At 64.0% G+C, this 56,756-nt stretch carries 51 protein-coding genes (1 of these 51 running past the window's edge); 30 read left to right on the forward strand and 21 right to left on the reverse strand.

The features are described from left to right. The first annotated feature begins 477 nt into the window (after positions 1 to 477). Positions 478 to 759 carry a hypothetical protein gene (locus NLM33_RS39785; protein ID WP_254103859.1) on the forward strand — a complete coding sequence of 94 codons (282 nt, stop codon included), beginning with the start codon at positions 478 to 480 and terminating at the stop codon, positions 757 to 759. Between the two features lie 100 nt (positions 760 to 859). Here NLM33_RS39785 and NLM33_RS39790 read toward each other — a convergent pair whose 3' ends face one another. From NLM33_RS39790 to glgC, 3 genes are read right to left on the reverse strand one after another with little or no spacing between them, the layout of a single operon-like run. Continuing rightward, positions 860 to 1,120 carry a SemiSWEET transporter gene (locus NLM33_RS39790; protein ID WP_254103860.1) on the reverse strand — a complete coding sequence of 87 codons (261 nt, stop codon included), beginning with the start codon at positions 1,118 to 1,120 and terminating at the stop codon, positions 860 to 862. 53 nt (positions 1,121 to 1,173) lie between these two features. Continuing rightward, complete coding sequence (glgA, locus tag NLM33_RS39795; protein ID WP_254103861.1) at positions 1,174 to 2,628, reverse strand: glycogen synthase GlgA; 1,455 nt, start codon at positions 2,626 to 2,628, stop codon at positions 1,174 to 1,176. Next, positions 2,625 to 3,887, reverse strand: coding sequence for a glucose-1-phosphate adenylyltransferase (gene glgC / locus NLM33_RS39800; protein WP_254103863.1), 1,263 nt, complete (start codon positions 3,885 to 3,887; stop codon positions 2,625 to 2,627). The genes glgA and glgC overlap by 4 nt, the downstream gene beginning before the upstream one ends. Before the next feature lie 246 nt (positions 3,888 to 4,133). Between glgC and NLM33_RS39805 the strand changes: the two genes are divergently transcribed. Then, positions 4,134 to 4,580: a hypothetical protein gene (locus NLM33_RS39805; RefSeq protein WP_254103865.1), complete on the forward strand. Its 447-nt coding sequence runs from the start codon at positions 4,134 to 4,136 to the stop codon at positions 4,578 to 4,580. Positions 4,581 to 4,803: 223 nt separating this feature from the next. Further along, entirely contained in the window at positions 4,804 to 5,247 is a 444-nt protein-coding gene (locus NLM33_RS39810; protein WP_254103866.1) for a hypothetical protein, read from the forward strand. 89 nt (positions 5,248 to 5,336) lie between these two features. Here the strand turns inward: NLM33_RS39810 and NLM33_RS39815 are convergent, their stop codons facing one another. Continuing rightward, positions 5,337 to 5,498, reverse strand: a complete 162-nt coding sequence (locus NLM33_RS39815) for a hypothetical protein (protein WP_254103867.1) — start codon at positions 5,496 to 5,498, stop codon at positions 5,337 to 5,339. A 193-nt stretch (positions 5,499 to 5,691) separates the two neighbouring features. Between NLM33_RS39815 and NLM33_RS39820 the strand changes: the two genes are divergently transcribed. Continuing rightward, complete coding sequence (locus tag NLM33_RS39820; RefSeq protein ID WP_254103868.1) at positions 5,692 to 8,778, forward strand: AAA family ATPase; 3,087 nt, start codon at positions 5,692 to 5,694, stop codon at positions 8,776 to 8,778. Here the strand turns inward: NLM33_RS39820 and NLM33_RS39825 are convergent. From NLM33_RS39825 to NLM33_RS39835, 3 genes are all read right to left on the reverse strand, one after another. Next, the gene (locus NLM33_RS39825) at positions 8,759 to 9,850 is read right to left on the reverse strand and encodes a catalase family protein (protein ID WP_254103870.1); all 1,092 of its coding nucleotides are present in this window, start codon (positions 9,848 to 9,850) and stop codon (positions 8,759 to 8,761) included. The genes NLM33_RS39820 and NLM33_RS39825 overlap by 20 nt on opposite strands. A gap of 143 nt (positions 9,851 to 9,993) precedes the next feature. Beyond that, positions 9,994 to 10,380, reverse strand: a complete 387-nt coding sequence (locus tag NLM33_RS39830; RefSeq protein WP_254103872.1) for a hypothetical protein — start codon at positions 10,378 to 10,380, stop codon at positions 9,994 to 9,996. Positions 10,381 to 10,647: 267 nt separating this feature from the next. Beyond that, positions 10,648 to 11,634 carry an ABC transporter substrate-binding protein gene (locus NLM33_RS39835; RefSeq protein ID WP_254103873.1) on the reverse strand — a complete coding sequence of 329 codons (987 nt, stop codon included), beginning with the start codon at positions 11,632 to 11,634 and terminating at the stop codon, positions 10,648 to 10,650. 485 nt (positions 11,635 to 12,119) lie between these two features. Between NLM33_RS39835 and NLM33_RS39840 the strand changes: the two genes are divergently transcribed. The 9 genes from NLM33_RS39840 (at position 12,120) to NLM33_RS39880 (ending at position 21,058) form a co-directional block, all read left to right on the forward strand. After that, positions 12,120 to 13,223, forward strand: a complete 1,104-nt coding sequence (locus NLM33_RS39840; protein WP_254103874.1) for an ABC transporter substrate-binding protein — start codon at positions 12,120 to 12,122, stop codon at positions 13,221 to 13,223. Then, positions 13,201 to 14,214, forward strand: a complete 1,014-nt coding sequence (locus NLM33_RS39845) for an ABC transporter permease (RefSeq protein WP_254103875.1) — start codon at positions 13,201 to 13,203, stop codon at positions 14,212 to 14,214. The genes NLM33_RS39840 and NLM33_RS39845 overlap by 23 nt, the downstream gene beginning before the upstream one ends. After that, positions 14,208 to 14,999, forward strand: a complete 792-nt coding sequence (locus NLM33_RS39850) for an ABC transporter ATP-binding protein (protein ID WP_254103879.1) — start codon at positions 14,208 to 14,210, stop codon at positions 14,997 to 14,999. The genes NLM33_RS39845 and NLM33_RS39850 overlap by 7 nt, the downstream gene beginning before the upstream one ends. Then, the gene (locus tag NLM33_RS39855; RefSeq protein WP_254103880.1) at positions 14,993 to 16,177 is read left to right on the forward strand and encodes an acyl-CoA dehydrogenase family protein; all 1,185 of its coding nucleotides are present in this window, start codon (positions 14,993 to 14,995) and stop codon (positions 16,175 to 16,177) included. Before NLM33_RS39850 ends, NLM33_RS39855 begins: the two co-directional genes overlap by 7 nt. Positions 16,178 to 16,197: 20 nt before the next feature. Beyond that, positions 16,198 to 17,298 (forward strand): LLM class flavin-dependent oxidoreductase, encoded by a 1,101-nt coding sequence (locus NLM33_RS39860; RefSeq protein ID WP_254103881.1) that lies wholly within the window; start codon positions 16,198 to 16,200, stop codon positions 17,296 to 17,298. Continuing rightward, on the forward strand, positions 17,295 to 18,233 hold the full coding sequence (locus NLM33_RS39865; RefSeq protein ID WP_254103883.1) for an ABC transporter substrate-binding protein: 939 nt from the start codon (positions 17,295 to 17,297) through the stop codon (positions 18,231 to 18,233). Before NLM33_RS39860 ends, NLM33_RS39865 begins: the two co-directional genes overlap by 4 nt. Before the next feature lie 328 nt (positions 18,234 to 18,561). Then, a complete protein-coding gene (locus NLM33_RS39870) occupies positions 18,562 to 19,407 on the forward strand; it encodes a CmcJ/NvfI family oxidoreductase (RefSeq protein ID WP_254103885.1) in 846 nt (281 codons plus the stop codon). A 103-nt stretch (positions 19,408 to 19,510) separates the two neighbouring features. Next, entirely contained in the window at positions 19,511 to 19,810 is a 300-nt protein-coding gene (locus NLM33_RS39875; protein WP_254103887.1) for a septal ring lytic transglycosylase RlpA family protein, read from the forward strand. Positions 19,811 to 19,888: 78 nt separating this feature from the next. Next, positions 19,889 to 21,058, forward strand: coding sequence for a Gfo/Idh/MocA family protein (locus NLM33_RS39880; RefSeq protein WP_254103889.1), 1,170 nt, complete (start codon positions 19,889 to 19,891; stop codon positions 21,056 to 21,058). Between the two features lie 219 nt (positions 21,059 to 21,277). On the opposite strand, the gene NLM33_RS39885 is transcribed toward NLM33_RS39880, so the two are convergent. Beyond that, the gene (locus tag NLM33_RS39885) at positions 21,278 to 22,588 is read right to left on the reverse strand and encodes an ABC transporter substrate-binding protein (RefSeq protein WP_254103890.1); all 1,311 of its coding nucleotides are present in this window, start codon (positions 22,586 to 22,588) and stop codon (positions 21,278 to 21,280) included. 461 nt (positions 22,589 to 23,049) lie between these two features. On the opposite strand from NLM33_RS39885, the gene NLM33_RS39890 reads away from it, so the two are divergent. From NLM33_RS39890 to NLM33_RS39905, 4 genes are all read left to right on the forward strand, one after another. After that, a complete protein-coding gene (locus tag NLM33_RS39890) occupies positions 23,050 to 24,180 on the forward strand; it encodes a sugar ABC transporter substrate-binding protein (protein WP_254103891.1) in 1,131 nt (376 codons plus the stop codon). Between the two features lie 65 nt (positions 24,181 to 24,245). Next, a complete protein-coding gene (locus tag NLM33_RS39895; RefSeq protein ID WP_254103892.1) occupies positions 24,246 to 25,793 on the forward strand; it encodes a sugar ABC transporter ATP-binding protein in 1,548 nt (515 codons plus the stop codon). Further along, a complete protein-coding gene (locus NLM33_RS39900; RefSeq protein WP_254103894.1) occupies positions 25,786 to 26,898 on the forward strand; it encodes an ABC transporter permease in 1,113 nt (370 codons plus the stop codon). Before NLM33_RS39895 ends, NLM33_RS39900 begins: the two co-directional genes overlap by 8 nt. Continuing rightward, positions 26,895 to 27,854 (forward strand): ABC transporter permease, encoded by a 960-nt coding sequence (locus tag NLM33_RS39905; protein ID WP_254103896.1) that lies wholly within the window; start codon positions 26,895 to 26,897, stop codon positions 27,852 to 27,854. The genes NLM33_RS39900 and NLM33_RS39905 overlap by 4 nt, the downstream gene beginning before the upstream one ends. Before the next feature lie 27 nt (positions 27,855 to 27,881). Here the strand turns inward: NLM33_RS39905 and NLM33_RS39910 are convergent, their stop codons facing one another. Continuing rightward, on the reverse strand, positions 27,882 to 29,270 hold the full coding sequence (locus NLM33_RS39910) for a PLP-dependent aminotransferase family protein (protein WP_254103898.1): 1,389 nt from the start codon (positions 29,268 to 29,270) through the stop codon (positions 27,882 to 27,884). A gap of 330 nt (positions 29,271 to 29,600) precedes the next feature. On the opposite strand from NLM33_RS39910, the gene NLM33_RS39915 reads away from it, so the two are divergent. Genes NLM33_RS39915 through NLM33_RS39950 form a run of 8 tightly spaced genes read left to right on the forward strand, consistent with a single transcriptional unit; the run spans position 29,601 to position 36,525 of the window. After that, positions 29,601 to 30,083 (forward strand): MSMEG_0572/Sll0783 family nitrogen starvation response protein, encoded by a 483-nt coding sequence (locus NLM33_RS39915; protein WP_027526573.1) that lies wholly within the window; start codon positions 29,601 to 29,603, stop codon positions 30,081 to 30,083. 38 nt (positions 30,084 to 30,121) lie between these two features. Beyond that, positions 30,122 to 31,177 carry a Nit6803 family nitrilase gene (locus NLM33_RS39920; RefSeq protein ID WP_254103900.1) on the forward strand — a complete coding sequence of 352 codons (1,056 nt, stop codon included), beginning with the start codon at positions 30,122 to 30,124 and terminating at the stop codon, positions 31,175 to 31,177. Then, positions 31,104 to 32,222 carry an MSMEG_0568 family radical SAM protein gene (locus tag NLM33_RS39925; protein ID WP_254103902.1) on the forward strand — a complete coding sequence of 373 codons (1,119 nt, stop codon included), beginning with the start codon at positions 31,104 to 31,106 and terminating at the stop codon, positions 32,220 to 32,222. The genes NLM33_RS39920 and NLM33_RS39925 overlap by 74 nt, the downstream gene beginning before the upstream one ends. Further along, the gene (locus NLM33_RS39930; protein WP_254103904.1) at positions 32,219 to 32,767 is read left to right on the forward strand and encodes an MSMEG_0567/Sll0786 family nitrogen starvation N-acetyltransferase; all 549 of its coding nucleotides are present in this window, start codon (positions 32,219 to 32,221) and stop codon (positions 32,765 to 32,767) included. Before NLM33_RS39925 ends, NLM33_RS39930 begins: the two co-directional genes overlap by 4 nt. A 2-nt stretch (positions 32,768 to 32,769) precedes the next feature. After that, a complete protein-coding gene (locus NLM33_RS39935; RefSeq protein ID WP_254103905.1) occupies positions 32,770 to 33,765 on the forward strand; it encodes a sll0787 family AIR synthase-like protein in 996 nt (331 codons plus the stop codon). Continuing rightward, positions 33,762 to 34,928 (forward strand): MSMEG_0565 family glycosyltransferase, encoded by a 1,167-nt coding sequence (locus NLM33_RS39940; protein ID WP_254103907.1) that lies wholly within the window; start codon positions 33,762 to 33,764, stop codon positions 34,926 to 34,928. The genes NLM33_RS39935 and NLM33_RS39940 overlap by 4 nt, the downstream gene beginning before the upstream one ends. Then, positions 34,921 to 35,208, forward strand: coding sequence for an MSMEG_0570 family nitrogen starvation response protein (locus NLM33_RS39945; RefSeq protein ID WP_254103909.1), 288 nt, complete (start codon positions 34,921 to 34,923; stop codon positions 35,206 to 35,208). The genes NLM33_RS39940 and NLM33_RS39945 overlap by 8 nt, the downstream gene beginning before the upstream one ends. 12 nt (positions 35,209 to 35,220) lie before the next feature. Further along, positions 35,221 to 36,525 carry an MSMEG_0569 family flavin-dependent oxidoreductase gene (locus NLM33_RS39950; RefSeq protein WP_254103911.1) on the forward strand — a complete coding sequence of 435 codons (1,305 nt, stop codon included), beginning with the start codon at positions 35,221 to 35,223 and terminating at the stop codon, positions 36,523 to 36,525. Between the two features lie 240 nt (positions 36,526 to 36,765). Here NLM33_RS39950 and NLM33_RS39955 read toward each other — a convergent pair whose 3' ends face one another. From NLM33_RS39955 to NLM33_RS39980, 6 genes are all read right to left on the reverse strand, one after another. Beyond that, positions 36,766 to 37,668 (reverse strand): SMP-30/gluconolactonase/LRE family protein, encoded by a 903-nt coding sequence (locus NLM33_RS39955; RefSeq protein WP_254103912.1) that lies wholly within the window; start codon positions 37,666 to 37,668, stop codon positions 36,766 to 36,768. 175 nt (positions 37,669 to 37,843) lie between these two features. Further along, complete coding sequence (locus NLM33_RS39960) at positions 37,844 to 39,085, reverse strand: ABC transporter substrate-binding protein (RefSeq protein WP_254103913.1); 1,242 nt, start codon at positions 39,083 to 39,085, stop codon at positions 37,844 to 37,846. Positions 39,086 to 39,117: 32 nt separating this feature from the next. Beyond that, on the reverse strand, positions 39,118 to 40,599 hold the full coding sequence (locus NLM33_RS39965; protein ID WP_254103914.1) for an ATP-binding cassette domain-containing protein: 1,482 nt from the start codon (positions 40,597 to 40,599) through the stop codon (positions 39,118 to 39,120). Beyond that, positions 40,599 to 41,525, reverse strand: a complete 927-nt coding sequence (locus NLM33_RS39970; protein ID WP_254103916.1) for a branched-chain amino acid ABC transporter permease — start codon at positions 41,523 to 41,525, stop codon at positions 40,599 to 40,601. The genes NLM33_RS39965 and NLM33_RS39970 overlap by 1 nt, the downstream gene beginning before the upstream one ends. A 1-nt stretch (position 41,526) precedes the next feature. Next, positions 41,527 to 42,402, reverse strand: a complete 876-nt coding sequence (locus NLM33_RS39975) for a branched-chain amino acid ABC transporter permease (RefSeq protein ID WP_254103918.1) — start codon at positions 42,400 to 42,402, stop codon at positions 41,527 to 41,529. 112 nt (positions 42,403 to 42,514) lie between these two features. Then, positions 42,515 to 43,762 carry an ABC transporter substrate-binding protein gene (locus NLM33_RS39980; RefSeq protein ID WP_371930047.1) on the reverse strand — a complete coding sequence of 416 codons (1,248 nt, stop codon included), beginning with the start codon at positions 43,760 to 43,762 and terminating at the stop codon, positions 42,515 to 42,517. A gap of 298 nt (positions 43,763 to 44,060) precedes the next feature. Here NLM33_RS39980 and NLM33_RS39985 point away from each other — a divergent pair, with 298 nt between their 5' ends. After that, positions 44,061 to 45,062 carry an MBL fold metallo-hydrolase gene (locus NLM33_RS39985; protein WP_254103920.1) on the forward strand — a complete coding sequence of 334 codons (1,002 nt, stop codon included), beginning with the start codon at positions 44,061 to 44,063 and terminating at the stop codon, positions 45,060 to 45,062. 19 nt (positions 45,063 to 45,081) lie between these two features. Here the strand turns inward: NLM33_RS39985 and NLM33_RS39990 are convergent, their stop codons facing one another. Both NLM33_RS39990 and NLM33_RS39995 read right to left on the reverse strand, forming a co-directional pair. Next, on the reverse strand, positions 45,082 to 46,182 hold the full coding sequence (locus NLM33_RS39990) for an FAD-binding oxidoreductase (RefSeq protein WP_254103921.1): 1,101 nt from the start codon (positions 46,180 to 46,182) through the stop codon (positions 45,082 to 45,084). 101 nt (positions 46,183 to 46,283) lie between these two features. Beyond that, positions 46,284 to 47,519, reverse strand: a complete 1,236-nt coding sequence (locus tag NLM33_RS39995) for an SMP-30/gluconolactonase/LRE family protein (RefSeq protein ID WP_254106114.1) — start codon at positions 47,517 to 47,519, stop codon at positions 46,284 to 46,286. A 483-nt stretch (positions 47,520 to 48,002) separates the two neighbouring features. Here NLM33_RS39995 and NLM33_RS40000 point away from each other — a divergent pair, with 483 nt between their 5' ends. From NLM33_RS40000 to NLM33_RS40010, 3 genes are all read left to right on the forward strand, one after another. Beyond that, positions 48,003 to 48,968: an ABC transporter substrate-binding protein gene (locus NLM33_RS40000; protein ID WP_254103923.1), complete on the forward strand. Its 966-nt coding sequence runs from the start codon at positions 48,003 to 48,005 to the stop codon at positions 48,966 to 48,968. A gap of 7 nt (positions 48,969 to 48,975) precedes the next feature. After that, positions 48,976 to 50,781, forward strand: coding sequence for an adenylate/guanylate cyclase domain-containing protein (locus NLM33_RS40005; RefSeq protein ID WP_254106115.1), 1,806 nt, complete (start codon positions 48,976 to 48,978; stop codon positions 50,779 to 50,781). A gap of 124 nt (positions 50,782 to 50,905) precedes the next feature. Further along, positions 50,906 to 51,892: an aldo/keto reductase gene (locus NLM33_RS40010; protein WP_254103925.1), complete on the forward strand. Its 987-nt coding sequence runs from the start codon at positions 50,906 to 50,908 to the stop codon at positions 51,890 to 51,892. A gap of 59 nt (positions 51,893 to 51,951) precedes the next feature. On the opposite strand, the gene NLM33_RS40015 is transcribed toward NLM33_RS40010, so the two are convergent. From NLM33_RS40015 to NLM33_RS40030, 4 genes are all read right to left on the reverse strand, one after another. Then, on the reverse strand, positions 51,952 to 52,812 hold the full coding sequence (locus NLM33_RS40015; protein WP_254106116.1) for a carbohydrate ABC transporter permease: 861 nt from the start codon (positions 52,810 to 52,812) through the stop codon (positions 51,952 to 51,954). Between the two features lie 87 nt (positions 52,813 to 52,899). Beyond that, positions 52,900 to 54,018 (reverse strand): carbohydrate ABC transporter permease, encoded by a 1,119-nt coding sequence (locus NLM33_RS40020; protein WP_254103927.1) that lies wholly within the window; start codon positions 54,016 to 54,018, stop codon positions 52,900 to 52,902. Positions 54,019 to 54,115: 97 nt separating this feature from the next. Next, on the reverse strand, positions 54,116 to 55,741 hold the full coding sequence (locus tag NLM33_RS40025) for an extracellular solute-binding protein (protein WP_254106117.1): 1,626 nt from the start codon (positions 55,739 to 55,741) through the stop codon (positions 54,116 to 54,118). Between the two features lie 410 nt (positions 55,742 to 56,151). Beyond that, positions 56,152 to 56,607, reverse strand: coding sequence for an RbsD/FucU family protein (locus tag NLM33_RS40030; RefSeq protein WP_254103929.1), 456 nt, complete (start codon positions 56,605 to 56,607; stop codon positions 56,152 to 56,154). A gap of 98 nt (positions 56,608 to 56,705) precedes the next feature. Between NLM33_RS40030 and xylB the strand changes: the two genes are divergently transcribed. Next, positions 56,706 to 56,756, forward strand: the start of a protein-coding gene (gene xylB / locus NLM33_RS40035) for a xylulokinase (RefSeq protein WP_254106118.1). 1,395 nt of this gene lie beyond the right edge of the window; only the first 51 of its 1,446 coding nucleotides appear in the window; it begins with the start codon at positions 56,706 to 56,708; the stop codon falls past the right edge of the window.

Genomic DNA, 56,756 nt, shown 5'->3' on the forward strand with positions numbered 1-56,756 from the left:
TGAAAAAGCTATCTGGACGAGCGGAGAAATAATCTGCGTGGGTAGAACGGCACATCTAACAACCGTTCCCCACACTGCCCAGGAATTCGAATGTACGACGTGTCATCGTACAGATGACACCGGTGCGTCGGGTAAATTGTTCGAGCATGAACGGAGGTTGGAGAAATCAAGAGCGAAGCCGCGAGCAATACTGCAAAGGGCATCTTCATGTGAACTCCCTTCATCGTTTGCATTCGTTTCGTATCTTAACTAAGTCAAAGCCAGTGCATCGGCACGGGCTTTCCAATCACGCGCCGCCTCAATTTGACCTATCAATTCGGTGGGCAAAAGATGAGAAAGCGGACAAGCGTGGATAGGAAGCGCCTCCGCTTGAGTACCTCTTAATGGTGGACGCCAGATCTACCGTTTGTTCGCGACGATCGGCATCATGCAGGCAACCGAACGCCGCGAGGTAAGACAATGACCACCGATCACCTCTTGCAGTCGCCGCCGATCCGTCACAACCGCATACCCGGCATCATTGGAGCCGCAATTCTTGTGCTCGGGTCAATTGCCGCTGCCATCATTCTTGGGGGAGGAACGCGCATCTCCGACGGCTTCGAACCGTTCGAGAAATCAGCGAATGAGCGCGTCTCCCAAGCCTTCGAGGACCTTAACGGCCGCGCGCCGATCTCTGACGATCTGAAGACTGCGCTGGCGTCGCTGAGCCAGAGCGTTCAAGGCGAGCAGAAGCCCCCGGTTCAGGCCGAGGGGCAGTGATCCTGTCGCTCAACAACCTGCCTTGGAATGTTCGATAGCAGCAGCGCTTGTCCGGCAGAGACCACGAGGAGGCAAATGCGAAAGGGTGACCCGCCCGTCCTCACCCGTATTTCAGCTTCATGACGAGGATGCCGCCGGCGATCACGATGGTGATCGCGTTGGCTGCGACCAGCGGCGCGTCGCCGGAGAGCAGGCCGTAGATCAGCCAGAGCACAAGGCCCAGAATCAGCACGAGAAACATACCGAGCGAGATGTCCACGGTGGAGCGGGTCTTCCAGACCTTGATGAATTGCGGGGCGTAGGCGAGGGTCGTGCAGGTTGCCGCAGCGAACCCGAGCAGCTTGATGACGAGCGGTTCCATGGGCCGCCCTATAGCACCGATTCGACGATGGAATGCGTCTGTTGACCTGATCGTTACCGGCGCGCAGCGGTAATCCTGCGGTAGAGTGCCGCATATTCGCCCGCCCGGTTGCGCCAGGAGACGTCGGTCGTCATGCCGCTCAGTTGCAGCCTGCGCCAGGTCAAATGGTCATGGAAGGCGAGGTTCGCCTTGCGTAGCGCGGCGGCGAGCCCTTCCGCCGTCACCGGGGCGAACTTGAATCCGGTTGCATCGTGGCCGCTGCTGTCGGCCTCGCCGATGTCTACCACCGTGTCCGCAAGCCCGCCGACGCGCGAGACGACCGGCACGGCGCCGTAGCGAAGCGCACAAAGCTGGGTGAGGCCGCATGGCTCGAACCGCGACGGCACGACAAGCGCGTCGGAGCCCGCCTGAATGAGGTGGGCAAGGATCTCGTCATAGCCGATCACGACGGCGATGCGGCCGGGATGAGCGCGTGCCGCGGCCTGATAGCGGTCCTGGAGGTCCGCATCGCCGCTGCCGAGCAGCGCGAGCTGCATGCCTTCGCCGAGAATCGTCGGAATGGTTTCGAGCAGGAGATCGAGGCCCTTCTGCCAGGACAGCCGGCTGATCACGCCGAGCAGAAGCGCGTCCGCGGACGGCGCGAGATTGAACTGCTTTTGCAGGACCGCCTTGTTGGCGGCCCGGAATTGCAGCTCCTTCGCGCCGAAGCGATAGGCGATGTGCGGGTCGGTCTCGGGATTCCACACGCCGATATCGATGCCGTTGAGGATTCCGCTGAGCACGCCGGAGCGCTCGCGCAAGAGGCCGCCGAGCCCCATGCCGCCCTCGTCGCCCTGGATTTCCTGCGCGTAGGTCGGCGACACCGTGGTGATGCGGTCGGCAAATTGCAGGCCGGCCTTCAGGAAGCTGATCCCGCCAAAATATTCGACGCCGTGGAGGCCAAAGGACTCCGGCGGCAGGCCGAACGAAGCAAGCATCCCGTAGGCGAACTTGCCTTGATAGGCCATGTTGTGAATGGTCATCACGGTCCCCGGGCGGGGGCCGCCTGCATAGTGCAAATAGGCCGGCAGCAGCCCCGCCTGCCAGTCGTGGGCATGCACGACGTCAGGCACGAACGAAGGGACGAGGCCGAGGCCGATATCGGCGGCGATGCGCGACAGCGCCGCAAAGCGCACGCCATTGTCGGGCCAGTCGGTCCCCTCTGCGGTGACGTAAGGGTTGCCCGGCCGCTCGTAGAGATGTGGTGCGTCGAGCACGAAGAGGTCGAGCCCCTCATGCGTGCCCGCGAGCAGGCGCGCCGGCCCGCCGAAATAATCCGGCCAGCGGCGGATTTCCTCCGCCTGCGGCAGCGTCCGCATGACGGCCGGATAGCCAGGCACCAGCGTCCGCATCTCGACGTCATGGGCTTTCAATGCGGCCGGCAGCGCGCCGGCGACATCGGCAAGACCGCCGGTCTTGATGATCGGATAGATTTCCGATGTGACCGCAAGGACGCGCGTCAACGTCATGCGTTCAGCCTGTCGATCATCGGCTGCGTAATGAGCGAGATGCCCTGTTCGGTGGTGCGGAACCGTTTTGCGTCGAGCTCGGGATCCTCACCAACGACGAGCCCTTCCGGAATCTCGACGCCACGGTCGATCACGACGTTGCGGAGCTGCGCGCCGCGGCCGACATTCACGTAAGGCATGATCACGGCGTTCTCGACATTGGCATAGGAGTTGATGCGCACGCCCGTGAACAGCAGCGATCGCCGCAGCGAGGCGCCGGAGATGATGCATCCGCCCGATACGAGCGAGCTCACCGCCTGTCCGCGCCGGCTCTCCTCGTCGTGCACGAACTTGGCGGGAGGCGTGATCTCCGCATAAGACCAGATCGGCCATGAGCGGTCGAACAGATCGAGCTCCGGCACCACGTCGGTGAGATCGATGTTGGCGGCCCAGTAGGCGTCGACGGTGCCGACGTCGCGCCAATAGGAGCGCGTGTCGTCCCCGGTCCGGACGCACGAGCTCGAGAACTGGTGCGCCACCGCGCGGCCGTTCTTGACGATATAGGGAATGATGTCCTTGCCGAAATCATGGCTCGAGTTCGGGTCGGCGGCGTCACGCTTCAGCTCCTCGTACAGGAACTTGGCGTCGAAGACGTAGATGCCCATGCTGGCGAGCGACATGTCGGGCTTGCCGGGCATCGGCGGCGGGTCTTTCGGCTTCTCGAGAAACGACTGGATGATGCCGTTGTCGTCGATATGCATGATGCCGAAGCCGGAAGACTCGGTGCGCGGCATTTCGAGGCATCCGACGGTGACGTCGGCGCGGCTGTCGACGTGCTGCCGCAGCATGAGCTCGTAATCCATCTTGTAGATGTGATCGCCGGCGAGCACCACGATGAAGCGGGCACCGTGCGATTCGATGATGTCGATGTTTTGGTGGACGGCATCGGCAGTTCCGACATACCACATGGTCTCCGAGACGCGCTGGCTCGCGGGCAGGATGTCAAAGCTCTCGTTGCGCTCGGGACGGAAGAAGTTCCAGCCCATCTGGAGATGCCGGATCAGGCTGTGGGCCTTATATTGGGTCGCGACCGCGATGCGGCGGATGCCGGAGTTCACGGCGTTCGATAATGCGAAGTCGATGATGCGGGATTTGCCACCGAAATAGACCGCGGGCTTGGCACGCCGGTCGGTCAGCTCGAGAAGACGGCTTCCTCGTCCGCCGGCGAGTACGAAGGCCAGGGCTTGGCGCGCGAGCGGCTCATTTCCAACACGATTCATTCTGTCCTCCCGAGGGCCCCGTTTTTATCGCCCCGAAACTTCCGTCGCGGGAAGCCGGTGGCGCCTGTATCGAAGCAGAATTCTAGCGGCACGGATAACAATTCGGAAAGTGGTCTGTTGGTTGCCGTCGGTCGCGGCCGCCCTGCGGCTATGCTTTTTTCGATTGCCGAGTCTTCCCGGTCGCCCTGAAAGGGTGGTAGGCTGAGGGCTATTTCAGATCGCTTTCATATTTTTTGGATTCATCCGATGCCCTGCGCCAACGAAATGTTTGGCCTGCTGCGGCTGCTTTCAGTCGGGCTGGCCTACCTCACCGGCACCCCGGATCACCTCGCGCAGCGACGCGATCTCGCCGAGGCCTGGCAGGTCCTCTCGCCCTGCGCGGAGACCGCCTCCTTCGACGGGGCGTGGACCCTGTCGCTGAAGGACAACGGCACCGCCATCGCCAAGAGCGATCGCCACGCGCAGTTGCTGCAAGGGCGCTGGGAGCTCGTCGATGCCGGGACGCACACCTTTCGCATCGACGTGCTCGCCTTCGGCAATGATTTCGTCGTGGTCCCGACGGCTGCTGGCTGCGTGCTCGGCTCGGGCACGCTCAGAAACGTCGATCTGCGCCAGAGCTGGTTCACGCATGGCAGCCGCGAGGCAGGCGATCTCATGGCATCGGCGACCGATCCAGGCGTGAGGACGAAGTAGCCCTGCGGTGCGGCTTGCGGGCGTTCGTCCTGCGGCATTTCAGCGCCCGCGATGGAGCTGGTGCGATCCGTGCCGGCTTTCTGAGGTTTGAGGCGGTCGGATCGACGAGAGGCCGGGACGCCTTGTGCGGTGCACGCAAAGGGATGCTTTGACTCAGCGCAAAGATGCCAGATCATGTGGCGTGCGATCCTTTTTCCAAACGAAGCGTCAGAGGAGCAAGGCGATGAGTATCTGGAAAACGGCAATAGCCTGTTCGCTCGCCGGTGCCGTCGTGGCCGGCCAGGTGCAGCAGGCGGCGGCGGCACCGATGCCGACCAATGTGGCAACGATGAAAGCCATGGTCGGCGATGACACCGTGCAGGTGTACTGGCGCGGCGGATGGGGCTGGGGCCTAGGAGCGCTTGCAGCCGGCGCCATCATCGGTGGCGCCATCGCAAGCTCTGGGCCTTACGGCTATTATGGCGGTCCCTACGGCAGCCCTTATGGTTATGGCTACGGCTATGGCTATGGCTACGCGCCGGCCTATTACGGCTACGCGCCCGGCTACGCCTATTCGCCCTATCAAGCCTATCCCCGCTATTACCGCCCGTATCGACCGTATTACGGCTCCAGCTATGGCTACTACCGGCCATACCGCGCCTGGCACCGCCCCTACGGATATTGGTGATCGCGCGAGCGTGCGTCGGCAGTTCTGACGGTCGACCCGGCCAAGGCTCGGCGCTCGCGCTGTCGCGCGCGAGCGCTACCCGCGACTGGTCACGGCAGAAGCGCGATGATGGCGAAGCCGGCGTCGAAGACGATTGGCCCCGACAACGCGAAATAGACCGCGGCAAGCACGCAGACGATCGCGTAGACGAATACGAACCAGCCTTCGCAATCGCGGGTTGAAAAAATAGCTCTGCGGCGTGGAAGTGGCATAGTCAACTCCCTGCCAAAATTTGGGCATCGACTGCCCTGATTGAAAAAGACAGCGTGATGAAATGCTTCCTGGTGATGTCCATGACATCGCCAGGCGCGACGCTAGCGCCGAGAACCGGCCGGAGTCCTTACGCCGTCCTTACATTTGACTGAGCTTTCTCTTAAGCTCGGAAAGCACCCGGAGGTTGCGGCCGTGCGGACAGACGAGCTCGCCTTTGGCCAGTTCCGGCTCGATCGCGCCAACGCGCTGCTGTGGCGCGGACCGGAGCGCGTTGTGCTGGCGCCGAAACCTTTCGAGGTCCTCTGCTGCCTGATCGAGCGCCCCGGCGAGCTCGTGACCAAGGAAGAGCTGCTCGACGCGGTCTGGTCGGATCTGCATGTCAGCGAGTCGAGCCTCGCGGTCGCCATGAATGCGCTGCGTGCGGCGCTCGGTGACGACAGGCAGTCGCCCAGCTACATCGAGACGGTCACGCGACGCGGCTATCGCTTCATCGCGCCCGTCACCGCCGCATCGTCATCGGCCACCGAACGGCTGGAGGAGCCCTCCGAGGACGTCATCGACCGCAGACGGCAATGGCGCGTCGGACGCACGACGGCGCTCGAGACACTCGACACCGCGCTACACAAGGTAAAAGCCGGACAGCGTCAGGTCGTCTTCATTACGGGCGAAGCCGGAATAGGCAAGACGACGCTTGTTCAGATGGCTCTCGATCGCATGGCGTGCGAGAGACCCGGTGTGCTGCATTGCGATTGCAACGAATTGTTCGGCACCCATGAGGCTTTCCTGCCGCTGATCGAAGCCCTCAACGAACGATGCCGCGGCGAGGGCGACGCCGCGATGCTCGCTGCCATTCGCGAGCACGCGCCGACGTGGCTCGCCCAGATGCCGGGTTTCCTTGGTGAAGGCGATCGCGTCGCCTTCCAGCAGGAGCTTTTTGGCGCGACGCGGGAGCGCATGTTGCGTGAGTTCGCCGATCTCCTGGAGAGCATCGCCGCGAAACGGCCCTGGATCATCATCCTGGAAGACCTGCATTGGAGTGACTTTGCCACCGTGGATGTTCTGTCGCGCCTGGCGCGGCGGGACCGCAAGGCGGCGATCCTCGTTCTCGCCACCTATCGGCCGATGGAAGTCGCCGTCGGCGGACATCCGGTCAAGGCCGTCCACCAGGATCTCCAGATCCACGGACATGCAACCGAGCTCGCGCTCGATCGACTGACGGGGAGCGACGTCGAGCGCTACCTTGCCCTGCGCTTCAACTCGGCCGAATTCGCCGGCGAACTGGTCGAGCGCATCTTCGCGCGGACCGAGGGGCAGCCTTTGTTCGTAACGTCGCTCCTCGACCATCTCGTTGCCCAGGGCGCGCTCGTCGAGGATGGCGGCGGGTGGCGGCTGGAGCGCGAGGAGGCGGCCTCGCATGACAGCATGCCGCGCGATTTGCAGGGCATGATCGCGCGGCAGATCGATCACCTCACGGCCGAGGAACGCAGCCTGCTCGAGGTCGCAAGCGCGGCGGGGGCCGAGTTCTCGGCGCTGCACATTGCCGGCGTGCTCGATCGGAACGTGCTGGACGTGGAGCAGATGTGCGAGGAGCTGGCGCGTGCCGGGCGCATCATCCTCGTGGCCGGCGCGACCGAATGGCCGAGCGGAGAGGTCTCCGGTCGCTACGCGTTCCAGCACGCGCTGTACCAGGAGATGCTGTACCAGCGGCTGGCGCCTGCGCGCCGCGTGAACACTCACGTGCGGCTCGGTGTCGGTCTCGAGCGCGGGTATGGATCGCAAGCCGCGGAGGTCGCCTCGGTGCTCGCGCGTCACTTCGAGCTGGGGCGCGATTTTCCGAAGGCAACGCGCTATCTCGCCATGGCGGCCGAGGGCTCGGCGCGTCGGTTCAGCACGCGCGAGGCTGCGAACTACCTCACGCGCGCCCTGGATCTCGTGCCGCATCTGCCGGCCGACGTGCAGGTGCCGACGCGCCTGAAGCTGCTGCTGCAGCGCGCCTGGGCCTGGCGGGCCGGCGGCGACTTCCTGAACTCGCTGCAGGATCTCGGCGCGATCGTGGCCCATGCAGCGGAGAACGGCCTTGTTCGCGAGGAGGTGAACGCGCTGGTCGATCTCAGCAGGTTCTGCCTCTATATCGATCGGCGACGGTGTCTGCCCTTCGCCGAGCAGGCGCTGGCGAAGAGCCGGGCGAGCGATGACGCCGCATTCGCTGCCCTGGTCCGGGGCAACGTCGCCAATCTGAAGCTGATGCTGCGCGGCTGGAGCCGCGAGGACGCCGAGTTCTCGGCGCAGGCGTCGGCACTGATCTCGGACGCGCAGGACCTCAGCATGCGGCTGCGGCGCTGCTCCATGGAAATGGTGCTCGAGTTCCTGAGGTCGAACTATCCGGCCTGCATCGATGCGACGAGCAGGGGCAAGCAGCTCGCCCGCGTGCTCGGCGACGTCTACCTCTTCGTGCTCTATGAGTCCGTCGAAGCGTTCGCCTCCCTCTACATGGGCGAATGGGGGGCGCTGCAGCAGAGCGTTCGCTCTGCGCTCGCCATCGCGGAGCGGAACGCGAATCCGCAGGCGCGTGCCCTGTGCCAGCTCGCGATCGGATGGCTCCACGCCGCGGTGGGGGACCATGAGATCGCGGCGAGGCACGCGGAGGAAGTCACGAACCCGATGCTCGAGGCAAACCCGTTCACCTTCTTCCTCGGCAGGAATTTGCTGGTGCGCGCCCATCTCGGGACGGGCAACCTCACTCTGGCGCGGCAGCATCTCGATGCCGTCGAGCGTCGGATGCAGGTGGACGGTGTGCCGATCGAGTCGCTGGTCATGCCGCAGTACCTGCTGAATTGCTGCGAGTACTGGATCGCGGCCGGCGATCTCGACCAGGCAAAGGCGGCGGCCGGCCGGTTTCACGAGGTGACGCGCGCCGCGCCCGATCGGCCGTTCCTCGCGCTGTGCCAGGAGGTGATGGCGAGAATTGCGCTCCTGAGCGGCGATGCAGAGATCGCCAGGCGGCACCTGTCGGAGGCCGTCTCGACCGTTCGCCACGCCGGCCTGCCCTACGCGGCATGGCGGATCTACGCCTCGCTTGCAGACTTTTATGCAGGCCGTGGAGAGGCGCGGAAGGCGGCCAACTGGAGGCGCCACTCTGATACGGTTGTGAATTCGCTTGCGCGTTCGCTCGCGCCAGACGATCCGCTGCGCTCGCTGTCATTCTTCGCCCGCGGCGCGACTGCTGGTGCAGCGGACACTTGCGGCCGCCAGCCCGACATCAATCGGGAAACTCGCTGATGTCTTGCGGTTCTCTGGGCAGCGGGACCGGTCCGTTCTGCTTGTGCCGGCGCTCGCGAGACGCGCGATAGGCATCCCTGCGCAGCCGCATGATCGAGCCGAGCGGCTGATGATCGGCCAGGCAACGCCAGGGATCGAACGACAGGACGTCGTTGGCGTAGTCGCGGCGTGTGGAGGTATTGGCGGCTTGCGGAGGAAGGGTGATCTTGCCCAGCGGTTGCGGTACTGCGACATCCTCTGGCCAATCGATCGAGGAATCCTCGACCGGCGTGCGTTTCAGGTCGGTGCAGAGCTGCGCGCGCAGCTCATATTCTGCGCCATTCTTCTGAAAGAACTCTGTGACCGAGTCCCGCACGATTTCGTCGCCGTCATTGCTGGGCTGGCCCGTGAGCTTGCGCACGGCATCCGAGACCGGCACCGCCCGGATCCTCGCGATATAGTCGCCGAAGCGGAGCGTGCCCTCGGTGTGAAAGGTTTCGCCGAGGATGTTGTTGCCGGGGTCGCCAAGCGCCTTCGCGAGCAATGGTATAGGGACACCGGTCGCGTTCGAAACCGTAATGGCGATGCGGGAGAAGAACCCCACGATCCTGAACCCGATGTCGGGGGTGTTCAGGTTGCGCTCGACGTTGGTCTGGGCTGCCAAATAAGCCTTGGCATCGGCCATGTAGCTCGGGTGATTGACGAGAAGGAAATCCTGGTTGGTCGAAGTGTCATCCTTAAGCGCCTTGTCGCCGGACACACCGAGGACCTTGATCGCCATGCCGCGGGGCGAGCGAACGCGATCGCTCTTGAGCCCGAAGGCGGTGGAGAGGCGGACGATAATCGGATAACGGGCCGGCTTTGCGAACAGGCCCTGACGCAAATGCGCCGGCAGATTGTCGTAGACGGTCAGCTCGCCGCGCAGGAAGCCGACGCCTTTGGCGTGTTGCTGACGAATGCCGTGGCTAAATCGCTTGAAGGTGGCGTCGCTGGTCCGCTCGATCGAGGCGGCGATGGCCCGGACGGCATCGGCCTCGTCGGGACTCGGTTGTTCGACAGAGGGGTCGTAGCGAAGATATCGATCGGCTGACATGGCGCTGATCTCCAGCCCGCGGGTCGCCTGCCCATTGCGAACGATGGCGGCCGCCGGGCGAGTTCCATTCTAGGCGCGTATCCATCGCGCGAGCAACCGGAACACGAATTCCGGCTGCTCTGGCGCCCCCTTCCGTCGCGCGGCTATTGCGCCACGCGCTGCGATGCGACGTGGTTCTCCTGGCGAACCTCGCTGCGGCGCTCAGGCGTGGTGCAGACCTTGTCGCCGTAATACGCCTCGCGCCAGACATATCCCGACTGGCATGTGTCGCTGCCCGGTTGATGCCGGCTCGCGGCCCTTGCGTTCTCGCTGGCGACGACGCTCCTGGATTCCGGCGTGACGCAGACGAGATCGCTCGGAACGGCGATCCGCCAAACGTAGCCGGGAGCGCATTCCATCGCTGCCATGGCCGGGCTGGTCGAGGAGACGCAGGTCGTCAGGAAGGCATAGAGGGCGGCGATCCGATAGCTATTTTGGACAGCATTGTTGTCCGACCGCGAGGGAGAAGGTGTGCGTGCTGAAATGGTCATGGTCAAATCCTCCTGAAATAAGGCGCCAAGCGGTCTCCCGTTTGATGCGGAGATGAGGCATGGACGTCACCAGGGGCGATGCTACGGCGGAGGCAGCCGCGGAGTCCTTAAGCGCGCCTTATCTTCCTCTCATCATTCTCTTAAGCGCGGTTGCCCTCACGACGAGAACCAGACCATCGCCGCCATGCAGGCGAGGTGCACCAGCACGATCGCCGCGAGGTGAAGCGGCCCGGCCTTGAGGGACGGACCGCTCATCGCCGGGGCTCCTCAGTTCGACCCTGCGGCAGCCGCCGTGAAGCTGCGGTCGACAGCCTGGCTGACGTCGAGCTTCTTCGGAAGGATGCCGTAGCGGGTGGCGCGGTCGGAGGCCTCCTGCACCTCCTTCACGACGTTCTCGTCAATCACGATCGGGCTGGTGCGCTGCGCGGTGTAGGCGCTGAGCAGCACGTCCTCCGGCAGTTTGGTCAGCTCTGCGGTGTTCTTCGCATAGTCACGGATGTGATCGAGCGACCACAGCCGCGCCTTGTTGAGGCGCTGCAAGAAATCCTGTACGGCGGCGCGCTTGCTGGCGATCGCGCTGTCGGAGGCGACGATGAAGGTGACGGTCGGCGTCAATCCTTCGCCGTCGGCAATCACGCGCGCCTTGTCCTTCAGCGTCGCGAAGGACACGTACGGCTCCCACACCGCCCAGGCATCGATCGAGCCGGCGAGCAAGGCGATCTTGGCGTCGACCGGGCCGAGCGGTGCGAATGTGGCCTCGTCGAGCTTGATCTGCGCCTTCTCGAGCGTCGCATCGATCAGGAACTGGCCCCAGCCGCCGCGGGTGCCGGCAAGGCGCTTGCCCCTGAGGTCGGCGGCCGACCTGATCGGTGAATCCTGCCGGACGAGGATGGCTTGCGTCTTCGCGTCCGATCTTGTGCCGCCGATCGCCTTGATCGGCGCGCCCGCGGCATAGACCGACAAAAAGGAGAGATCGCCGGTGTAGCCGACGTCGAGCGCACCGGCGTTCAGCGCCTCCAGGATCGGTGCCGCCGCGGGAAATTCCGACCATTCGATCCTGTACGGCAGATCCCTGGCGTAACCGGAAATATCGAGCAGCGAACGATTGCCGCCTTTTTGGTCGCCGACGCGCAGCACGATCGTATCCGCTGCGAAGGACGCAGCCGCCGTCGACAATGTGATTGCGGCAGCGAGCAGTGATGTTGCGAGCCGGCGTGCGAGAGAACGATCGTGAGAGTGGGAGTTGATGCTCATATGATGCTTCTTGTTTTCTTCCTGGCTCACATGGCGTGAGCGACGATGCAGCGGGACGGTCAAGTTTATGAGCGGGCAGGCCGCAGTCAATGAAACGGCCAACTGAATTGCGTGCACTTGTCAGAAGGACGTTTCATCGTGCGGGCATCCTCGAGAAGGCGATACGCGCGACGCCCGATCTGCGTGACGATTGTGCAGGCGATGGAGTCGTCGCGCGATCCGTGAGCACGACGAGATCGCAACGAACTCGAAAAATCCTTTCGTCGTCGATGCGCGCGCTGGTGGAGAGAATGTCTGCGCTGCTCGCAACATTCGAAATTCCATTTCATTGACGATGCGGCCAGCGCGCCGCATCATTTGCGCATCGCAATCAAGAGGCGATTTGTTCGCCTCGAGAAGGTTTTTCTCTTAACGCTGCTCCGCAGGGAATATGCGCAACGCGACGCGTTGTGCAAGCGGCGGAGCTTTGGGGCAATGAGGTGCAGATGAGCAACAACGAGGACAAGCGCGGCGGTGCGGACGTTGACCGGCGCCATCTGCTGCGGGCGGGCCTTGCAGCAGCGTTTGCCGCGCCGCTCGGCGCTCTCGGCGCGCAAGCGTTCGCGCCGCGCGCGATCGGGCCGGCGATCGATTTCTCGCAGTTTCCGCTGTGCCAGACCTCCTCCGATGCGCCGGCGCTCACCGGCGCGCCACGCAAGCTGAAATTGTCGTGGAACGCAGGCGCCGTGTGTCTCGCGCCGGTCCCGGTGGCGATCGAGCACGGCTTCTTCCAGAAGCAGAATCTCGACGTCGAGCTCGTCAACTATTCCGGCTCGACCGATCAGCTCCTGGAGGCGATCGCGACGGGCAAGAGCGACGCAGGTCTCGGCATGGCGCTGCGCTGGCTGAAGCCGCTTGAGCAGGGCTTTGACGTCAAGATCGCGGCCGGCACCCACGGTGGCTGCATGCGCGTGCTGTCGCGCGTGGACTCCGGTGTGAGCAAGCTCGCCGATCTCAAGGGCAAGATCGTCGCGGTTGGCGATCTCGCCGGTCCCGACAAGAACTTCTTCTCGATCCAGCTCTCCAAGCTCGGCATCGACCCGACCAAGGACGTCGACTGGCGCGCCTATCCCGGCAACCTGCTGGATGTCGCCGTCCAGAAGGGAGAGGTGCAGGCCTTCCTGTCGTCCGATCCGCTCGCCTATCTCTGGCTCAAGGACAGCCAGTACAAGGAGGTTGCCTCCAATCTCGACGGCGAATATCGCGACAAGAGCTGCTGCATCCTGGGCCTGCGCGGCAGCCTGGTGCGCGACGAGCCGCAGGTTGCGCGGGCCATCACACAGGCCCTGCTGGATGCCGCAATGTTCTCGTCGCAGAACCCGGAAAGGGCAGCCAGGTCGTTCCAGCCTTACGCGCCGAAGGCGGCGACGCTCGCGGATCTTGAAGGCATGGTGCGCTACCACACCCACCATCATCATCCGGTCGGCGAGGTGCTCAAGCGCGAGCTCAAGGCCTATGCGGACGATCTGAAGAGTGTCTCGGTGTTCAAGCCGAGCACGGATACCGCCAAATTCGCGGAGCGCATCTATGTCGACGTATTCGCTGTCTGACGGCCTGCCGTCGGCCGCGCCGCGCGAGCTTGCGCTCGCCGGCTGGCTGAAGGAGTCCGGGTCCGGCGTCGCGGCGAGCTTCGCCTGGATCGCCTTCGGCTTGTCCTGCCTGCTCTGGGACGACGTCGGCGATTGGTCGCGGACGCATTCACTTGGGATCGCCGCCTTCGTCATCGCGGCCGTCGCGCTGTTCGGGACGGTCGGTGCCGATTACCTCGGTTCTGCCGGGCGCGCCTTGCGCAAGCGCGCGCCATGGCTGCTGGCGCTCGGCCTGATCCTGACCCTGTGGGAGGTCGCGACTGCAAAATTCGCCTGGCTGCCGCTGCCGTTCTTCCCGCCACCGCAGGCGATCATCGAGGTCTATACCGACGACCTGCCAAAGCTGCTCGACAGCGTCTTTGCCTCGGTCCGGCTCCAGCTCGGCGGTTATCTCATTGGTGCCGCCATCGGCTTCCTCACCGGCGTTTCGATCGGTTGGTCGCGCGCAATCGGCTATTGGGTGCATCCGGTGCTGCGCTTCATCGGCCCGCTGCCGGCCACCGCCTGGTTGCCGATCGCCTTCTTCACCTTCCCGTCGAGCTGGAGCGCCTCGACCTTCCTGATCGCGCTGGCGACCGGTTTTCCCGTCACCGTGCTGACCTGGTCGGGCGTCGCGAGCGTCAGCAACGCCTATTACGATGTCGCGCGCACGTTAGGTGTAAAGCCGTCCTTCCTGGTGCTGAAGGTCGCCATCCCCGCAGCACTGCCGCACGTCTTTGTCGGCCTGTTCATGGGGCTCGGCGCGTCCTTTGCCGTGCTCGTCATCGCCGAGATGATCGGCGTCAAGGCGGGACTCGGCTGGTATCTGCAATGGGCGCAGGGCTGGGCGGCTTACGCCAACATGTATGCGGCACTGATCGTGATGTCGCTGCTCTGCTCCGGCGCAATCACGCTGTTGTTTGCGATCCGCGATCGCCTCCTGGTCTGGCAGAAGGGGACCGTCAAATGGTAGCGACCGCCGAGGTCATCGCCTATCCCGCCGCCGGTGCCGCGCTCGACATCGAGCAGGTCAGCCACGCCTTCGACATCGACGGCACCGAGCTTCCGGTGCTCAGCGATGTCAGCATCGCCGTCGCGCCCGGCGAGTTCGTCGCGCTGCTCGGTCCGTCCGGCTGCGGCAAGTCCACGCTGCTGCGGCTGGTCGCGGGCCTGGAGAAGCCGCGGGCGGGCGCCTTGCGCGAGGACGAGAGCCGTATCACGCATCCGCATCCCTCGCGTGTCGTCGTGTTCCAGGACCCGACGCTGTTTCCCTGGCGCACGGTTTGGGACAACGTCGCACTTGGCCTCGAGGCCCAGGGCGTCCTGAAGCGACAGCGGTCTCGCGTCGATTCCGCGCTCGATCTCGTCGGGTTGTCGGCCTTCCGCAATGCGTATCCGCACCAGCTCTCCGGCGGCATGGCGCAGCGCGTTGCGCTCGCACGCGCGCTCGTCAACGATCCCAAGATCCTCATTCTCGACGAGCCGCTCGGCAAGCTCGACTCGCTGACCCGCATCACGATGCAGGCCGAGCTCGTCTCGCTCTGGCAGCGCAAGGGTTTTACCACGCTGCTCGTGACCCATGACGCCGAGGAGGCGCTGGTGCTCGCCAACCGCGTCATCGTGTTCAGCGAACGGCCGGCGCGCGTCAAGGCCGACATCCGCGTCGACCGACCCTATCCGCGGCATCGCGGCGATCCCTATCTCGCGGATCTGCGCCGCCAGATCCTCGGGCTGTTGGGGCTCGACGCCACATGGTAGCGCCACAGGCGAATTCGGCCGCAAAGCCTCGCGCGTCGCAAGGCCAGCCGGACTATGTCGAGCGGGCGCAGGTCCTCGCCGCAGGCTTCGCCGATCGCGCTGCCGAGCATGACCGCACCGCCAGCTTCCCCTTCGAGAATTTCAAGGAGCTGTCGGATGCCGGTCTGCTGTCGCTGACCGTGCCGGCCGCGCACGGCGGCGCAGGTGCCGGCGCGCGCTATGCCGCGCGCATTCTCGGCATCATCGGCAAGGCCGACCCGTCGACTGCGCTGGTACTGTCGATGCACTACATCAACCACCTCGCCATGGCGCGGAGCACGACCTGGCCGGCACGACTGTCGCGCAAGCTCGCGCGCGAGAGCGTCGAGGGGCTTGCGCTGATCAACGCGCTGCGCGTCGAGCCCGAACTCGGATCGCCCGCGCGCGGTGGACTGCCGGCAACCGTCGCGCGGCGCACCGAGACCGGCTGGCGACTGACCGGCCACAAGATCTATTCGACCGGCGCGCCGATCCTGAAATGGTACCTGGTCTGGGCGAGGACCGACGAGGCGGAGCCGCGCGTCGGGCAGTTCCTCGTGCCGGCGGGCCTGCCGGGCACGCGCATCGTCGAGACCTGGGATCATCACGGTCTGCGTGCAAGCGGCAGCCACGACGTCCTCTTCGACGACGTCGTCATCCCCCTGGATTCCGAGCTTGATGTCCGCAGGCCCGCGGATTGGCGCGCACCGGATATCGCGCAGGCGACCGTGCATACGGTGTTCGTCGCGGCGATCTATGACGGCATTGCGCGCGCCGCGCGCGACTGGCTCATCGAATTCCTGAAGCACCGCGTCCCCGCCAGTCTCGGCGCGCCGCTATCGACACTACCTCGCGCGCAGGAGGTTCTCGGCGCCATCGAGGCGCGGCTCGCGGTAAATGCCCGGCTGATCTCTTCATTTGCCGGCGATTTCGACGACGGGATCTCGCTCTCCGCTGCCGAATCTAACGTCATCAAGCTGACTGTGACCAACAATGCGGTCGCCGTGGTCGAGGATGCGCTGTCGCTCACCGGCAATCACGGGCTCACCCGCGCCAATCCGCTGGAGCGGCACTATCGCGACGTGCTGTGCGGCCGCGTGCATACGCCGCAGGACGATTCAACGCGCCTCACGCTTGGCCGTGCCGCGCTGAGACTTTGAGATCAACAAGGAGACGATCAATGTCGATCGAGTTCATCGGTTATATCAGCAACAACAATTCGTCCGAGACCATCGTCCGCGACGGGCCGGTTCTCAATCCGACTCATATCGAGGCGGTCGCCAAGGCGCATGAGAATGCCGGCTTCGATCGCGCGCTGCTCGCGTTCCATTCGACGAGTCCTGACGCTCTTCAGGTGGCTCAGCATGTCCTCAACGTCACCGACCGCCTCAACGTGCTGATCGCGCAACGACCCGGATTCACCGCGCCGACGCTGCTGGCGCGGCAGTTCGCGGTGCTCGATCAGTTCTCCCGCGGCCGCGTCGCCCTGCATGTCATCACCGGCGGCAATGCCACCGAGCTTCGGCAGGATGGCAACACGCTCGACGACAAGGACGAGCGTTACGCTCGCACGTCTGAGTTCCTCGACGTCGTCAGGCTGGAATGGACCAGCGATAAGCCGTTCACCTACAAAGGCAAGTATTACCAGGTCGAGAACGCCTTCTCGCAGGTGAAACCGTATAATCCGGACGGCATCCGCATCTATTTTGGCGGCGCATCGGATGCAGCGATCGACGTCGCCGGCAAGCACGCCGACACCTTCGCGCTCTGGGGTGAGTCCTACGCCCAGGTGCGCGACGTCACCTCGCGCGTGCATAACGCAGCCGTCAGGCAGGGGCGGGCTACACCGCGCTTCAGCCTCTCGGTCCGGCCGATCATCGCGCCGACCGAGAAGCAGGCCTGGGAGAAGGCGGAAGCGATTTTGGCGCGCGCGAGCGCGCTTCAGGACAAGACCGGCTATCGCAAGCCGGCCGACGGCCATGCCACCGCCGGCGCGCGCCGCCTGCTCGCGCTCGCCGACCAGGGCAGCCGCATCGACAAGCGCCTCTGGACCGAGATCGCGAAACTCACTGGCGCCAATAGCAACACCACCGCGCTCGTCGGCACGCCCGAGCAGGTGGCCGAGGTCTTCGGCGACTACTACGATCTCGGCATCTCGCACTTTCTCATCCGCGGCTTCGATCCTCTGATCGATACCATCGAATACGGCCGCGAGTTGATTCCGTTGACGCGCGAACTGATCGCCAAGCGTCAGGTCGCCCGCGGCGAGGCCGCGGAATGATCCGGCTCATGCTGGCCGGGGCGCTGCTGTTCGGTTCGATCGACCTTGCAGCAGCGCAAACCACTTTGCGTGTCGGTGATCAGAAGGGCAATGCGCGGGCCGTAATGGAAGCGGCAGGCCAGCTCAACGATGTGCCCTACAAGATCGAGTGGAAGGAGTTTCCTGCGGCCGCGCCGCTGCTCGAAGCGCTGAGCGCCGGTGCGATCGAAACCGGGCTTGTGGGCGACGCGCCCTTCACTTTCGCGGCAGCCTCTGGCGCGCCGGTGAAGGCGATCGCGGCGATCCGGCAGACGCGGGAGGGGCTGGCGATCCTCGTACCCGAGAACTCGGCGATCAAAAGCTTTGACGATCTGCGCGGCAAGAAGATCGCAACCGGCCGCGGCTCGATCGGCCATCAGCTCATCCTCGCGGCGTTGGAGAAGAATGGCTGGAGCGCGGGCGACGTGCAGATCACGTTCCTCGCGCCGTCGGATGCGAAGATCGCCTATACCCAGGGCTCGGTCGATGCGTGGTCGACCTGGGAGCCTTATGTCAGCCAGGAAGAAGTGCTGTTCAAGTCGCGCCGCGTCATCACCTCGGAAGGCCTGACGCCGGGCCTCAGCTTTCAGGTGGCGCGGCCCGAAGCCATCCGCGACAAGCGCGCCGAGTTGACGGATTTCATCCGGCGCCTCACCGCTGCGCGGGCCTGGTCGATCAACAACGTGAACAGCTACGCCGAGACCTGGGGCAAGCTGATGAACATCCCAACTGCTGTGCCGCTCAACTGGCTCTCGCGCGCAAAGATCCGCATCGCGCCGATCGACCATAGCGTGGTTGTGGACGAGCAGGCCACGATCGATCTCTATTTTCGCTGGGGTCTGATCAAACAGAAGCTCGACGCTGCCGATATCGTCGATCGCTCCTTCTCGGACGCGATCGCCAAGGTGGGGCTCTGAGCCAATCTCTCTTGTCCCGGACGCGGCGCAGCGTGCAACGCTGTGCCGCTGAGCCGGGACCCATGCCGCATACCAGCTCTCTGCTACATAGGCCCCGGCTCAGCAGCGCACCACTGCGTGATGCGCTGCGTCCGGGGCGCGAAATCTCACGCGCTCCTCAAGCGTTCGTGAAGCGGGAACGGAGTTTCCCGCTGCGCGGTCATCCTCGAAACGTTCCTTCTGCGTTTGGTCTCGTCGGCGACAACCGCATCGCTATTTGCAGTGCCTCCCTTGCAGCGCGATGCGTGCCGTCAAAAATCAACCAGACGACCACATCGGGAGACCGGCCATGGGCCTGCAACAAACAAAAATCGAATCGCTTCCCTTCGTCACCGCCGAGCTCAACTATCTCGCACCCACGCAAGGCAAACCCCGCACCTATGCGTTTGATCCGCCGCCGGGCGAGCCGAAGAGCACCTCATTGCCCGAGCCGCACCAGGTCCCGATCTTCGATGGGCGTCTGATTGCGGACAACTTCTCGCTCGATCGCCAAGGCTTCGCGCTGGTGCGCCATCCGACCCGCGTGAAGGATCTTTACAACGACGAGGAGGTGAGGGCGGTCTACTACCCCGCCGTCGAAGCGTTTCTTCGCGCGACGCTGAAGGCCGACCGCGTCGTCATCTTCGATCACACCGTGCGCAAGCGCGTCGATGGCGCCGCCGATATCCGCGGCGCAGGTCCGCGCCAGCCCGCAACGCGCGTCCATGTCGACCAGACGGTCACGTCGGGCGCCAACCGTGTGCGCGAGCATCTGCCTGAGGAGGCTGAGGAGCTTCTCAAGGGTCGCGTGCAGGTCATCAATCTCTGGCGCCCGATCCGCGGTCCCTTGCGCGATTCCCCGCTCGCCATGGCCGACGGCACGACGGTTGCGCCCGACGATCTCGTCGCCTCCGACCTGATCTACCCCAATCGCCGGGGCGAGACGTATTCGGTGAAGTACAATCCGAACCATCGCTGGTTCTATTTCCCGGAGATGACGCCGGACGAAGCGCTGCTCCTGAAGTGCTACGATTCCGAGACCGACGGCCGAACCCGTTTCGGGCCGCACACCGCCTTCGTCGATCCGACCACGCCGGCCGATGCACCCGCGCGCGAAAGCATTGAGCTGCGAACGCTGGTTTTTCACCAACTGTAACAATGTGTGATGGCATTGCCGGTCTTGGACCGGCAGTGCCGCGGGAACTTCACTGGCAGGTCGGAGTTTGCAGCGCCAGGCAGGGCCAACCCGGAGGGGTGCCGTGCGAGCGTTGACGGTTTTATTGTTCTGTCTTGCTACCTTTTCTCTCGCGCACGCCGAAAACGGACTTGCCTCATATTACGGATACGGAAAAGCCGCGAGGAACGGCGACCTGACGTGTGCCCACCGGACGCGCCCCTTCGGCAGCGTGCTCACGGTGTCCTATGGTGGCCGCTCCATTCAATGCCGAGTCAACGATCGCGGTCCGTTCATCCGCGGTCGCATCGTCGATCTCTCCGTGCCCGCCGCCCGCGCGCTCGGGATGATGAGCAGAGGTGTGGTGCGCGTTTCAGTGCAGTAGGCTTGCGTCGTGCAATAGGCATGCGTCGGCCCGCGAGCTCGCTATAATGCCTCCAAACCAATGGTGGGGGCATTCGCAATGGCAAGGATCAGGGTGGGCCTCGTGGGCTGCGGCTTCGTGTCGGAGCTGCACATGTATGCGTTTCGGCGCGTCTATGGCGTGGATGTCGAGGTGGCGGCGGTGGCCGCGCGCGGTGACCACGTCGTCGAATTCGCCCGCCGTCACCAGATCCCGCGCAGCTATCGCAGCTTCTCCGACCTGATCGCAGATGCTGATATTGACGTCGTCGACATCTGCACGCCGCCCAATCTGCATGCGACGATGATCGTTGCGGCGATGCAGGCCGGCAAGCACGTGATCTGCGAAAAGCCCTTTGCCGGTTATTTCGGCCGCGAGGGCGACAAGCAGCCAATCGGGAAGCACGTGCCGAAGTCGTTGATGTATGAGCGTGTGCTGGAAGAGATGGAGGCCACGCGCGACGCGATACAGCGGACCGGCAAGCTCTTCATGTATGCCGAGGACTGGGTCTACGCGCCGGCGGTGACCAAGACCGCGGAGATCATCAGGGCGACGAAGGACAAGATCCTGTTCATGAAGGGCGAGGAGAGCCACTCCGGCTCGCATGCCGCGCACGCCGCGCAATGGGCAATGACCGGCGGCGGCTCGCTGATCCGCATGGGCTGCCACCCGCTGTCGGCCGTGCTGTACCTGAAGCAGGTCGAGGCGAAAGCGCGTGGCGAGGCGATCGGCGTTGCCAGCGTCACCTGCGACGTCGGCAACGTCACCGCCGGTCTCAAGCCGGAGGAGCGCACCTACATCAAGGCCAATCCGGTCGACGTCGAGGATTGGGGCACGCTCACCGTCACCTTCTCCGACGGCACCAAGGCGACGGTGTTTTCCGGTGACATGATCATGGGCGGCGTGCGCAACCTGATCGAGACCTACACCAGCGGCGGCTCGCTGTTCGCCAACATCACCCCGAACACGCATCTGATGAGCTACCAGACCAGCGAGGAGAAGCTCGCCTCGGTCTACATCACCGAAAAGGTCGATCGCAAAACCGGCTGGCAATATGTCTGCCTCGAAGAGGAATGGACGCGCGGCTATTTGCAGGAGATCCAGGATTTCATGGAGTGCGTGGCGACAGGACGGCAACCGCTGTCGGATCTGGCGTTGGCGTATGAGACGATAAAGGTGAACTACGCCGGTTACTGGGCGGCGGACGAGGGGCGGCGGGTGGTGTTGTGAAAGCCCGATGAGCTCCCTACTTTAGCCAAAAGCACGCTGCTTTCCCTTCTCCCCTTGCGGGAGAAGGTGGCGCGAAGCGCCGGATGAGGGGTTCTTTCCGCGAATACGCTGCGACAGGTTCACGCGCGGAGGGAGACCCCTCACCCGGCTCGCCGCTGAAGCGGCGAGCCACCCTCTCCCGCAAGGGGAGAGGGTGCACCGTCATCGCGGCAGCATGTATTACGCGCCGTAGGTCGATCCCTTCGGCAGCGGAAACACTGGGTCCTGCGTTCTGATATTCGTCGGCCACACCACCGAGATGTGCTCGCCGGCATTCTGCATCACGACCGGCGTCGAGCGCTCGTTCTGGCCGGAGAGCGGCGTACCCGGCGGGAAGAACTTTACGCCGTAGCCCTGGATGGTGCCGCCCGCGGGGATATCGACATCGAGTGCGGCCTTGCGGATCGCATCCGGTTCGAAACTGCCGTATTTCTCCTTCGCCACCGGAAGCACGTTGTTGAGCAGCACCCAGGTCTGGTTGAAGCCCATCGAGCAGTGCGGCGGCACGTCGGTCGCGCCGGTCTTCGTCTGATAGCGCGAAACCATGGTCTTGATGAGATCGCCCATGCCGGGGGCGAGCTTCGACGGATCGAGCAGCTGCGCGGGCACAGGGTCGATGTTGCAGAAATTGTCGATGTCCGCACCAAACGTCGCGCGCAGCTTGTCGAGCTGGCTGTAGCCGGCACCGGCGCCGAACAGCATCTTGAAGCGCAGGCCGCTCTCGCGTGCCTGGCGCAGGAACAGCGTGATGTCCGGATTGTATCCGGCATGCGAGATCACGTCGGCCTTGGCGCGCTTGATCTTGGTGACGAGTACCGAGAGATCGGGCGCGGAGGCCGAATACCCCTCTTTCAACGCCACCTGAAATCCAGCCTCCTTGGCATAGGCCTCGTCGGCGGCAGCCACGCCGACGCCGTAGGGGCCATCCTCGTGGATCAGCGCGACCTTGACGTCCTTCGGATCCATGCCGAGCTTGCCTTTCGCATGCTCGGCGAGGAAGCCCGCGAAGGCCTGGCCATACTGGTCGGAGTGAATCTGCGCGCGGAAAACGTATTGCAGGTTCTTGTCCTTGAACACGGCGGTCGAGACCGCGGTCGTGATCCAGAGGATCTTCTTCTGCTGCTCGACCTTTGCCGCGAGCGGCACCGCGTGTGCACTTGCATAGACGCCGATGATGATGTCGACCTTCTCCTGGTCGATCAGGCGCGTTGCCTCGTTGATCGCGACGTCGGGCTTGCTCTGGGAGTCCGCGGCAACGGGGACGATCTTGGTCTTGCCGCCGATGCCGCCCTTCTCGTTGACGAGGTCGATCGCGATCTGCGCGCCGATCGAGGACGCGACCGAGCCGCCCGCCGCAAACGGGCCGGTCAGATCGTAGATCACACCGATGCGCAATGTTTCAGCTTGTGCTTGGGCGCGTGTCCAATCGAGGCTGAGTACGGCGGCGGCAGCCGCCGAGGTCTTCAGCAGCGTCCTGCGTGAAGTCGGCATCCTATCCTCCCTCTGGCCCGGCGTTTGCGACCGGCTTCATTCTTATTTGGCCGAGTATTTGGAGGGGGTGGTGGAAAGTCAACATGCGCCGCGCTAGGCAATTCGGACATGCCGCGATGTGCTGCGCCGGCGATCGCTGCCGGGATTTCCGGATCACGTGTCGCATCGCACTGGAGGCTCGGCGCCCACCGCGATCATTTTCCCCTGAGTATCATTCTTTTTGCGCCTTCATCGGTGCGTCCTCACACGCGCTGTGCGAGGCCGCACCGCCTCCCGTTTTTGTGATGGATTTTCGCTGGCCTGTTCGGCGCAAGCCGAGGGCGACGAGCGGCGTTCGGCTTGTGCGCATCGCGGGTTGCGTGCCATCCTAGCCGGGCAAATTGCATGGGAAGCCCAATTCCCGGCATGGCCATCGCGCCAGTTTAAGGGTTGGAAACGCAAAACGCTCAAGGAGAAGGGACATGGAATGGACGCATCGTCTTGCAGGGCTGGCTTGCGCCGGTCTCCTGCTATCCCCGGTCAGTGCTTTGGCAGGCCCCAAGGTGGTGTCCGGTCCGGGCGCCGATCCCGGATGTTTCAAGCCTTGGTCGAGCCAGACCAAGATATTCCAGTGGGATAAGAAGCCGGGGCCCTACAAGATCGCCCTCGTCAACGGTTTCGTCGGCAACACCTGGCGCATCCAGATGGTGAAGACGGCGAAGGCTTTTGCCGAGCAGCCCGGCATCAAGGAGAACATCAAGGAGTTCAAGGTGGTCTCGACCGGCACCGATGTTGCAGCGCAACTCGGCGCGATGGAGGACTTCATCAATCAGGGTTTTGACGGCATCGTCACCATCGCGGTGGCGCCCGACGGCTTCGACCGCATCATCCGTCTCGCCGACAAGAACAACGTGGTGGTCGTTCCCTTCGACAACGTCCTCGACACCGACAAGGTGATGATGGTCAACGAGGACCAGAAGGAAATGGGCCGCATGTCGGCGAAGTGGATCATGGATGAGAGCGGCAAGAAGTCCGGCGACATCCTCGAGGTCCGTGGCCTGCCCGGCAATTCCGTCGACCGTGATCGCCATATCGGCTTCCGCGAGGTGATGGAAGCGCCCGGCAACAGCTTCAAGATCACCGAAGTGGTCGGCAATTGGGATACCGGCACCTCGCAGAAGGTGACGGCGGACGCGCTTGCGGTGCACGGTCATTTCGACGGCGTGTTCACGCAAGGCGGCTCCGACGGCACCGTGCAGGCGATGATGTCGGCCAAGCATCCCTTCGTGCCGATGTCGGGTGAGGGCGAGAACGAGTTTCGCAAGCAGATCGCCGATCACGCCAAGGACGGTCTCAAGGGCATGTCCTACGGTCAGTCGCCGGCGCTGGTCGCCATTGCCATGAAGGCGGCAATCTCGGCGCTTCAGGGCAATCCGATGCCGCAGCTGATCTCGATCCCGATTCCGGTCGCGACCTACAAGGATCTCAAGCCTGGCACCAATTACTGGCCCGACCTCAACGCGAACTTCTTCGCGCCGAACCAGTTCACGCCCTGCGGCGTGAATTTCACCGCGCCGGAGATCATGTCGCAAAGCGAAAAGAACACCCAGTGACAAGGCTGGAGATGTCATGCTTGCGGCCCGGCCTTGGCCGGGCCGCCGCTGCGTGAGGAGGCGCCATGTCGGATGCGGTGCTGACACACGGAGCCTTCCTCGAGCTGTCCGGCATTTCCAAACGCTACGCCGGCGTGCGGGCGCTCGAGGCCGTCGACTTCGCCTGTGAACGCGGCAAGATCCACGCCGTGCTGGGCGAGAACGGCGCTGGCAAATCGACGCTGATCAAGATCATCGCCGGCGTGGTGCAGCCCGACAGCGGCCGCATGCGGCTCGACGGACATGAGGTGAGCTTCGCGACGCCATCGGCCGCCAATGCGGCCGGTGTTGTCTGCATCTTTCAGGAACTGTCGCTGATGCCCGACCTCTCGGTCGCGGACAACATCTCGATCGCTTCGCCGCCGCGCCGATTCGGCCTGATCGATGCGCGGGCGCAGCGCCGCCGCGCCGAGGAGCTGCTGGCCGAGATCGGGTGCGAGGACGTCAACCCGCTGATGCGCGTCCGCGACTTGCCGCTGTCACGCCGCCAGATCGTCGAGATCGCCAAGGCGCTCGGCAAGAAGCCGCAACTTTTGATCCTGGATGAGGCGACCTCGGCGCTCACCAGCGCCGACGTGGAGAAGGTCTATGCGATGCTGGCGCGGCTCAAGTCCGAGGGCGTTGCCATTCTCTACATCTCGCACCGCATGCATGAGGTCGAGGCGCTTGCCGACCGTGCCTCCGTGTTCCGCAACGGGCGCCATATCGAAACCTTCGACAAGGGCAGGCGCTCGACCGCAGAGATCGTTCAGCTCATGATCGGTCGCGACATCGCGGCTCAATACCCTGCCAAGCCGGCCCGTACCTCGGTGAAGCCGATGCTGGCGCTCGACAACCTGTCCTGGGAAGGTCGTCTCGACCGCATCTCGCTTCGCGTCGGCGCCGGCGAGATCGTTGGTCTCGGCGGCCTCGACGGCCAGGGCCAGAAATCCCTCCTGCTCGCGCTTTTTGGCGTGCTGCGCGGCATCTCCGGGCGCGTCTCGGTCGAGGATCGCGAGGTGCGGCCAGGCTCCCCGGCAGCAGCGAAGTCGGCGGGCATTGCACTGGTGCCCGAGGATCGCAAGACGGAAGGCCTGATGCTGCCGATGTCGATTGCCGACAATCTGGTGGTCGCCTCGCTCGACGCGATCTCGACCGGACCTCTGGTCGACCGTGCCAAGGAGAGCGAAGCCGTCAAGCGCGCCATTGCGCGGCTCCAGATCAAGATCGGCGCGCCCGGCGATGCGGTCTCGACGCTGTCGGGCGGCAACCAGCAGAAGGTGGTGCTCGCCAAATGGCTGATGACCGAGCCGCGCATCATCCTGCTCAACGATCCCACGCGCGGTATCGACGTCGGCACCAAGCAGGAGCTCTACCGGCTGATGCGCGAGCTCGCCGACCAGGGCGCCGCCATCCTGTTCTACTCGACCGACTATGACGAATTGATCGGCTGTTGCGACAGGGTGGCGATCATGTATGACGGCCGTATCGTGCGCGAGCTCGAGGGCGATGAACTCACCGAGACCAATATCATCGCGAGCGCGCTGAACATCGATGCCGCAGCGTCGGCGGGTGTCGGAGCCGTCCATGCTTGACGATGTTGCCATCCGCGTCCGCCAGAACGTCGGCATCGTCACCGCCGTCCTTTTGTTCTGCGTCCTCTATGTCCTCTACAACCTCGCGCACCCCAAGGGCTTCTCCTCGGCCGTGCTGGTGCAGAACGGCGACGAGATCTTTGCGCTAGCCATGCTGGCCATGGCCCAGACCGTCCCGGTGCTGGCGTCGGGGCTCGATCTCTCGGTCGGCGCCGTCATGACCATGGTGGGATGCTTTGCGAGCTACCTGCTCACGGGGGCGGCGGGAGGGGCGCCGCTGCATCTCGATATCTTCGGCCTGCATCTTTTCCTCGGCACATTTCCCGGCGGCATCGGCGGAATTCTGCTCGGAATCGTGGTGTGCCTCGCCATCGGCGCACTGGCCGGCTTCGTCAACGGCTGCGTCGTCGTTTATGGACGCATCCAGCCGATCATTGCCACGCTCGCGACCGGTGCGGTCTATATCGGCATCGCGCTGTTCCTGCGGCCGACGCCGGGCGGCAAGATCGACGAGGATCTCAACTGGGCGCTGACCAATTCGCTCGGCGATTTCGCCGCGACCGTGCACATTTTCGACGATGGTGCCGCAAGCTGGTTTGCACCGGTGGCCTGGATTCCGGTGCCTTTCGTGCTGCTGGTCCTGATCGCGCTCCTCGTCTGGGTGCCGTTCCGTCGCTCGGTGCTCGGCCGCGCCGTCTATGCGGTCGGCTCGGCGGAAGGTGCGGCCTATATGTCGGGACTGCCCATCGACCGCGCCAAGATCGCGGCCTTCACGCTTGCCGGCTTCTTCGCCGGTTGCGGAGGACTTTTCCTGGCCATCCAGACCTCCTCGGGCAATGCCGACATTCCGCAGGCCGGCGCCTATACGCTCAACTCCATCGCCTCCGTCGTGATCGGCGGCACGTCGCTGCTCGGCGGCACCGGCAGCGCGATCGGCTCGATCTTCGGGGCGATGATCCTGCGCGTGATCTCCTTCTTCTTTCGCATCTTCGATATTGCGCCCCTGCTGCAACCGCTGTTCGAGGGCCTGATCCTGCTGGCGGCGGTCAGCATCGGCGCGCTCGGCGTCTTGCGCGTCAGGAACACGCTGGAGCTCTTCCGATGACGTCGGCCTCTCTCAGCCTCTCGCGCGACGACCGCCCGATCCTGATTGCGGCGCTGTTCATCTTGGTCATCCTGGTGGCGGGCACCGTTTACACGTTCGCCCGTTTCGGCAGCGCGCCGCTGCTGTCGCCGACCTATCTGTTGCAGCAGCTTCAGATCGGCGCCTTCCTCGGCATCGTGGCGGCCGGCATGATGATCGTGATCCTGATCGCCCAGATCGACCTGTCGGTGCCGTGGACGCTCGCAGCCGCCGCCATGATGGCGACGTCGATCGGCGGACCGCTTGCCATTCCCGTTGGCCTCGGGATCGGGCTTCTGGTCGGGCTCGTCAACGGCATCGGGGTTGCCTATCTGCGCGTGCCGTCGATGATCTTCACGCTGGGCGTCAATGCGGTGATGCGCGGACTGATGGTTGCCCATACCGGAGGCTACGCGCCGCAGACGGCCGCCACCGATTTGATGCGGACGCTCGCCGCCGACCGCACGCTCGGCATCCCCAATGCGTTGTTCGTCTGGGCTGCGGTGTCGGTGCTGGTCGCCGTCATGCTCCAGCGCACGGCACTCGGCCGTTACATCTATGCCATCGGCAACAAGGAGGCGGCGGCGTATCTCGCCGGCGTCGACACGCGTCGCGTTACCGTGGTCTGCTTCGTCATCTGCGGTGTCGCGGCCGCGCTCGCCGGCGTCCTGCTCGCAGGCTATTCCACAAAAGCCTATCAGGGCATGGGCGACGCCTATCTGCTGCCGTCGATCGCGGCGGTGGTGATCGGTGGCACCAACATCCTGGGCGGCCGCGGCCGCTATCTCGGCACGCTGATCGGGGTCGTGCTGATCGTGCTGCTCAACAGCGTGCTGTCGATCATGGACATGCCCGAAGCCGGCCGGCAGGTGATATACGGCCTCGTCATTATCTTCATGCTGCTGGTCTATGGGCGCGGCGAACGCGTCACGAGCTGAGCGACGCGCGAGCGCACATTTGATGGATCAGAGAAACGACGATGCCAGAGCGGGCGTTTCGACCAGCGCATGAGCGGTGTACTCGAGTGCGACTCTGATCTGGGCCCGGGTCGCGGGTCCGCCGATGCATACTCTCACGGCCTCGGGAGGCGGGTCGCTCACGACAAAGGCGTCGCTTGCGACGACACCGATGCCGGTCTGCCGCATATGCTCCACGAAAGCCGACCGGTTCCATGGTTCGGGCAGTGCAACCCATAGGTTGAAGCTCAGGGGATCGCCGCGATAGGACCCCTTGGGCAGGATTTCGGCGGCAAGCTTCTGCCGCGCCGAGGTCTCGGCGCGGATGAACCGCAACATCGTATCCGCGGTGCCGTCTTCGATCCATCGCGTAGCGAGCGCCACGGTGAGTGGCGAGGCCATCACGGTCGCCGACCTCAACGCAGAGGCAAACGGCCAGGCCGAGCGCGTATCGGGCACGACGACATAGGCGGTCCGCAATCCAGCGCCGATGCATTTTGCCAGTCCCGCGACGTGCCAGGTCAGATCGGGCGCGATCGCAGCGAAGGGCGCGTGGCCGTGGCCGTGCTCGGGAATGAAGCCATAGGCGTCATCCTCGATGATCGGCAGCTTGAACCGCCGTGCGATTGCCACGATCTCGCGCCGTCGCGGGTCCGGAATCGTCAGGGTCGTGGGGTTCTGCAGCGTCGGATTGAGGTAGATGGCCTTGGGCTTCAGTTTCTTGCAGGCATCGGTCAGCGCCTGCGGCTCAATGCCGTCGTCATCCATCGGCAGGCCGACGAGGGTGATGCCGAGCTGCGCGGCGATGGATCTGATCCCGGGATAGGTGATGGCCTCGCACAGCACCACTTCGCCTGCTTTCGCCAGGATCGAGAGGATGCCGAGCAGCGCCGGATGCGCCCCCGGCGAGACGAAGATGCGGCTCTGTGCCGGCACCAGCGCGCGGCGGCCGAGCCAGCTCGACGCGGCATCCTTGTCGGCCTGCGTGCCGCCAAAACCCTGGTAGCGCAGCAGCGATACGATGTCGCGCAGCACGTGCTCCGCGCCGGCCTGCATGCGCTCGATCAGTTCGGGATCATCGGGCTCGGGCGGCAGGTTCATCGACAGGTCGACAGGGCGGGGCGGGAAGCTCGTCGCCGAGCGCCGCGGGCGCGGCTTGTCACGAACGAAGGTTCCCTGTCCGACCTTCGATTCGATCAGCCCGCGCTTCTGAGCCTCGACATAGCCGCGTGCAACGGTGGTGAAATCGACATCGAGGCGCTTCGCCAACTTCCGTTGCGGCGGCAAGCGGTCACCGATCACAAGCCGTCCGGCGGCGATATCGTCGGCAATCGCATCTGCGATTGCGAGATAACGAGGTTTGTCGCTGTTCGAGAGATCGGGTCGCCAATCGGCCATTGCTCAGTCCCAGGAATTACGTCAGTAGAATTGACTGTATATTGTTGCAAGCTTCAACGCAATTGTGTTGGGCTCGTTGGTTGCCTTTGAGAGGCGGCCTGTCCGGTGTGTTGCACAACGATCGAGCGCGCTGCTCAGTATTTTTCAGGCAGTATTTTTCGACCGTAGCGCAAGCATATTCAAATCCAGTCAGGTCTCCAGTCAACAGTGACTGCATAATTGAATGTAAATTGTATGTCGTGATGATTTGTAGTGCAGAACGCCGCTTGGCACATTGATTGCAAAACCTGATCTCGATCCGGGAGGCCCGGACGTGAACAGGAGGTGTCTATGCCAGCAGTGAACATGCCCGCGCGTCAGAAGGGCGACTTTCTTGTCGATTATGAAGAGAAGGTTTTCGAGGACGTCAAAGCAAAACCGGGTGAGAAGGCGCTGGTCACCTTCCACACCGTCGCGTTCGAGGGCTCCATCGGCCTCGTCAACATTCTCCAGGCGTTGCGCCTGAAGCGGAAGGGTTTTGAGACGTCGGTCCTGCTCTACGGTCCGGGCGTCACGCTCGGCATTCAGCGCGGCTTCCCGAAGATCGGCGACGAAGCGTTTCCCGGCGCGCAGAACTTCAACAACCAGCTTGCGAAATTCATGGACGAGGGCGGCAAGGTCTATGCCTGCCGGTTCGCGCTGCAGGCGCTCTACGGCCATGGCGAGCCGTCGCTCATTCCTGGCATCCGGCCGATCAATCCGCTCGATGTGCTCGATCTCATCCTGCTCCACCGCAGGGACGATGCGTTCATGATCCACACCTGGACCGTCTGACCTCGGTTGGCTCACGCGACGGACGAGGGAGGAGCGCAGTGACAGCGAAACGCACGATCAGAGCTGGCGCGATACAGATCGCGCCGGATCTGGAGACGCCGACCGGAACGGTCGACCGGATTCTGGCGGCCATCGCAGAGGCGGCCGGCAAGGGAGTCCAGTTCGCCGTTTTTCCGGAGACGTTCGTTCCCTGGTATCCGTATTTCTCCTTCGTCCGTCCGCCGGTGCTCAGCGGCGCCGAGCACATCCAGCTCTACGACAACGCCGTCGTCGTGCCGGGCCCCGTCACTGACGCCGTGGCCCAAGCGGCCAAGCGTCATGGCATGGTGGTGGTGCTCGGCGTCAACGAGCGCGATCACGGCTCGCTCTACAACACCCAGCTCGTGTTCGACGCGAACGGGGCGCTTCTGCTCAAGCGCCGCAAGATCACCCCGACGTTCCATGAGCGCATGATCTGGGGGCAGGGCGATGGCGCCGGCTTGAAGGTGGTCGAGACGGCGGTCGGCCGTGTCGGTGCGCTGGCCTGTTGGGAGCATTACAACCCGCTCGCCCGCTACGCGCTGATGGCCCAGCATGAAGAAATCCATGCCGCGCAGTTTCCGGGATCGCTGGTCGGGCAGGTCTTTGCCGACCAGATCGAGGTGACGATCCGTCATCATGCGCTGGAGAGCGGCTGCTTCGTCGTCAACGCCACCGGATGGCTGACCGAGGAGCAGATTGCTAAAATCTCGCCCGAGGAAGGTCTGCGCAAAGGCCTGCGCGGCGGCTGCATGACCGCGATCGTGTCGCCGGAAGGCAATCATTTGGTGCCGCCGCTGACCAGCGGCGAAGGGATCCTCGTCGCCGATCTCGATCTCGCACTGATCACCAAGCGCAAGCGGATGATGGATTCGGTCGGCCATTACGCCCGGCCGGAGCTGCTTTCGCTGGTGCTGAACGACCGACCCGCGCGCCCGATGCACGGCTTTCACCCGAACCGCCTCATGCCCATTCCGGGAGACCAATCAGATGAGACCGCAGATGCCGCAACCCAAGGCGATGCCGACCGAGCAACTGATCAACGAGTTGCAGTCCTTCGGGGTCCGGCTCGCTGATCCCAAGACCGGCGGAACCGGCCGCCGCGGCGGCGCCGGACCGTCCGATCACACGCCGTTCACGATCGACGGCGCGACCGTGATGATTCCGGTCCACAATGCGCCCGCCTTCGAGAGTCCGTATCTTGTCGAACGGCCGGACGCGGCCGGGCGCAGCCGCATCTCGCGCGACGGCGTGGTGCTCGCCGACGTCTCGTTTCCGTTGCGGCCAAAATTCTACGACCGCACGACCGAGGACGGCATCCCTTACTGGAAGATCGCGACGCTGCACGGGCGGGACGTGCTCGCCACGACCGTGCTCCAGACCTGCATTCGCTACCAGAGCCGCACCAAGACCTGCCAGTTCTGCGCCATCGGGCAATCGCTTGCGGCGGGACGCACGGTCGAGCGCAAGACGCCGGCGCAGCTTGCCGAAGTCGCCAAGGCGGCCGTCGAGCTCGATGGTGTCCGCCACATGGTGATGACGACGGGCACGCCGCATACCACCGACCGCGGCGCCGGCATCCTTGCGGAGAGTGCGCAGGCGGTCAAAACCGCCGTCGACCTGCCGATCCAGGCGCAATGCGAGCCACCCGATGACGATGCCTGGTTTCAGCGCATGAAGGATGCTGGCGTCGACGCGCTCGGCATGCATCTGGAGGTGATCGGGCCCGCCGTGCGGCAGAGGATCATGCCGGGCAAGGCGCAGGTGTCGATCGAGGCTTATATGGACGCCTTCGCTGCTGCCGTCCCGGTCTTCGGGCGCGGGCAGGTCTCGACTTACATCCTCGCGGGCCTTGGCGATGAGCCTTCCGAGATTCTCGCGCTATCGCGCCGGCTCATCGATGTCGGCGTCTATCCTTTCGTGGTCCCCTTTGTGCCCATCGCCGGCACGCCGCTGGAAAGTCATCCGACGCCGTCTCCGGCCCTCATGCATGAGATCCTGCGTCCGCTGGCCGAAATGCTGCGCGCCGGCGGCCTGAGCGCGACCGACATCAAGGCAGGCTGCGGCAAATGCGGCGCCTGCTCGGCCCTGTCCACCTACGAACGCGGAGCAAGCGCATGATGTTCGAGCCGTTCAAACCGTTTGTCGCGCCCGAATTCCAGGTCAAATTCGCAACCGAGATCTGGGAGCGAAGCGCCGCTAGCGCTTTGCGGCACAAGGTGTTCTGCGAGGAGCAGCACGTGTTTGCGGGCGATGATCGCGACGCGGTCGACGAGGTCGCCATTCCGCTCGTGGCGGTGTCGCTGCTCGGCGTGGCCGAGGATGAGGTCGTCGGCACCGTGCGCATCCACGCCGACGAGCACGAGGCGGACGTGTGGTGGGGCTCACGACTTGCCGTTGAAAAGAACTATCGACGGCTCAGCGCCGTCGGTGCCGGCCTGATCCGGCTCGCCGTCTCCTCCGCCCATGCGCGCGGTTGCCGCCGCTTCCTTGCCAATGTGCAGAGCCAGAACGCTCTCCTGTTCCAGCACATGCACTGGCGCTCGCTCGGCGAGTTCGATCTCCACGGCCGGCCGCATCATCGCATGGAGGCCGACCTCGATCACTATCCGCCGTTCCAGACGCCCGAGACCGGCTTCCTGTCGCTTGCGAAGCTGGCGGCCTGATCATGTTGACGGACGCCGCACTCACAAGCCTCGCCGAAAGGCTCCGCCAAAGCCGCGGCATCGCGGCCAAGGCAGACATTGCGGCTGTTGCGGCCGCGCTCGATCTGTCGGGTAGCGACGTCATCGCGGTGGGAGATGACTGTGCGGCCATCCCAGATGGCGACGGCTACACTCTGTTCGCCATCGAAGGCTTCATGAACGAATTCGTCGCCGCGGACCCCTGGTTTGCCGGCTGGTGCGGCGCCATGGTCAACATTTCCGACGTCGCCGCGATGGGCGGACGGCCGACCGCTATCGTCAATGCGATCTGGTCCAACGGTGAGGACAAGGCCGCGCCCATTCTCGAAGGATTGAAAGCTGCTGCGAAGACTTTCGGTGTGCCGGTTATCGGCGGGCATACCAATGTGCGCAGCAGCCAGAGCCAGTTTGCCGTCGCGATCCTCGGCCGTGCCAGGCGGCTTCTCACCAGCTTCGACGCCCGGGCGGGTGACAAGCTTGTTGCGGCGATCGATCTGCGCGGGCGCTACCGCGAGCCGTTCGCGAACTGGGAGGCCGCGACGGACGCACCGGCGGAACGGTTGCGGGGCGATCTGGAGATCCTGCCGTCCATTGCCGAGTCCGGACTTGCGCTCGCAGCCAAGGACATCAGCCAGGGCGGTATCGTCGGGACTGCGGCGATGCTGGCCGAGTGTTCGCAAGTCGCCATCACGCTGGACATTGAGGCGATTCCGATTCCCGCCGGTGCGCCGCTCGAGCGCTGGCTGCTGACGTTTCCGAGCTTCGGCTATCTCCTGTCGGTGAAGCCCGAATACGTCGACGAGACCCTTTCGCGCTTCGAGCGACGCGGCATCGCAACGGCCGTGATCGGAGAGGTCAGTGTAGGGACGACCGTTGACATTCGCGCCGCTTCCAACCGCGCAACGGTCTGGGACTTCGCGGCGCAGCCCCTGATCGGCTGTGCGCCAGGTCAGCGCAATCAGCGACGGAGCGTGGCATGAGCGGCGGTGCGTCCCAGCTTCGTATCGCGATCCTCACACACTCGACCAATCCGCGCGGTGGCGTGGTGCACGCGCTTGCGCTTGCGGACGCCCTGGCGCATCTCGGCCACAGGCCGGTCGTGCATGCGCCAGACCCCACAGGCAAAGGCTTCTTCCGCCGCAGCGTCGCGTCGACGCGCTCCGTGCCTGCATCGCCCGCATCGGGCGACGTCGTCGCAATGGTCGAGGCGCGCATTGCGGACTATGTCAGGCATTTCGAGGATCCGGCGCATCCGCAGTACGACGTCTTCCACGCCCAGGACGGCATCTCCGGCAACGCGCTTGCGACACTCAAGGAGCGCGGCCTGATCCAGCGCTATGTCCGCACCGTCCATCACATCGATGCATTCAGGGACGAGCGGCTGCGCGAGCTCGATCGTCGCTCGATCGTTCACGCCGACGGCCTGTTCGTCGTCAGCCGGTTCTGGCAGGAGCAGCTGAAAGCGGAGATGTCCCGTGCGGCGACGCTTGTCGGTAACGGCGTCGACACGGCGCGCTACTCGACCGTCTCGGCATCCGCGGACCAGGTTCTGCGCGCCCGGCTCGGCCTTCGCGCAGGTCCGATCCTGCTCTCGATCGGCGGCGTCGAGCAGCGCAAGAATACGCTCGGCATTCTCGATGCCTTCCAGCAGGTGCACGCCATGCACCGGTCGGCGCAGCTCGTCATCGCCGGCGGCGCGTCGCTCCTCGACCATGGTCTCTACCGGCAACAGTTCAAGTCGAGACTGCGGGACGCCGGACTGCCGGCGGATACGGTGATCGAAACCGGTCCGCTGGTGGATGCCGAGATGCCGTCGCTCTATCGCCTCGCCAATGTGCTGGCGTTTCCGTCCTTGCGTGAAGGTTTTGGCCTGGCCGTCCTGGAAGCGATGGCCAGCGGTGTGCCGGCGGTGGTGTCGCACATTGCACCGTTCACGGAATATCTCGGCCCCGACGATGTCGCCTGGTGCAATCCGCATCACGCGGGCTCGATCGCGGATGCCATCCTCAGCGCGCTCGCCGAGCCCCTGCGCTCGGGCCTGATCGCGAACGGCCTCAGGGTCGCGCGGCGTCACGACTGGAGCCGCACAGCCAAGGCTCACCTGGCGACCTATCAGGACATGCGCGAGGTGCATTATGCCTGAAATGCAGTTCCACGTGCGCTGGCCCGATGAGCGGAGCGAGGCCTGCTATTCGCCCTCGCTCGTCATCAAGGATCATTTCGTCCCGGGCACGACCTATGCGCTCGCTGATTTTCGCGAACGCAGCCGCATTGCGCTGACGATCGCGGCCGAGCGTGTCCGCGAGAAGTACGGCTTTCTCTGCTCGCGCGCGCTCGGGCAACTCGCCCGGATCGAGGCAACGGCCGCGCAGTTCGAGGCCATGCCGGGCGCATCCGTCACCATCGTCTCGTTTGAAGAATGACAGGAGCTGATCATGTCTGATCTCCACATCCACTATCCGGTCGTCGTGATCGGCGGCGGCCAAGCCGGCGTTGCGATGAGCGCGCAGCTCAGGAAGCATGGCATCGGGCATGTCGTTCTGGAGAAGAACACCATCGCCCATTCCTGGAAGACGCAGCGCTGGGACGCGTTCTGCCTGGTGACGCCGAACTGGCAGTGCCAGCTTCCCGGCTTTCCCTACGCCGGCAAGGATCCGCACGGCTTCATGCTGCGCGACGAGATCGTCTCCTATATCGAGGATTTTGCGAAGCACATCAGTGCGCCGATCCGCGAAGGCGTCGCCGTCACGCACCTCAGGCAATCCGGTCGCGGCTTCATGCTCGAGACGACTGCCGGCGAGATCGCCGCGGATCGCGTGGTGTTGGCCGTCAGTGGCTATCACGTCCCGAAAGTACCGCCGTTTGCGCAGCGGCTCGATTCGTCCATCACCCAGATCCACTCCTCGGCCTACCGCAATCCGGATCAGTTGCCGCCCGGTGAGATCCTCGTGGTGGGAAGCGGACAATCGGGCTGCCAGATCGCCGAGGATCTGCATCTGGCCGGGCGCAAGGTGCATCTCGCCGTCGGCAGCGCACCCCGGTGCCCGCGCTTCTATCGCGGCCGGGACGCGGTCGACTGGCTCGATGATCTCGGCCAGTATGATCTGCCGGTCGATCAGCATTCGCTGAAGGAGGGGGTTCGCAAGAACGCCAACCACTATTTGACCGGACGTGACGGCGGCCGCGACATCGACCTGCGCAAGTTCGCGCTCGAAGGCATGAAGCTCTACGGCCGCCTCAGGGACGGGCGCGGGACCCGCTTGCAGCTTGGCGATGATCTTCAGGTCAATCTCGACAATGCCGATCGGGTCTACAATGGCATTTGCCGACTGATCGACGAGCACATCGCAAAGCATGGAATCGCAGCACCTGTGACGCCTCACTATGAACCCGTGTGGTCTCCGACCGCCGCGCCCGCGGAGCTCGATCTCGGAGCGAGCGGCATCACCAGCATCATCTGGACGACCGGCTTCCGGTCCGACTGGTCCTGGGTCGACCTGCCAATGTTCGATGGCACCGGTTATCCAACCCACAAGCGAGGCATCACGTCGGTCGACGGCGCTTATGTGATTGGATTGCCCTGGCTCTACACTTGGGGCTCGGGCCGCTTTGTCGGCGTCGGGCGGGACGCGGAGTTCGTCGCCGATCACATCAAGGAGCGCACGAACGCACCGCACGCCGACACGAATCAAGCCGGCCGGCGCGAGGTCTCGCAATATGCAGCGAGAGCAGCCGTGTAGCCCCGCTCGCGGGAATACCGGCGGTCAACAGTCACCGACAAGATGAATGGCGAGGAGAACAGCCGTCTCCTTGCAACGCCAACCCACGTCTAACAGGAGACCTGCAATGAACGATGGTTACTTCGCACTCGATACCAACAAGATCGCCTGGGACATCCTCGATGTGCCAGAGATCAACGGCAAGCTCCCGCTCAAGACATCTTAGCCGAGGCGGAGGGGGCGACGCGGCGCGGACGTCCCCTAAACCGCCGCCCGCGTGTTGAGATAGATCGAGTACAGCGAGGTCTGGCCGCAGATATAGAGCCGGTTGCGGCGGGAGCCGCCGAAGCAGACGTTGGCGACGATTTCCCCGACCGGAACCGTGCCGATATGCGTGCCATCAGGCGCGTAGCAGAAGACGCTGCGGCCTGCCGAGGTCCAGATATTGCCATGGATGTCGCAACGGAAGCCGTCGTAGAGCCCCTCGGCGCAGGTGGCGAACAGTGTGGCGTCTCCGGTCGTCTGCTGCCCCTCCACCTTGTAGGACCAGATCGTTGCGGGCAGCCCGGGAACATGCGTGGCGCCGGTGTCGGCGACGTAGAGCCGCGTCTCGTCGGGCGAGAAGGCCAGTCCGTTGGGTTGCACCCGGTCGGACACAACGCGCGTGATCTTTCCGGTGCTGCCATCGATCCGGTAGACGTTGCTGGCGCCAATCTCGGACGGGCTCTGCTGCCCCTCGTAATCGCTGTCGATGCCGTAGGTCGGATCGGAGAACCAGATCGAGTCGTCGGACTTGACCACGACGTCGTTGGGCGAGTTTAGCCGGTGGCCGTCGAACTGGTCGGCCAGCACGGTGATCGAGCCGTCGTGCTCGGTCCGGGTGACGCGCCGCATGAAATGCTCGCAACTGACCAGCCGTCCCTGGCGATCGACCGTATTGCCGTTGGAGTTGAAGCTGGGCGAGCGGAACACCGACACCGATGCATCGGTCTCGTCAAACCGCATCATCCGGTTGTTGGGAATGTCGGACCAGACGAGGTAGCGGCCGCCCGGGAAATAGGCGGGGCCTTCGGCCCAGCGGCAACCGGTGAAAAGCTTCTCGAGATTGACATGACCGATGACCAGCCGCTCGAAGCGCGGGTCGTGGGTGAGATAGGGGAGCATGGGTCCTCCACGATGAGCCGCAGGTTCTGAAAACTTGCCCGCGTGCTGCTTTCCGTCACTCTGATCGACCCTGCCAAATTTGCAAGTGGAGCTTCATCGGGCGGTGTACCGATGCAAGAAAGTGAATGCCCGGCACGAGCTCGGGCATCCGCGTTTGTAGAGCTCGTTGTGAGGCTTACTGCGACAGCTTCACGAAATTGGGAAACTTGAGCTTCCCTTCCGCGATCGCCTTCGGCCAGACCGTGATCTGCTTGCCGTCCTGCCACTGAAACACCAGGCCGGTCACGGCGCCGGGACCGGACTTGATGCCGTGAGTGAACTCGTCGTCCTTGCCGTAGAACTGGATGCGGCCGATCGTGCCCTCGAAGTCGGTCTTCTCCAGCTCCGTGACCATCTTGTCCGGATCGGTCGAGCCCGCGCGCTTGATTGCATCCGTGATGATGTAGACCTCGTCATAGGCGGTATAGCCGGTATAGGCGGGCGGCGTGCCGAACTTGGCCTTGAAGGCCGCCGCGAACGGTTTCGTCTTCGGCGTCACGGCAACGTCGGGCGTTGCCACCGCCAGCGACGGCACGCCATCGGCTGCGCCGTTGGTGTCGTTCCAGAAGGTCGGGCTCAAGGCCTGCGCGCTGATGCCGAACATCGGGATCGGCACCTGCTGGTTCTTCCACTGCACCGTCGGTTGCACGCCGACATGCGAGATGCCGGTCACGATCACGTCCGGCTTCTTGCTCTCCATGTTGTTGAAGATCGGCGTGAAGTCGGTGGTGTCAGGCGAGAAGCGCACGTGTTCGACGACCTTCAGACCGGCCTTGGGCAGACAGGCTTCGTAGCCGACATCGAGCGGCTTGGTCCAGGCCGCGTCCTCGCTCATGATCGCGACCGTCTTGAACTTGAGCTGGTCGACAAGCAGGTCCTTTGCGGCATCGCAGACGAGCTGCGCCTGCGCGGCGGAAGTCAGGTAGCCATGGAACGTATATTTGTTCTTCTCATAGTCGTTGTGGATCGCCTTGGTGATCTCGTTCGACGCAGCGCCCGGCGTGATCAGCGGCATCTTCAGCCGCGCCGCCCAGGGCTCCAGCGCCAGCACGACCTCGCTGATATAGCTCGCGATCACCGCGGAAACCTTGTCCTCGCTCACCGCGCGCTGGAAGGCGCGCACGGAGTCGGCCGAAGAACTCTTGTTGTCGTAGGTGACGATCTCGATCTTGCGTCCGAGCACGCCGCCCTTGGCGTTGATCTCGTCGGCTGCGATTTGCGCGCCACCCGGCGTCGCAGCACCCGCGATCGACTGCACCTCGGCGACGACGCCGATCTTGATGGGATCGTTCGATTGCGCATAGGCGGGCGCGGCGAGGCATAGAGCCAGCGCGGACGCGAGAAGGAAGGTGCTGCTCAGGCTTTTCGTGGGTCGCATGGTCGTCTCCCTTTGCCTTGTTGTTCGTGTGATCAGAGAAAGTCGGAGCCGGCCTCGGCGGCGAAGCGGCCGGGGTCGCCTTCCCAGACGATTCGTGCATGCTCGAGCACATAGACGCGGTCGGCGTGAGGAAGGGCGAAGGTGACGTTCTGCTCGCCGAGCAGCACCGTGATCGCCGTGGTCCGTCTCAGCTTCTCCAGCGCCTTGGACAATTGCTCGAGGATGACGGGCGCGAGGCCCAGGGTCGGCTCGTCCAGAATCAGGATCTGCGGCTGCATCATCAGCGCGCGGCCGATCGCCAGCATCTGCTGCTCGCCGCCGGACAGCGTCTGTGCCAACTGGCCCTGGCGTTCCTTCAGGATCGGGAACAGCTCGAACAGCCAGGCGAGCTGCGCCGCGCGCGCCTCGTCGGTCAAATGCTGGCCGCCGAGATCGAGGTTTTCGCGCACGGTCATCTCGCCGAACAGCTCACGCGATTCCGGGCATTGCACGAGCCCGCTGCGCGCGATCTTGGCCGCGCTCGTGCCGCGCAGCTTTTCGCCGCTGCGCAGGATCTCGCCGCCATAGGGCAGGAAGCCGGAGATGGTGTTGAACAGCGTGGTCTTGCCGGCACTGTTCAGGCCAACGATGGAGACGAACTCGCCCTCATGGACGTGGATCGAGACGTTCTCCAGCGCCTGCGCCTTGCCGTAATAGACGCTGACATTCTCGACCTGGAGCAGCGGTACCCTGTCCTTGAAGCTGGTCTCGGGCCGCGCATGGGTCTCGATGGCGCCGCCGAGATAGACCCGCCGTACGGTCTCGTTCTTCATCACCTCGTCGGCCTTGCCGGTGACGATCTCCTCGCCGAGATACATCGCGAGCACGCGGTCGACGAGCGCGGCGACGCTCTTGACGTTGTGGTCGACCAGCATCACCGCGCGGCCCTCATCGCGAAAGCTGCGGATCAGGTCGGAGAAGACGTCGACCTCGGCCCGCGTCAGGCCGGCGAAGGGCTCGTCGACCAGCACCACCTTCGGGTCGCGCGCGATCGCCTTGGCAAGCTCGAGCCGGCGCAGATCGGCAAAGGGCAGCGTCGGCGGACGTCGGCTCATCACGGCGCCAAGTCCGACGCGGTCGGCGATCCACTTGGCGCGGTCGACCAGCGCCTTGTCTGGAAACAGCATGAACAGGCTGTCCGGCAACAGCGCCACCATGATGTTCTCCAGCACGGTCTGCCGGTTCAGCGGCCGCGAGTGCTGGAACACCATGCCAAAGCCCTTGCGCGCGATCTTGTGCGCGGGAAGGCCTGCGACGTTCTCGCCTTCAAAGATCACTTCGCCCGCGGTCGGGCGCTCGATGCCCATCACGCTCTTCATCGCGGTGGACTTGCCGGAGCCGTTAGGCCCGATCAGGCCAAAGATCTCGCCGCCGTTCACCTCGAAGCCGAGATTCTTCACCGCCGTCAATCCGCCGAAGCGCTTGGTGAGGCCGCGGACTTCGAGCACGGCTCTGTTTGCAATCCTCTGGTCCATCACGAGCGAGCCTCGCGCGAGAGGGCCGCTCCGAGGAAGCCGCCGGGGAAGAACAGCACGACCAGAAGGGCGACGGCCGAGACGATGAAGGTCGCAAGCTCGCCGGTTGGCCTCAGGAATTCGCCCGCGACGATCAGGAAGATCGCGCCCAGCGCCGCGCCGAGCACGGTGCGCCGGCCCCCGAGCACGGCCGAGACGATGACGTTCACGCCGACCGCGACGTCGACGACGGTGCCGACCGAGGCGGTGCCGAAGTAGAACACCAGGAGTGCACCCGACAGTCCCGAGAAGAACGCGCTGACGATGAACGCGGCCAGCTTGTGCTTGACGATGTTGAAGCCGAGCGCGCCGGCCTGCACCGGATCCTGGCCGCTTGCCTGCAGCACGAGCCCGATCGGCGATTGCGACAGGCCGTAGAGGATAGCCGCCGAGATCGTCATGAAACCGAGTGCGATCCAGTAGTTGGCGCCGGCGTTGATGGTGATGACGTCGGGAATGGTCAGCCCGATCTCGCCGCCGGTGAGATCTGCAAACACCACAATGAAGTTTTGGAGCATCAAGACCGCAACCAGCGTGGTCAGGCCGAAATAGGGACCGCGCACCCTGAGCGCCGGCAGTGCCAGCACGAGGCCGGCGATGACCGAGGCCAGCGCGCCGAGCACGATGCAGAGATAGACCGACCAGCCGAACTGGTTGTTGAGAATGCCGGCCGTGTAGGCGCCGACGCCGATTAGGAAAGTCGGTCCGAAATTGACCTCGCCAGCGAAGCCGAACAGGAGGTCCCAGGCCATGGCGAAGACGCCAAAATAGAAGGCGACCGTGAGCAGGCCGAGGACGTAGCCGGAGACGTAGAGCGGCAGTGTCGCTGCGATCAGGACGAGCGCGAGTGAGACGAAGAACAGGCGTGAGGCGAAGAATCCGGACATCTCAGCGCCTCCCCAGAAGGCCCTGGGGCCGGATGTACATGACGACCACCAGAAGCAGCAGCGCCGGAATGGTGCGATAGGCCGGCGAGACCAGGTAGGCCGTGACGGTTTCGAGATAGCCGACCACGAAGGCCGCGATCAGCGAGCCGGAGACGCTGCCGAGGCCGCCGAGCACGACGATCGAGAACGCGCTCGCCGTCAGCGGCCCCACGCTGTAGGAGCTGACGCCTAGGAACATCCCGAGCAGCACGCCCGCAATGCCCGCGAGCACGCCGTAGATCGCCCAGACCACGATGTAGATGTTGGTGAGCTCGAGGCCGAGCAGTGTGACGCCGCGCGGGTTCATCGACGCCGCAAGCACCGCCTTGCCGGTGCGGGTGCGGTTCACGAGCAGCCAGAGCAGGGCGATGACGAGACAGCACACCACCGCGGTGAAGATCTCGTTACGCGGCGTGCGCACGCCGAGAATGTCGACGACGCCCTCGACGATCGGCAGCACGGTCTTGGCGTTGTTGGTGAAGAAATAGGCGATCAACTCCTGGATCATGATCCCCCACAGCAGCGTACCGGTGAGGACGAAGATCTCCTTCTCCTCGTTGGGTATGCGGCGGGAATCCTGGATCGGCTTCACCACCGCGAAGTAGGTGGCAAAGGCGGTGATGAGCGCGACCCCGACACCGATCAGCGCACCGGAATAGGTATCGACATGCAAGATGCTGGCGGCGGCCCAGGCCGCCACCGCTGCCGCCACCATAATCGCACCGTGGGAGAGGTTGAGCACGCCGGAAACGCCGAAGATCAGCGTGAATCCGGTGGCACCGAGAGCGTAGAGAGCGCTGATGGCAAAGCCATCGATCAATATCTGGAATGCTCGCATCGATGATTGGCAATCTGGTCTATGAGAGGCAGTCTCGCGGCTTCTTTGGAGAGAAGGTGCCGTGTACGCCGCATGTGAAAGCTCCCGGGCGTTGGCCCGGGAGCTGTTCCGATCAGTTCGTGGTGAGCTTGATGAAGCTCGGGAACTTGACGTCGGTTTTCGCGACATCCTTGGGCCAGACCGCGATCTGCTTGCCGTCCTGCCATTGCAGCATCAGGCCGGTGATCAGGCCCTTGCCGTATTTGATCGAATGGGTGAACGGATCGTCCTTGCCGTAGAATTGGACGCGGCCGATGGTGCCTTCCCAGTCGGTCTTCTCCAGTGCGTCGACCAGCTTGTCGGCGTCGGTCGAGCCCGCACGCTTCACGGCGTCGGCGATATAGTAGACCTCGTCGTAGGCGGTGTATCCCGCGTAAGACGGATAATTGCCGTACTTCTTCCGGAAACCTTCCGCGAACGGCACCGACTTCGGCGTCACCGCGACGCCGGGGCCGGAGACGCCTTGGTAGAGCACGCCTTCGGCTGCCTGGTTGCTGTCCTTGCCGAACGTCTCGTTGGTTGCTTGCGAGGAGATGCCGAACATCGGGATCGGCACCTGCTGGTTCTTCCACTGCACGGTCGGCTGCACGCCGACATGCGAGATGCCGGTGATGATCACGTCGGGCTTGGCGCTCTCGATCTTGTTGAAGATCGGCGTGAAGTCGGTGGTGTCAGGCGAGAAGCGGATGTGGTCGAGCACCTTCAGCCCGATCTTGGGCAGGCATTCCTCGTAGCCGACGTCGAGCGGCTTGGTCCAGGCGGCGTCCTCGCTCATGATGACCGCCGACTTCATGTGCATCTTGTCGACCAGGAGGTCCTTGGCGGCGTCGCAGACCGAAAGCGCCAGCGCGGCCGAGGTCAGGTAACCGTGGAAGGTGTACTTGTTCTTCTCGTAGTCAGCGTGAACGCTCTTGCTGATCTCGTTGGAGGCGGCGCCCGGCGTGACGAATGGCGTCTTCAGGCGTGAGGCCCAGGGCTCCAGCGCCAGCACCACCTCGCTGATATAGCTTGCGATGACGGCGTTGACCTTGTCTTCGTTGACCGCGCGCTGGAATGCGCGCACTGAATCAGCCGAGGAGGAATGATTGTCGTAGGAGATGATCTCGATCTTGCGGCCATCGACGCCGCCCTTGGCGTTGATCTCCTCTGCCGCGAGCTGCGCGGCCTGTGGGATGGATGCGCCGGCGATCGCCTGCGCCTCCGCGATCACGCCGATCTTGATGGGATCCGCTGCAAGTGCCGCGCCTGATCCGGTCATCAACGCGCCAAACGCTGCCGCACCGAGGAATATCCGCAATGCACCAGGGAGTATGTTTTTCATTCTGTTTCTCTCCTCTTAAACAAGCCTCTTTTGAGCTATTGGGCGCGACTATAACGGCGAGGACAATCTCGGCAAGTGAAACCGCATTCAGGATTGTGAGGGCCGGACTAAAGTCTAGCGCTGCGCAAATAGAGTGCAGGAAGATCGTTGCAGTCATGCAGAATCCGCTGGCGGGCATGCGTTCGCGTCCGCCGCGCGTCGAGACGCGAGCACGCACCGATCGACGCCCGAGGCGCGAAGGCGGTCGCCTGGCTGACAATGTCGGGATAACGTCCCGCTGCGCAGGAAGGTCCTATTGATGGCTCGACTCGTTCAATGCCGCCTCGTCAACGAGCCGTTCGCCGATCCAGGACTGCTGGTCGATTTCAGGTTCGGCCGGCGCGCCATGCTGTTCGACCTCGGCGATTTGTCTCCCCTGGCCAATCGGGAGTTGCTGCGCATCGGCAACGTCTTCGTCAGTCACCGTCACATGGATCACTTTGCGGGCTTCGATCAGCTGCTGCGGGTCAGGCATCATCAGCCGGGCCACTTGCGCGTGATAGGACCGCCCGGTGTCATCGCGGGCATCGCTGGCAAGCTGGCTTCGTATAGCTGGAATCTGCTCAACGAGGAGTCGCCGGATTTCGAGATCGCCGCTGCCGAATTCTGCGACGGCCGGCTCGGCGACTGGACCGGCTTCTCCGCGAGGCGGCAATTTCGCAGCGAGCCGATTGAAGCGCCATCCGTTGCACCGGGTCTGGTGTTTGCGGACAGTGATCTGCGGATTGAGGCCGCGACCCTCGATCACGGGATCCCCTGCCTTGGCTTTGCGTTGCAGGAAACCCAGCGCGTCAATGTCTGGACAGCCGGGCTCGCCGAGCTCGGCCTTCAGGTCGGCCCCTGGCTCAATGCGGCCAAGAGCGCGGTGCGGACGGGCGCGCAACCCGACATGTTGATTGAGGTCGATAGCGGCAGGACGATCCGCCTCGGCGAGCTGACCCGGCACGCGCTCAAGGTCGCGCCGGGGCAACGCGTCGCCTATGTAACCGACGCCGCCTTCACCCCGGCCAACGCGGAAAAGATCGTCGCGCTCGCACGCGGCGCCGATCACCTCTTCATCGAGGCAGCCTTTGCCGGCGACGATGCGCAACTTGCGTCCGAGCGCCGTCACCTGACGGCGGCGCAGGCCGGATATCTCGCGCGGGAAGCAGGCGTGAAGCGGATGACGACGTTTCACTATTCTCCGCGCTATCTGGAGACGCCGGACCGGCTGCGGAATGAGGCGGAAGCCGCTTTCTCGGGCCAATCTGTGCCGGCCTGAGCAATGCTCTGGCTCGCGATCAACGCGCTTGCAGCAACGACGGATCGAGCGGCTGGAGCCGGGCAGGATCAAATGGCGTCAGATCGACGCTGCGTGCTGCGCCCTCGGTGATCAATTCGGCCAGCGCTTCGCCGGTCGCTGGGGCATTGAGGATGCCCCAGACATTATGTCCGGTCGCAACGTAAAGGCCCGCGCTGTTCGGCACTATGCCGATCAGCGGCAAGCCGTCTCGCGTGACGGGGCGGAAACAGGCCTGTCGCGCGATGATCCTGTCGGCGCGAAACAGCGGCGACAGCCGTTCGGCGACCGCTTGCAGGCGGTCGATAGCGTCCTGCTCCGGCATTACCGCGCCCGGATCGAGCGGCAGCGGGGCGACGTCGGAGAAAGCCGTAACCAGTGTGCTGCCGTCCGCGCGCGGAAAGACCTCGATCGAAATCGTACTTCCGCTCTCTTCATACTCCAGGAACAGCGCATCGGCCGGAACGTCCGTGCCGGTGTCGTACACGATGCTCGGGCTTCGCTGGCCGTACACGGCAGGCAGCCGCATCCATTGGGTCGCCAGCAGCGACCACGGTCCCATGGCGATGATAACGCGATCCGCCTCGATGACGCCGCCATCGATCTCGACGCCCTTTGCGGTCGTTCCGTCTGCATCGTGCGCGATGCCGGTAACGCGTCCGCGCCGCAGCTCGGCGCCCTGCGCGAGCGTCGCGTTCATCATCGCCGAGGTGAACTTGTGCGGATGAACGATGGCTGTCGTATCCGTCGTGCCGAGCCGGTGCGCGATGACGACGCCATTGGACAGCCAGCCGAGCGCGGACGGTGTGTCACGCTGCGCCTCATCGCCCGCAACGAAGCCGCCATAGGCGGTCATGCGGCGGTAGGCCCAATCGCCTGCGACCTCGTGCGGCAGTTGCGCATGAAGCGCAAAGCTGCGCCGCGCCAGCGCATCGAGCGGCGTTCCGGTGCACCAGTCGAGCGCCAAAAATCCGCCGGCCTTGCCGGATGCCGCAGCGGCCACCTCGGTCCGTTCGACGACGACGACATCGACGCTACGCCGGCTAAGGAAATAAGCGGTGCAGGCGCCGATCACGCCGCCGCCGCAGATGACAACGCGCATGGTGTCTCCTCGATGATCCGCTCGCGCATCGGCGATCAAAACGATTCGGCGCCGGCGGGGCCCGCCGGCGCCTGATCAACATCCGGCTCGCTCGCGCGGTCTCAGCCTGGCCCTGCGCCCTGCGTCGCGGTGTACACGGCGTAGAGCGACTGGCTCGCGGCCATGAACAGGCGATTGCGCTTCGGGCCGCCGAAACAGACGTTGCCGCACACCTCCGGCAGGCGGATGCGGCCGAGCAACTTGCCCTCCGGCGACCACACCGTCACGCCGCTATAGCCGACGGCGCGTCCCGCATTGCTGGAGGACCAGACATTGCCGTTGACGTCGCAGCGCACGCCATCAGGCCCGCACTGCACGCCGTCGATCACGCAATCGGAGAAGCGCTTCAGGTTGGACAGCTTGTTGTCGCTGCCGACGTCGAACACAAAGATCTCGCCCTTGCCGCCCGCGCCGGTGTCGCCCGGACCCTTGCCGGTCGAGACGACGTAGAGCTTCTTGAAGTCCGGCGAGAAGCAGAGACCGTTGGGATCGGGCACCTGGTCCTCGCTGACCACGAGGTCGATGCGGCCACTCGGGTCGATGCGATAGCAATTGGTCGGCAGCTCGCGCTTGCCCGGCACGAAGCCGGCCGGCTGGCCGATCCGCGGATTGAGCTTGCCGCCGGCGTTGCTTGGTCCGCCCGGGCCATCGGGCTCGCCCTCATAGAGCTGGCCGCCATAGGGCGGGTCGGTAAACCAGTAGCTGCCGTCGGGATGTGCGACGACGTCGTTCGGCGAGTTCAGCTTCTTGCCCTGATAGGAGTCGGCGAGCACCGTGGCGGTGCCGTCGTGCTCATAGCGCGTGACACGGCGCGTGAGATGCTCGCAGGAGAGCTGGCGGCCCTGGAAGTCGAAGGAGTTTCCGTTGGAATTGTTGGACGGCGTACGGAAGACGCTGACGCGGCCGTCGTCCTCTGTCCAGCGCATCTGCCTGTTGTTGGGAATGTCGCTCCACAGCAGATAGCGGCCCTGCGCGCTCCACGCCGGGCCTTCGGCCCACAACAGTCCGGTATGAAGCCGCTTGATCGCGGTGTTCGGTTGCGCGAGGTCGTTGAAGGACGGATCGACCGCGATGATGTCGGGGTCCCAGAAATAGGTTGTCGGCGCTCCGTTCGGACCGAAATCGCGCGGCGGCGTCGTGATCGTCGTCGGCGGTGCCGCCGGCGCGTTCTGCGCCAGTGCGGCGCCGGCGCCCGCCATCGTGGCGCCTGCAGCGATCGCAAGGCCCTGGACGAGTGATCGGCGTGAAAGCGTGGTGTCTGGATCGCGCTGCTCGGAATCGGACAGTTGGCGTGTCATCGCTTCCTCCCGGTGGGGGTTCGCCGGCCGGTTGATTCCGGCCGAGCGGGAGCAGGTTAGTCCGACCGGCGTCGAGTTACGAGTGCGGCCGTTCTTCTTCGCATGGTCGAAGGGCGTGAAACGCAGCATGACATTGATGCGGATGATTTTCGTCGGAGAGTTCGCGCCGTCGGCGAGACGTTTGTGCACCGGCCGGCTCGCGGGAGAGCGGGTAAGCCTTATTGACGTGTTGGTGTCGGCCTCAAGAAAAAATCAAGCGCTTCTAAAGCCAAAAACACACGAACGTGCAGTCTCTTGAGACGGTTCCATCGACTAATGACAGAGATCGCTCCTTTGGTAGCTCAGCATCCAGGGAGCAAGAGAACCGGGATCAATAACCCGGTCGGCCCCCTAGCCACAGCTCGGCGGACCTTGGAAGTCCAAGTGCAAATTGAGACCACTGGATGGCCTGTTCCGTGCAGCTTGGTCGTAACGGTGGTTGCCATGAAACGACGGGACTTTATTCAGCTTGTCGCCGGCGCAATGGCTTGTCCAGCGATTGCGCGCGCGCAAGAGGCACGGAAGGTCTATCGCATCCTCTGGATCTCCACGGGCTCCGAACCGGATCCGTTCCTGGATGGCTTTCGCGAAGGGCTGCGCGCCCTGGGTTATGTCGAAGGCAAGAACGTGGCGCTCGAGAGGCATTATGGAAATCCATCGGCGCTGCGCCAGGTCATTTCCCAACTAAGACGCGGTGACGTAGACCTTGCGGTTTCCAGCGGCCCGGCAACGCGGGTCATGGCCGCGGTAAACGACATTCCCGTCGTGTTTGCCCTGAGCGGCGACCCGGTGGCGTTGGGGGTGGTCAAAAGCCTGGCACGACCCGGCACCAATTTCACGGGCAGTACGTTTCTCTCGCTTGAATTAGCCGGAAAGCGCGTCGAACTGCTCAAGGACATTTATCGGGGAGTTCGCAAGCTTGCGGTGCTCTCGAACACAGACCATCCCGGAGAGCCGTCGGAATGGCGTGCTACTCTTCAGACATGCACGGGACTGGGCATCGAGCCGGCCTATATTCCTTTCTCCGGCGCTGGCGAGCTCGATAACGGGCTCAAGGCCGCGGGCGGCTCGGGCGCAGACGCCATGCTCGTATTTCCCGATGTCGTGACAATGGTTGATCGGACGAAACTCGCGGAGTTCGCGCTGGCGCATCGGCTCCCTTCGATGTTCGGCTGGTCCGAGTATTGCGAGGCCGGCGGACTTTTGAGTTACGGCGCCAACCAGCGGGCAACCTATCGGTGGCTTGCAAATTACGCCGACCGGATCCTGCGCGGCGAGGATCCTGCCGTTCTTCCCGTCATCAGGCCCGAAAAGTTCGAGTTGGTGATCAATCTGAAGACGGCTCAGGACCTGGGCTTAGAGCTGGATACATCTTCAATATTATTTCGCGCCAACAAGGTGATTGCCTGAGATCGGTATGTCAGAATTCGTCGCGCAATCCTCGTTGACTGCCCGTGGTGACGCGAAGCGGCCGCGTCGCTCCCTGTTTTGCAAGTACTTCGCGACCCTGTTCGTAGCAGCCGTCGTGCCTCTCATCCTTGGGGCGGTGATCGAAGCATCGTTCGGCTATCGCGACCAGCGCCGCCATATCAGCGAGGTTCTGCAGGCCGAGGCTCGTGGTGCGGCGGGCAGGATAGAGGCCTTCACGGATGAAATAAGCGATCAGTTGGGCTGGGTCGTGCAGTTTCCGTGGACACAGGGAGACGATGACCGGCACAGGATCGACGCGTTGCGTCTGTTGCAGCAGGTCCCGGCAATCGCCTCCGTCTCGCTGCTCGACGAGACGGGGACCGAGCGCGTTTTTGTATCCAGGCTACGTCTAAACAAGACTGGCCGAGGGTTCGACCTGTCCGCCGATCCCGCAGTGATCGGCGCGCGCGCCAACAAGGTCTGGTACGGTCCCGTTCAATATCAGAACGAGTCCGAGCCATATATGAGGATCGCTGTCGCCGGAAACCTTCCGGCCGCCGGGGTTGCCGTCGCCGAGGTCAACCTGAAGCTGATCTGGGATGTTATTGCTGAGATAAGGATCGGTCAGACCGGCTATGCCATGATCGTCGACGATTCCGGACAGCTGATCGCCCATCCAGACATCAGCCTGGTCCTGCGCGGCCGTACCGGTTCCGTTGATTTCAGCCGGATCAAGCATCTCGTTGGCACCACGAGCAGTGGTGCCGTCATCACGGGGGACAAAGGTAATCCCGTCGTCGCGCTCTCGGTGCATGCAGCCGATATCGGCTGGACGGTGATTGCGATGCAGCCGGTCGTGGAGGCTTTCGCATCGATCCGCGCGGCATTGTGGCGCTCGTCGCTTCTGATTGCGCTCGGCGTGCTGATCGCGCTCGCCCTGGCCTACTGGCGAGCGCACCGGATGTCTGGTCCGATCAAGCAACTGGAGGAGGGGGTCGAGCGGATCGGTACCGGACATTTCGACCACCGCATTGGGATTTCCAGTCACGACGAACTGGAGCAATTGGCGATCCGCTTCAACGAGATGGCGTCGGAGCTGGCGATCTCGCAGCAGAAATCCGTCCGCATCGACCGGCTAAAACAATTCCTTGCGCCCCAGGTCGCCGAACTCGTCGAACATTCCGCCGGACTGCTCGAGGGGCAGCGACGTGAAGTCGTCGTGGTTTTCGGTGATTTGCGCGGCTTCACGGCATTCTCCGCGCGCGCCGAACCGGACGTCATCATGGCGGTCCTGCGCGAATACTATGCGGCGGTGGGAGCCGTCACGACCCGCTATGAGGCCACGCTGATCCGTTTTGCCGGAGACGGCGTGATGCTGCTCGTCAACGCGCCGGTTGCCTGCAACAAGCCCGCAAACCACGCTGTTCAGCTCGCGATCGATCTGCAGGTCGCGGTGCAGTCGATTGCCGGAAAATGGTGCGCCGCCGGTCACGCGATTGGCTTCGGCGTCGGCATCGCAATGGGAATGGCGACGGTCGGAACCGTGGGCTATGAGGGGCGGCTCGACTACACGGCCCTCGGCAATGTCGTCAATCTGGCGTCTCGGCTGTGCGGCCTGGCAAAGGATGCGCAAATCCTGACCGACAGAACCGTCGCAGAAAAAGTGAAGGATGCCATCAACCTTGTCTCGGTCGGGAATCACGTCATCAAGGGTTATGATCAGCCCATGGAGATGTTCGCTGTCGCACAGGGCAACATGCCCTTGACGTGTCCGGAATCCGGGCTGCGCCGGCTTGAAATCGAAACCTTGTGAGACGGGAGTCTGCTGGATGACGCGCGCTCGTGCGCGTTGACACGCGGCGACAAAGACATACGCTGCGCGCGGATGAAAATGAGACGGGCGCGAGAGTCGCGCGGAGAAGAGAGCATCATTCATCATGGCTTCACAATCACAACTGCCGCGCCGCACTCTTGGGCGGACCGGGCTCCAGGCCTCAGTCCTCGGCTTCGGGACTGCGCCGCTCGGAGACCTTTTCCTCAAGCTTGACGACCAGACGGCGATCGCCGCCGCGGAGCGGGCGTTCGAGCTTGGCGTCAATCTGCTCGACACGTCCCCGCTCTATGGCTACGGCCTGTCGGAGCACCGCTGCGGTACCGCGCTGCGACGCGTGGCCCGCGAGGACGTCGTCCTCTGCACCAAGGTCGGCCGCTGGATGGACGCGTTTCACTCACCCGACAACCGGTCGGGCTTTGTCGGCGGCCAGCCACACAAGGCCGTGGTCGACTATTCCTATGACGGCACGATGCGCTCGGTCGAGCAGTCGCTGCTGCGGCTCGGCACCGACCGGATCGACCTTCTGCTGATCCACGACGTCGACGTCTGGACGCATGGCGCTGCAGCGATCGAGGACCGGTTCCGCGAAGCAATGACCGGCGCCTATGTGGCGCTCGACAAGCTCCGCTCGGAGGGCGTGGTCGCAGGCATCGGGATCGGCGTGAACGAAGCCGACATGTGCGTGCGCTTTGCCAAAGCCGGCACGTTCGACGTGATGCTGCTGGCTGGCCGCTATTCGCTGCTCGAGCAACCGGCGCTGAAGGAGTTCTTGCCGCTGGCACTCGAGCAGGGCATTGCCGTGCTGCTCGGCGGCGTCTTCAACTCGGGCATTCTCGCCACCGGTGCGGTCAAGGGCGCCAAGTACAACTATCAGGATGCGCCACCGCAGGTCATGGCGAGGGTTGCCGAGATCCAGCGCGTCTGCGAGGCCCATCGCGTCGCGTCGCGTTGCCGACGGCCGCCGTGCACTTCGCGCTCGGCCATCCCGCCGTGGCGAGCGTGGTGCTGGGGGCGCATAGTCCGGAGGAGGTCGAGCGCAACGTGGCAGCGCTCACCACCAAGGTGCCGAGCGCGCTCTGGGCCGATCTGAAGGCTACACGCCTGCTCGATGCGGATGCGCCCGTGCCCGCGTGAGCAAAACGATCGCCGCTATTTTCCGGCGCCCGTCGTCAGGCCGCTGACGATGTAGCGCTCGAGGAAGATGCCGACCACGACGAGCGGCGCGATCGCCGCCGTCGACAGCGCGGCCATCGACCACCAGTTGATGCCCTGCGAGCCGGTCTGGCTCGCCACCATCACCGGCAGCGTCTTTGCGTCGGTGCTGGTGAGGAGGGCGGCAAAGAAATATTCGTTCCAGCACAATACCAGCGAGAGGATGAACGCCGCGACCATGCCGGGCACTGCGAGCGGCAGGATGATCCGCAGGAACGCGCCCCAGGTCGACAGCCCGTCCACGAAGGCGGCCTCATCGAGCTCGATCGGAATTGCGTTGAACTGGTCGCGCATGATCCAGATGACGATCGGCAGCACCGTCAGCGTGTAGAGCAGGATCAGGCCAAACGTCGTGTCGAGCAGTGCCAGCGCCTTGTAGAGCACGAGGAACGGCAGCGCGAGCACGACCGGCGGCAGGATCAGCTGCGACATGAAGAAGAACAGGATGTCGTCATTGCGCATCCACGCGAATTTGTAGCGGAAGCGGCTCAAGCCGTAGGCAGCGAGCGATCCGAGCACGAGCGCGAGCAGCGATGCGCCGACCGAAGTGATGATGCTGTTGACGAACCGGTTCATGAATTCGGAACGCGCGGTCGAGGTCCCGAACAGCGTATCGGGCGACAGGCCGAGCGAGCGCCAGCCTTTCCAGTCCGGCTGGAAATCGACCCAGGGGATCAGGTGCGCCTGCGTCACATCGACCGCCGATTTGAACGAGGTCGTCACGGTCCAGTAGATCGGAAACAGGCAGATGAAGGTCCAGAGCAGCAATGCGGCGTAGATCAGCGTGCGGCCCAGCATCCGCCTGGCGCGCGGCGCCGCCGGACGCCTTCGGATCGGGTTCGATGCCACGGTCGAGATAGCCAAGCGCTCAAACTCCTTTGCGACCTATTCGACCTTCTGCGTCCAGCGCTTCGACAGGCGCAACATCAGCGTCAGCAGCACGATGATCAGCAGCAGATAGACCATGGCGAGCGCCGTGCCGTATCCGACGTTCGAGCGGTCGCGGTAGACGCGGTAGATGAAGCTCGACACCGTGTCAGTGGCGCCACCGGGGCCGCCGGCCGTCACGTTGATCACGATGTCGGCGAGCTTCAGCTTGAAGATGATACGGATGATCAGGACCGTGATGCTGACCGGTAGCATGATCGGGAAGGTGACGTGCCAGAACGACTGCCAGCCGTTCGCGCCGTCGACCTTGGCCGCTTCCTGCACCTCCTTCGGCATCGCCTGCAGGCCTGCGAGCAGGATGATCATGATGAAGGGGATCGAGACCCAGGCGTCCATCGCCTGGATGCTCAGTCGAGCCATCCAGGGCGAGGCGAAGAATGCCGGGTTGTCCCAGCCGAGATAGCGCGCCAGCGTCGCCGCCGGACCGAAGCGGTATTCCAGCAGCGACTTGCCGATCATCCAGCTCACGGCGACGGGGCTGAGCATCATCGGCAGCAGAAAGACCACGCGGAAGAATTTTCGCGCGCGGATCTCGGCGCTGAGCAGCAGCGCCAGTCCGAACGCGATCGCGTATTCGCCGAGCACCGCGACGGTGTAGAAGACCATGTTGCCGAGCGCATTCCAGTAATAGGTGTCGTTCAGCATTCCCTTCAGATTGTCGAAGCCGGAAAAGCGCGGGCCCTCGATCGAGCTGAGATTCCAGTCGAGTGAGGCGATGTAGATGCCGAAGATCGTCGGGAAGATCACGACGGCGACGGTGAAGAACACAGCCGGTAGCAAAAACAGTGCTCGCTGGCCACGCTCGCCGCGGGTCAAAACTTGTCCGACACCAAATGCAACGGCCCAGACGAGATAGGCGATGAGGATCGGCCGCCAATCGGAAAATCCGGCGGAAATTGTGCCGGTCGTGTGCAAGACCTGAATGAAGACGACAAGCAGGAAGCCGAGCGAGGCCAGCAGAACAAGCGCGCGGCCGGCGGCCTTCCTGCTGCGGGGCGCGCGCTTCGTCGCCGGCTGGTGGTGCAGGTCGTCGCTCACGGGTACGGAATTCTGCATCGAGATGAGTCGCATTCAGTGCCGGTTCTGTCGCCGGGCAAGTTTTCGGCTGGCGCCGGGGGCGCCAGCCGAAGGTAGATGATCTCGCGTAAGCGCGCTACACGCCGAGCGAGGCCTTATAGAGCCCGATCTGCCGTTCGCGGCCGATCTGGTCGGTCAGCTTCTCCCAGGCGGCGGCGATGTTGTTCGCCCCGGTCTGTGCGTCGACCTTGCCGGCGAAAATCTTCGTCAGCTCGTCTTCCGCGATGCTGTAGTACTGGAAGATGCCGGGGATGCGCGGCTCGACCGCCCGGTTGGGGTGATTGTAGGAGGCGAGCTGCGAGTTCAGGTAAGAGGTGATGTACTTCTTGTCATAGCCCGCTGCGACCCACTCATCGTACTGGAAGTGGCTGGCGCGGTGAGCCTGGAAGCCCGACGGATACATCACCATCCAGAGCGACAGATCCTTGCCGCCGAGATGCGCGGCAGCGCTCCAGGCCGCCTTGTGCTTCTTCTCGTCGCCATTGACGCGGGCCATCACATAGACGCCCCAGCCGAGATAGGCGCAGTTGGGCGCATGGTTCGGCCCGCTCGCGAGCTTGTCCCATTGCCCGGTCTTCGAATTGTAGACGTCGTCCGAGCCCGGCAGGATGTCGAAGCCGACGATATCGCCGATCACCGAGGTGTCGCTCGCCTTCGCCACCTGGCCGATGTCGCCCCACCAGGGGATCATCGAGCCGATGCCGGCCAGGAACTGCTGGAAGCCGGTGGTGTTCGGATCGGCGTTGAGTTGATCGGCCGGCTCGAACGGCAGCGCGTCGATCACGTCCTGGATGGCGCGCACCCAGGCCGGATTGTTGATGCGCGGCTTCATCGTGTCGATGTCGAACAGCCAGGCCTTGTCGTCGGGATGCTTGGCATAGGCCGAGGCGCGGCTGCCGAGGAAATAGAAGCCGAATCCGCCCCAGGGCTTTGGCGCGTCGAGATAGCCGAACGCGTTCTGGTTCTTGATCTTCTTGCCCTTGAGGAATTTGGTCACCGCCTGGACCTGCTGCCAGGTCTTCGGCACGCCCCATTCGCTGGCATTGCCGGCGTCCTTCCAGGCCTTGGCGAGGGCAGGGTCGGAGAACACGTCGGTGCGGTAGTTGAAGTTGTGGCAGTCGCCATCGATGGTGACGCGATAGGTCTTGCCGTTCCAGGTTCCGACCGGTGGCTTCAGATAGTCGACATAGTCATCGATATCGATCTGCTTCTTGACCCAGTCCGGCATCTCGGAGGCCAACCCCTTGCCGCAGACGTCGCCCTCGAAGGGCGCTCCCATCTCGAGGATGTCGAAGTCGACCGTGCCGGTTGCGATCGCCTGCTGCAAGCGCGGGTTGTAGTCGGCCTGCGCGAGATCGATCCAGGAGATTTTCGCGCCGGTATAGGCCTCCCACGGCTTGAGGAAGCCACGGAAAAGCAGGTTGTGCAGGTTCTGATTGTTGAGTCCCATGAAGGAGAGCTCGACACCCTTGAACTCGCCTTCCTTGATGCTCGCCTTGGTCGGCCCGAGGCAGAGCTCGCCGACCTTCTGCCAGTCGGCATCCGTCGGGGCGCCTTTGCCGACGCCCGGGATTTGCGTGATCTGCGCGCGCAGATTGGCTTGCGCGAGCGCGAGCTCCGAGAATGTGCCGAGCGCGCCGCTCGTGCCCAATGCTGCAGCGCTTGCCGCGCCTTTCAGCACGGTGCGCCGGTTCGGCTGCATTGCGGAATGCCGATCGTGATCTTGCTGTTTCACCGCGATACCCTCCCTTATTGACTTTCTTGATGTGAAGTCTGAATCGCCGAAGCACATCGAGGACATGACGCTGGTGGGCTTCGGCGTCGTCGTGATGGGTGAGACTGAGGCCGCTTTCGAGTATGCAACGGCGCCCATCAATGTCAACGAAAGCACACGGAGTTGAGGCCGCGCGTGCCGTCACCGACGAGCGACGACGCGGACTCGTCGCGATGCCGCGCTGCAAGATGAACGCGCCGGCGCGATGATGTGCAGCCATCGCCGACGACGAACGCGCCAGTTCGGTGAGCGCGACATCATCATGTCATATTCATGCCGGCGGTCTCATGCAGCCGTCGCGGTCTCCTGCCGGGCGCAGCCCGCTTGAGGTGTTCACCTCAAGCGGCATCGGGCGGGATGACGCCCTTCTTGAAGATGAAGCAGCCGTAAAAGCGCCGCTCCCCGGTCTGGATCACGCAATAGGATTTTTTGGCAAGCTCGTAGAAGGCGAAGCGCTCGATCGATCCGAGCGGAAGCGGGCGGCGCTCCGCGGCGTCGATCTCGGCCTGAACTTCCGCCTGTACCGCGGGAATTTCGTTCGGCTGCCCCACCATCTCCATCCGCAGCGCCGGCTTGTCGACAAAACTGTCGAGCGGCAGCACGGAGAGGATCGCGCGCGCGGCCCGGCTTGCGCTGACATTGTCGATCCGCAGGAGCCGTCCCAGCACGGTCTGGCGCGCCACGGAGTCGGCCGGAAAATTGGTGTCGCAGAGCACGAGATCGTCGCCGTGCCCCATGGCACGCAACGCATGAAGCACATCGGCATTCAAAAAAGGGTCGATCGATTTCAGCATGCGGCGTCTCCCTTGACGAGATCAGGCTTCTTGGGTTGATTGACTATCCGACGTTGCGGCGCCGTCGTCCATATCGACGTTCACGATTTGTAAGGATGATGTATCTCGGCATCGATCTCGGCACCTCGGCGGTCAAGACCGTCCTCGTC

Origin of the sequence: Bradyrhizobium sp. CCGUVB1N3, from assembly GCF_024199925.1 — a bacterium.
Taxonomy (GTDB): domain Bacteria; phylum Pseudomonadota; class Alphaproteobacteria; order Rhizobiales; family Xanthobacteraceae; genus Bradyrhizobium.

Coding starts and splice junctions, on each gene's coding strand:
- glgA (WP_254103861.1), bottom strand. CDS start 2,628: ATGACGTTGACGCGCGTCCTTGCGGTCACATCGGAAATCTATCCGATC.
- NLM33_RS40020 (WP_254103927.1), bottom strand. CDS start 54,018: ATGCAGAATTCCGTACCCGTGAGCGACGACCTGCACCACCAGCCGGCG.
- NLM33_RS39995 (WP_254106114.1), bottom strand. CDS start 47,519: ATGACACGCCAACTGTCCGATTCCGAGCAGCGCGATCCAGACACCACG.
- NLM33_RS39945 (WP_254103909.1), top strand. CDS start 34,921: ATGCCTGAAATGCAGTTCCACGTGCGCTGGCCCGATGAGCGGAGCGAG.
- NLM33_RS39990 (WP_254103921.1), bottom strand. CDS start 46,182: ATGCGCGTTGTCATCTGCGGCGGCGGCGTGATCGGCGCCTGCACCGCT.
- NLM33_RS39870 (WP_254103885.1), top strand. CDS start 18,562: ATGGGCCTGCAACAAACAAAAATCGAATCGCTTCCCTTCGTCACCGCC.
- NLM33_RS39855 (WP_254103880.1), top strand. CDS start 14,993: ATGGTAGCGCCACAGGCGAATTCGGCCGCAAAGCCTCGCGCGTCGCAA.
- NLM33_RS39915 (WP_027526573.1), top strand. CDS start 29,601: ATGCCAGCAGTGAACATGCCCGCGCGTCAGAAGGGCGACTTTCTTGTC.
- NLM33_RS39910 (WP_254103898.1), bottom strand. CDS start 29,270: ATGGCCGATTGGCGACCCGATCTCTCGAACAGCGACAAACCTCGTTAT.
- NLM33_RS39965 (WP_254103914.1), bottom strand. CDS start 40,599: ATGGACCAGAGGATTGCAAACAGAGCCGTGCTCGAAGTCCGCGGCCTC.
- NLM33_RS40010 (WP_254103925.1), top strand. CDS start 50,906: ATGGCTTCACAATCACAACTGCCGCGCCGCACTCTTGGGCGGACCGGG.
- NLM33_RS39835 (WP_254103873.1), bottom strand. CDS start 11,634: ATGAGCATCAACTCCCACTCTCACGATCGTTCTCTCGCACGCCGGCTC.
- NLM33_RS39860 (WP_254103881.1), top strand. CDS start 16,198: ATGTCGATCGAGTTCATCGGTTATATCAGCAACAACAATTCGTCCGAG.
- NLM33_RS39975 (WP_254103918.1), bottom strand. CDS start 42,402: ATGCGAGCATTCCAGATATTGATCGATGGCTTTGCCATCAGCGCTCTC.
- NLM33_RS39935 (WP_254103905.1), top strand. CDS start 32,770: ATGTTGACGGACGCCGCACTCACAAGCCTCGCCGAAAGGCTCCGCCAA.
- NLM33_RS39815 (WP_254103867.1), bottom strand. CDS start 5,498: ATGCCACTTCCACGCCGCAGAGCTATTTTTTCAACCCGCGATTGCGAA.
- NLM33_RS39830 (WP_254103872.1), bottom strand. CDS start 10,380: ATGACCATTTCAGCACGCACACCTTCTCCCTCGCGGTCGGACAACAAT.
- NLM33_RS39955 (WP_254103912.1), bottom strand. CDS start 37,668: ATGCTCCCCTATCTCACCCACGACCCGCGCTTCGAGCGGCTGGTCATC.
- NLM33_RS40000 (WP_254103923.1), top strand. CDS start 48,003: ATGAAACGACGGGACTTTATTCAGCTTGTCGCCGGCGCAATGGCTTGT.
- NLM33_RS39905 (WP_254103896.1), top strand. CDS start 26,895: ATGACGTCGGCCTCTCTCAGCCTCTCGCGCGACGACCGCCCGATCCTG.
- NLM33_RS40015 (WP_254106116.1), bottom strand. CDS start 52,812: ATGCTGGGCCGCACGCTGATCTACGCCGCATTGCTGCTCTGGACCTTC.
- NLM33_RS39925 (WP_254103902.1), top strand. CDS start 31,104: ATGCCGCAACCCAAGGCGATGCCGACCGAGCAACTGATCAACGAGTTG.
- NLM33_RS40030 (WP_254103929.1), bottom strand. CDS start 56,607: ATGCTGAAATCGATCGACCCTTTTTTGAATGCCGATGTGCTTCATGCG.
- NLM33_RS39950 (WP_254103911.1), top strand. CDS start 35,221: ATGTCTGATCTCCACATCCACTATCCGGTCGTCGTGATCGGCGGCGGC.
- NLM33_RS39900 (WP_254103894.1), top strand. CDS start 25,786: ATGCTTGACGATGTTGCCATCCGCGTCCGCCAGAACGTCGGCATCGTC.
- NLM33_RS39850 (WP_254103879.1), top strand. CDS start 14,208: ATGGTAGCGACCGCCGAGGTCATCGCCTATCCCGCCGCCGGTGCCGCG.
- NLM33_RS39980 (WP_371930047.1), bottom strand. CDS start 43,762: ATGAAAAACATACTCCCTGGTGCATTGCGGATATTCCTCGGTGCGGCA.
- NLM33_RS39930 (WP_254103904.1), top strand. CDS start 32,219: ATGATGTTCGAGCCGTTCAAACCGTTTGTCGCGCCCGAATTCCAGGTC.
- NLM33_RS39885 (WP_254103890.1), bottom strand. CDS start 22,588: ATGCCGACTTCACGCAGGACGCTGCTGAAGACCTCGGCGGCTGCCGCC.
- NLM33_RS39825 (WP_254103870.1), bottom strand. CDS start 9,850: ATGTCAGCCGATCGATATCTTCGCTACGACCCCTCTGTCGAACAACCG.
- NLM33_RS39985 (WP_254103920.1), top strand. CDS start 44,061: ATGGCTCGACTCGTTCAATGCCGCCTCGTCAACGAGCCGTTCGCCGAT.
- glgC (WP_254103863.1), bottom strand. CDS start 3,887: ATGAATCGTGTTGGAAATGAGCCGCTCGCGCGCCAAGCCCTGGCCTTC.
- NLM33_RS39840 (WP_254103874.1), top strand. CDS start 12,120: ATGAGCAACAACGAGGACAAGCGCGGCGGTGCGGACGTTGACCGGCGC.
- NLM33_RS39865 (WP_254103883.1), top strand. CDS start 17,295: ATGATCCGGCTCATGCTGGCCGGGGCGCTGCTGTTCGGTTCGATCGAC.
- NLM33_RS39805 (WP_254103865.1), top strand. CDS start 4,134: ATGCCCTGCGCCAACGAAATGTTTGGCCTGCTGCGGCTGCTTTCAGTC.
- NLM33_RS39960 (WP_254103913.1), bottom strand. CDS start 39,085: ATGCGACCCACGAAAAGCCTGAGCAGCACCTTCCTTCTCGCGTCCGCG.
- NLM33_RS40025 (WP_254106117.1), bottom strand. CDS start 55,741: ATGCAGCCGAACCGGCGCACCGTGCTGAAAGGCGCGGCAAGCGCTGCA.
- NLM33_RS39810 (WP_254103866.1), top strand. CDS start 4,804: ATGAGTATCTGGAAAACGGCAATAGCCTGTTCGCTCGCCGGTGCCGTC.
- NLM33_RS40005 (WP_254106115.1), top strand. CDS start 48,976: ATGTCAGAATTCGTCGCGCAATCCTCGTTGACTGCCCGTGGTGACGCG.
- NLM33_RS39890 (WP_254103891.1), top strand. CDS start 23,050: ATGGAATGGACGCATCGTCTTGCAGGGCTGGCTTGCGCCGGTCTCCTG.
- NLM33_RS39895 (WP_254103892.1), top strand. CDS start 24,246: ATGTCGGATGCGGTGCTGACACACGGAGCCTTCCTCGAGCTGTCCGGC.
- NLM33_RS39845 (WP_254103875.1), top strand. CDS start 13,201: ATGTCGACGTATTCGCTGTCTGACGGCCTGCCGTCGGCCGCGCCGCGC.
- NLM33_RS39880 (WP_254103889.1), top strand. CDS start 19,889: ATGGCAAGGATCAGGGTGGGCCTCGTGGGCTGCGGCTTCGTGTCGGAG.
- NLM33_RS39940 (WP_254103907.1), top strand. CDS start 33,762: ATGAGCGGCGGTGCGTCCCAGCTTCGTATCGCGATCCTCACACACTCG.
- NLM33_RS39790 (WP_254103860.1), bottom strand. CDS start 1,120: ATGGAACCGCTCGTCATCAAGCTGCTCGGGTTCGCTGCGGCAACCTGC.
- NLM33_RS39970 (WP_254103916.1), bottom strand. CDS start 41,525: ATGTCCGGATTCTTCGCCTCACGCCTGTTCTTCGTCTCACTCGCGCTC.